The sequence below is a fragment of the Mycobacterium sp. TH-M116 genome (assembly GCF_057473685.1).
Window position 1 is genome coordinate 1 of the sequence record NZ_JBYCLC010000148.1, and the last position, 56,455, is coordinate 56,455.

Below are 56,455 nucleotides of genomic sequence, written 5' to 3' on the forward strand. Positions count from 1 at the left end.
GTCGGGGTGGCGGGATTCGAACCCACGACCTCTTCGTCCCGAACGAAGCACGCTACCAAGCTGCGCCACACCCCGTGTGAAGCCACGACAGCCTATCGCACCGGCGGGCAGTCAGCGCATCGAGGCCGCGGGCAGGGAGCGCCCGCGGTCGCTCGTCACGTCGCGGCCTCCCATCGGGGCGGCGATGAGTGTCAGCAGCGTGGCCTCAGGCCTGCAGCAGAAGCGCACGGGCGCGAACGGGGAGGTCCCGATCCCCGCCGAGACGTGCAACTGCATCGTGGCGCCCCACCGCGACGGTCCCTTCGCGCGCGAGCGGTCCAGGCCGCAGTTGGTCACCAGGGCGCCGTAGAACGGCAGGCACAGCTGCCCGCCGTGGGTGTGGCCCGCCATCACCAACTGGTAGCCGTCGGCGGCGAAGCGGTCCAGCACCCGCGGCTCGGGGGAGTGCGTCAGACCGAGCCGCAGATTGGCGGCGGGGCTGGCCGGGCCCGCGATCGTGTCGTAGCGGTCCCGGTCGATGTGCGGGTCGTCGACGCCGGCGGCGGCGATGTGCAGTCCGGCCACCTCGAACTCGCGCCGGGCGTGGGTGAGGTCGAGCCAGCCGCGCTCGGTGAACGCCGCCCGCAGGTCCTGCCAGGGCAGCGGCTTTCCGCGAATCCGCTGCGACGGATTGGTCAGGTAGTTGAGCGGGTTCTTCAGGCGCGGCCCGAAGTAGTCGTTGCTGCCGAAGACGAACACGCCCGGTCGCGACAACAGGTCCCCCAGTGCCTGGACGACCGCGGGCACCGCCTTGGGGTGTGCCAGGTTGTCGCCGGTGTTGACCACCAGGTCTGGCTCCCAGCCGGACAGCTCGCGCAGCCAGGCTTGTTTGCGGCGCTGGCCGGGCACCATGTGGAGGTCGCTGATGTGCAGCACTCGCAGCGGCGTGGAGCCCGGGCTCAACACGGGCATGGTGATCTCACGCAGGACAAAGGCGTTGCGTTCGACCGCCGCGGCGTAGCCGATACCGGCCACCGCCGAGCCGACCGCCGCGGCGCCGGTGCGCATCAGGGCGGGCAAAACGTCAGGCATGAAGGCAGCTTACTGCGGCACACGAATTGGCAGCGCCACCTGTACACCTTCGGCAGTCGGCATCACGGCCGGCCGGCGCCGGCGACCGTCGCTGTGCTCATGCCAGCGCGCCGTGGTCCCGGCCGGGCCGCACCCAGGTGATCTGGGTGGGAATCGGCCCGTTCGGCAACCACGGTTGCGTGCTCACCGCGTCGGCAACTTTCCACGTGCCCCGCTCGATGACTCCGAGTGCGGCGTCGATGAGCTTGTAGTGCTGCACGCCGCTGCCGAATGCTTCGGACTCGACCCAAACGACAATGCACTCGCCGGGGAGGAACTGGGCCTCATCTTGTACGGCCTGGATCATGTCCTCATTGTGAAAGTGGCCCTCGCCGAAGTTGAATCCGATGATCGAGTTGCAGAGGAACTCCGCTTCGCGCACGGTGCGGCTGTCGATGTCGGGTAGTTCGCGCAGCAACACCGAGAACAGACCGCGGCCTTGACTGTGCAGGCTGCGCCACGCGATCGTCTTTTGCAACACGATCTCGTTCCAGGGCGCGTCGTAGCCTGCGCCTTCGAACTGGTCGATCTGGTTGTTCGCCGAGCGGGTGACCTTGTTGAGTTTGTCTTCGGCACCGGGTGCGAAAGCCCACAGAGCCGAAGCCCAGTTTCCCGCATACTGCCGCATTGAGGGCAAGAACGAGACCTTGTCGGGCCGCAGGTTTCCGAGAACCGGAAAGAAAAGCAGCCCGGCGAGGATGATGACGGCCAGCCAAGGCGGCGACATGTTCCACGGGGCGTAGCCCTGCCACGCCGGGAAGCCGAGGAAGAGAAACACCGTCGCGTACGCGAACAGGACGTTCCACTCCAGCGGGACGGCCAGAGGGAAAGTGGACACGATGAAGAGGTGGAAGCACACCATGAGGATGACCGCGGCCACCGTCAACCATTTGTTGGTGGACAGCAGCAGGACCAGAGGCGCGGTGATCTCGACGAAGGTCCCATTCATGTGGGCTATGAAGCGCGCGAACGCGGATGGCTTCATGTCTCGCGGGAAATCGCGGTAGTGAAGACGCCTGATCCACGAGAACGGCACCGCGGGACTGTTGCTGATCATCGGTGGGATCACGCTGGAAAAATGCTTACCGAGTTTGGAGAACCCGGCGCCGAACCACACCACCACGATCAGCATTTTCAACGCGATGATCATGTTGCAGAACGGCAGCATGGCGAAGAAAATCAGGGCGGGAAGATACTGTTCGCCTCGTGCGCCGAGAAAGATGACCTTGTCGCGCAATCCAGTGAGGATCAACAACACGATAGGCGCTGCCAGTAGCACGGGGTCGACCAGTCCGCTCGTGTTGCCCGGCAGCACTGCTGACAGTGAATCACTGTGCACGCCAGGCAAAGCCAAAGTGAGGACGATGCTCGTCAGGAGCGACAGGTACAACACGACATCCGCCGGGGTGCGGCGGCTACCCGAGGTCAACGGGACCCAAGTCCAGGGCCGCAGCCGAATTGTCCCCGTCCGGGCCCAGAACAGGATGCCGCCGGTCATCGGTTTCACCTTGCCTGCCAACGGCCCCCATGACCCGCCGATGCCGATGGCCTCGACCAGGGTGGTCCAGAGGATCGCCTTCTGGTAGACGATCGGTTGGTTCCACCATTGCGACACGTGCCAGAACGCCGGCAGGCCCGAAGTGAGGGTGGCGATGGTGATACCACCGATCGCGTAGAACACGAACACCTTGAGCAAATAGATGCAGTGCACCATTGTCGGTGAGCCGAAACCATTTTCGGCCCAGTCGGCACCGAGGATGCGTACCCGTTCCATGAGCGGCTTCTGCAGAAATGTCTCCGGGTCGACGTCGGGGAGGTCGGGTTTGGTGAAACCCATGCTGGGTGTCCTTTTGTTGCTGGTTGACAAATGACCGGGTCTGCAGCGGACGCCCCTCGGGGCGAGGAGGTGGGCCTACAGTAGGGCGAGTGACCTGTGGCACACAGTGTCGGAGCGACGAATCTGTCGCGTTGATTTGTCGATGGGTCACAAGGACCCCGGCCGTCGATCAGTGCGGGTGAAGGACTGCCGGTCCGTACCATCGGCAGACGAGCAGCGCGACCTCGACGTCGAGCCGGTCGTCCTGAATGGGTTTGCCGCGGCGTTCGATAGCCCGATCCATGCGATATTTCACGGAATTGAAATGCATGCTGAGTTCCTCGGCGGCCAGCTTGTAGCTGCCGGCCCGCAGAATCACCCGCAGCGTCTCACGCAGCCGGGCGTCATTCTCGGTGTCGGCTGCCAACGGGCCGAGCACTCCGGCGACCCAGTCTCGCAACAGGGGCACGTTGGCCGCGAGCAGCGCGGCAACGGCGACGCCGGGATCATCGACCGCCAGGGTGATCGGTGTCCTCGAGGCCTGGGCAGTGCCCAATCCCCAAGCCAGCCTTGCGCGTCTGTGCGAGCGGCGGAACCCGTCGATGCCGTGATCGACGGACCCGATGGCGATGTTGGGAGGATCGTCGCATCGGGGGATCGCCGTGCGGATGCGATCTACCAAGTTGGCAGGACACGAGCGGTACGGGAGCCATACCCACGAAGTGGCTCGATCGACCGGAGCGAACAGGGGAGTGCCGTCCACCTCGATCCTGGCGCCGAGATCGTGAATGAACCGGTGCAGGCGCGAGAGGTCGTCGTGGTGGTCATCGGCGTCGGGGTACCAGACGATCAGGGCCAGGTGGTGCCACCGCAACGGATAACGGATGTCGACGGACGCCACGTCGAGATCGACGGACGTATCTGCGGCCAAGAGTTCGCGGACCTTGAGCGTGCGCACGCTGTGCTGGTTTTCCACCCATCGCTCACGTTCGTCTTCGTACACGGCGACGACTTGTTGAGACACCGAGTCGATGTAGTCAAACGTCACGCGGGTGATCGTCTCGATGGTTGCCACGCGTGCCAAAGGATCGATGTTGAGCGCTTCGAGTTCGGCGAAGATGAGTTCAGTCAGCCGACGCTGGCCCAGCCGGTAGCCGCGAACAAGCGCATTGACCGGGACACCGTGCTGGGCCAGTCTGCGTGCGTATTCGACGGCGGCTGCGGGCGCGGTGATGCGATCGACGGCGATCGCGTGATGCAGGGCGTGCAGGATTGTGTCGATGTTGCCCTCGACGCTGGCGCTGAGCAGTTCGACAGTGGCGGCGTCGCCGCGCAGTTCGGGTACCTTGGCGGCAATTTCGTCACGGACTTGACCCGTGACCGTCGCTCGGCGCTCATTGAGCCGAGCGGCGATCGATGCGACGTGACGCTCGACCTCAGCCACATCGCTGGAGTCCGTCGCTGCCACCAGTCGACCATAGGTTTTTCCGGTCACATCCGCCTCGATTTTGCTCTGGATTCAGCTCGTCGGGTGTCGTTACCAGTGTTGGGCGCCCCAGATGCCGGTGTAGGCGGCGTTGACCGCGAACACGCCGATCTGTGCGTGATGGGCCATGCTGGCCGGCCGTGTGCGAAACCGTCCAGTAGGGATCCCGGAGACGGTGCGGCGAAACTGTTTGCCCCGTGTTCGCCCGCGCGCAGTGTCGGCGAAGTGTTCCCATGGTTTGGGCAAGCTCGAGAACGACGTGCGCATGGGTCTACTGGCGTAGGCGTGTTCGTCTCGGGCGCGCTGCTCTGACTTTTCGATCAGGGGTCGGGACCGTGGTCTTCGTCGCGGCGCCTACGGGGGCGGGGCGCCCGGCGGCGGCGGCGGGGCCAGCAGCGGAATCGTGATCGGCGGCAGGCCAGGGATCTCCACGACCTGCGAACCGATCGGCACGGGCGCGCCCTCCGGCGGCGGAGGCGGCGCCGGAGGAACGCCGTTGCTGATCTGGATCGTGATGATCGAACCCGGGATGGTCTGGCCGTTGGGCGTCGTCCCGACGACCTCCCCGTACTCGGCCGAGCTGTTGACCGAGGCGGTCTGGTCGGCCACCCGGAAACCCGCGTCGGTGAGGCGCTGGCGGGCCGCGTCCACCTTCAGCCCCGCCACGGCGGGCACCCGCGACGCAGGGGAGCCGTCGACGTAGCGGGGATCGGTCGGCGGCAGATGCACGTCGCCGAACATGGTGGCGATCGGTTTCATCGCCGTGAACCAGGTGCGCGCGGGTTCGTTACCGCCGTACAGGTTGCCTTCGCTGCAGTGGCGCAGCGGCGACGAGCACAGGTCTGTCGGGTTGGTCGAGTCGTCGTAGATGTAGTTCGCCGCCGCGTAGTGGTTGGTGAAGCCCACGAAGCTCGACGAGCGGTGCGCCTCGGTGGTGCCGGTCTTGCCCGAAACGGGCAGGTTCCAGCCCGCCGCGCCAGCCGAACCGGAAGCCGTCCCGCCGCCCAGCGCGTCCTTGCTCATCGCGTTGGCCAGTGTGTTCGCCAGCCCTTCGGGCACCACCTGGTCGCACGTCTCGGTGGTGACGGCCACCTCGGTGCCGTGGCGGTCGGTCAACTTATCGATGGGACTCGGCGGGCACCACACACCGCCGGAGGCCAGGGTGGCCGCGACGTTGGACAGCTCGAGCGCGTTCACCTCGATCGGGCCCAGCGTGAACGAACCGATGTTCTGCCGCTTGATGAAGTCGGCCAGGCTCTCGTTGCTGTCGGGGTTGTAGTCGCGTGCGGTGCCCGGGTCGGCGTAGGACCGCAGCCCGAGCTTGATGGCCATGTCGACGGTGGGCGTCACGCCGACCTGCTGGATCAGCTTGGCGAACGCCGTGTTGGGCGAGGTGGCCAGCGCGTCCGTCACGTTCATCGAGCCGCGGTAGTTGGCGGCGTTGATCACGCACCAGGTGTCCTTGGGGCACCCCTTTGCCCCACCGCTGCCCATGCCCTTGGCCTGGAACCGGCCCGGCACCTCGAGGGAGGCGTTGATGCCCATGCCCAACTCCAGCGCGGCGGCGGTGGTGAAGATCTTGAACACCGACCCGGCGCCGTCGCCGACCAGCGAGAACGGCTGCGGCCGCATGGTCTCGCCGGCGTCGATGTCCAGCCCGTACTTGCGGTTGCTCGCCATCGCCATCACCTTGTGGGTGTCCTTGCCGGGCCTGATCACGCTCATCACGCTGGAGATACCCGGCAGGGACGGGCTGGCGAACTGGTCGATGGCCGACTTGACCGGGATCTGCACGTCGGGGTCCAGCGTGGTGCGGATGGTGTAGCCGCCGCGGGCCACCTGTTCCTTGCTGAGCCCCGCGCGCGACAGGTACTCCTGGACGTAGTCGCAGAAGAATGCGCGGTCACCGGCCGCGATGCAGCCGCGCGGCAGCTCGTTGGGCTGCGGCAACACCCCCAGCGGGGTCGTCTTGGCGGCGCGCAGCGCGTCGGCCTCCTGCGGGATGTTCTCGATCATGGTGTCCAGGACCAGGTTGCGCCGGGCCAGGGCGCCCTCGGGATTGGTGTAGGGGTTGAGCGTGCTGGTGGACTGCACCATGCCCGCCAGCAGCGCCGCCTGCTGCCAGTTCAAATCGGAGGCGTTGATGCCGAAATAGGTCTGCGCGGCGTCCTGCACGCCGAACGACCCGTTGCCGAACGACACGAGGTTGAGGTACCGGGTCAGGATCTCGGGCTTGGTGAAGGTCTTGTCGAGCGTGAGCGCCATCCGGATCTCGCGCAGCTTGCGCGCCGGGGTGGTCTCGACGGCCGCGCGCTTCTCGGCGTCGGTCTGGGCCGTCACCAGCAACTGGTAGTTCTTCACGTACTGCTGCTCGATGGTCGAACCGCCGCGGGTGTCGACGTCGCCGCGCGCATACCCGGCCAGCCCGGTCAGCGTGCCCTTCCAGTCCACCCCGTTGTGCTCGGCGAAGCGCTTGTCCTCGATCGACACGATCGCGAGCTTCATCGTGTTGGCGATTTTGTCGCCGGGAACCTCGAAGCGGCGCTGCGTGTACAGCCAGGCGATGGTGTTGCCCTTCGCGTCGACCATCGTCGACACCGCCGGCACCTCACCTTCCAGGAGCTGCGCCGACCCGTTGGCCACCACTTCGGAGGCGCGGTTGGACAGTAAGCCCACACCGCCGGCCACCGGGAACATCAGGGCGGTGGCGACCACACTGGCCAGCAGGCAGAACCCGGCCAGCTTGAGAACCGTGAGGCCTGGTGAGGGGCGGTCTGGCATGCGTACCACAGTAGCGGGCCTCAGTCACGCCGATCGTCTGTCGAGACGACACAACACCGGAACGCGCCGGCGACCAGCGAGGTTGCGCCTGTTCGGTCACCCTCTTCGGGCTGAGGCATGCTACGTCAGGACTGGGGTTGCCGGCCAGGACGGCACGCGCGTCCCAAAAAAAGCGTTATCAGACTGTTGCGCAACTGCCACCGGACCACCTAACTTATACACACGGTGAGATTCGGCAAACACCGATGTGCACAGTGTGGCGTAGATCGCAGTGGGGTCTGCACCCGAGGAGGGCGGCCGCGAAGGGCGGCCGGGCAGGAAGGGAACGACTCGTGCCAGGAACACGGCCCACCGCGCGTCGAACAAACATCGCGGCTGCTCAAGGCGTACTCCGCAGCGTCGATCCCGACGAGCGGGTCGGCTGGGTTTCCAAAGCGCTGTGCCGGACCACCGATCCCGACGAACTCTTCGTCCGGGGCGCCGCCCAGCGTCAGGCCGCGGTGATCTGCCGTCACTGCCCGGTGATGCAGGAGTGCGGTGCGGACGCGCTGGACAACAAGGTCGAGTTCGGCGTGTGGGGCGGCATGACGGAACGTCAGCGCAGGGCTCTGCTCAAGGAGCACCCCGAGGTGGTGTCCTGGGCGGACTTCTTCGACAAGCGGCGCAATCGCAGCGTCGGCTGACGGGCACCTGTCGCGTCACCGCTGAGGGCGAACCTTTCTGAGGTCGAACCTGGCGTGCCGCGCGTCCCGTAGGGAGACGCTCAGCTCGTCGCGGCGGTGAGCTGGTCGGCGAGTGCTCGCAACGCCTCGAGGTCCGACACGTCGAACGGCAACGAGGGCACCCCCACCACCGGCACGTGCGGGTTGGCCCCGGTGAATCGCGACAGCAACCGCACCTCCCGTTTGGCGGTGTGCGCGCGGTCGGCGTGAATCCGCAGCACGGCCGCGGCCAGCGCCGTGGTCTGCGGGTCCTGCCCCGAACCGAGCGTCGCCTCCAACGTCTCGCTGCCGTCCGCAGCCCGCTCTGCCGGCAGCGCACACAGCGTCGGGTGGGTGCGGTTCAGGACCAGCCCCGCCAGCGGCATGCTCTCCTGTGACAGCCGGTCCACGAAGAACGACGCCTCGCGCAGCGCGTCGGGTTCGGCCGCCGAGACCACCACGAACTGCGTCCCCCGCCGTTTGAGCAGCGCGTAGGTGCGCTCGGCCTTCTCCCGGAACCCACCGAAGGTGGCGTCCAGCGACTGTACGAATGCGGCTGCGTCGCCGAGCATCTGGGAACCGAGCACGGTGGAGAGCGCCTTCATCGCCAAACCCATTGCGCCGGTGACCAATCGGCCGATGCCCCGGCCGGGCGCGAGCAGCAAACGCCACAGTCTGCTGTCCATGAAGCTGCCCAGCCGCTTCGGCGCGTCCAGGAAGTCCAGTGCGTTGCGCGACGGGGGGGTGTCGACCACGACCAGGTCCCAGCGGTCCTGTCCCAGCAGCTGCCCCAGTTTCTCCATCGCCATGTACTCTTGCGTGCCGGCCAGCGACGTGGCGACGGTCTGGTAGAACTGGTTGTTCAGGATCGACTGTGCCCGGTCGGGTCCGGAGTACTGGACCACCATCTCGTCGAACGTGCGGCGCATGTCGAGCATCATCGCGTGCAGCTCGCCGGTGACCTCGGGGGCCAGCGGCACCCGCTGCGGGACGTTGCCGAGATCGTTGACGCCCAAAGCTTGTGCGAGCCGCTTGGCCGGATCGATCGTCAAAACGCAGACGTTGCGGCCATATTCGGCCGCTCGCAATGCCAGCGCGGCGGCCGTGGTGGTCTTGCCGACGCCGCCGGCGCCGCAGCAGACCACGACACGGTTCGACATGTCGGACAGAATCGCCTTCATGTCAAGGACTGTCGGCGTGGCACTCATCGAACCCCCTGTTGGGCAAGCGATTCCGAAAGCTCGTAGAGGCTGCCGAGGTCAACGCCGTCGGAGATCGCCGGCAATTCGAGTCGGGGCACCTGTAGCGCGTCGAGCTGTTGGGCGGTCTCGGCGCGCGCGGTGATCCGGGTCGCGTGCTCGATGGTCTCGGTGAGCAGGCCGGCGAAGTCGGCGTCGCCGAGCTTGATCCCGGCCAGCTCGAGGCCGGCCCGAACCGAGTCCGCGTCGATCGCCCCCTCGGCGGCCTTGGCGAGGTCGCCCGGGTCCAGGTACGCCGGGATGTTGCGGTTCACGATCACGCTGCCGATCGGCAGCGCCATCTCCGCGAGCTCCTCGATGGCTTCCAGTGTTTCCTGCACCGGCAGTGCCTCCAGGAGTGTGACGAGGTGGATCGCGGTCTGGTCGGAGTGCAGCAGGTTCACCACGCCCTCGCTCTGCGAGTGCACCGGCCCACCCTTGGCCAGGTCGGACACGGCCTTGGTGACGTCCAGGAAGCGCGCGATGCGGCCGGTCGGCGGTGAGTCCACCACCACCGCGTCATACACCGGCAGCCGGTTGCGGTCGACGCGCACCACCGACTCCTTGATCTTTCCGGTGAGCAGCACGTCGCGCAGGCCGGGTGCGATCGTCGTCGCGAACTCGATGGCCCCGATGCGCCGCATCGCCCGGCCCGCGATGCCCAGGTTGTAGAACATGTCCAGGTATTCCAGGAACGCCGCCTCGATGTCGATCGCCAGCGCGTTCACCTGGCCGCCGCGCTCCGCCGTCGCGATCTTGAGCTCCTGGTAGGGCAGGGGGGGCACGTCGAACAACTGCGCAATCCCTTGCCGGCCCTCGACTTCGACGAGCAGCACCTTTCGACCGCCCGCGGCCAGAGTCAGCGCCAGTGCGGCCGCCACCGTCGATTTGCCGGTGCCGCCTTTGCCGGTGACGAAATGCAAGCGGGCCTTGGACAGGCGCGCCGGCCAGCCCACGGGACCACCGCCAGGATTGCCGGAATTGGTTGCCACCTTCGCATGCTAGCCCGAGCGACTCCGGCCCCCCGCAGATCGGGGTGGACCGATAGGCTCACGGGATGAGTCAACCGACCGCCTGGGAGTACGTAACGGTTCCGCTGCTGACGCACGCCACCAAACAGATCCTGGACCAATGGGGCGCCGACGGCTGGGAGCTGGTGTCGGTGCTGCACGGGCCCACCGGCGAGCAGCACGTCGCGTATCTGAAGCGCCCCAAGGGATGAGTGCTTCGGCCCGGCTCGTCCAGCTCGGCGTCACGCTTCCCGAGGTGGTGACGCCGCTGGCCGCCTACCTTCCTGCGGTGCGGACCGGAAACCTGGTCTACACGGCGGGCCAGCTGCCGATGGAGGCGGGCAAGCTGGCCGGGACCGGCAAGGTCGGCGCCGAGGTCACCCCCGAGGAGGCCAAGGCGATGGCGCGGGTCTGCGTCCTCAACGCGCTGGCTGCCGTGCATGCGCTGGTCGGCATCGACGCGGTGACCCGGGTGGTCAAGGTCGTCGGTTTCGTCGCATCGGCCGCGGGTTTTCACGGCCAGCCGAGCGTGGTCAACGGGGCCTCCGAACTGCTCGCCGAGGTCTTCGGCGACAGCGGCGCGCATGCGCGTTCGGCGGTCGGCGTCTCCGAGTTGCCACTGGACGCGCCGGTGGAGGTCGAGCTGATCGTGGAGGTGGCCTGACGGCCAAGGTCGGGGCTGACGAGCCGCTGAGCCATCCCGCATACCGGCGGTTGCGGGCGGTGACCGACACGGCCTCGGTGCTGTTGGCCGACAATCCCGGGCCGCTGACGCTGGAGGGCACCAACACATGGGTGCTGCGCGGCCCCGGCAGCGACGAGCTGGTGGTCGTCGACCCGGGCCCCGACGACGACGAGCACATCGCCCGCATCGCCGCACTGGGCCGCGTCGCGCTGGTGCTGATCAGCCACCGCCACGGCGACCACACCGACGGCATCGACAAGCTGGTCGAGCTGACCGGCGCGACGGTCCGCTCGGCCGGCAGCGGTTTTCTGCGCGGTCTGGGCGGCGAGCTCACCGACGGCGAGGTGATCGATGCGGCGGGGCTGCGGATCACGGTGCTGGCCACCCCCGGCCACACCGCCGACTCGCTGACGTTCATGCTCGACGACGCGGCGCTGACGGCCGACAGCGTGCTGGGGCGCGGCACCACCGTCCTCGACAAGGAGGACGGCAGCCTGGCCGACTACCTGGAGTCGTTGCGGCGGCTGCGCGGCCTGGGCCGGCGCACGGTGCTGCCCGGGCACGGGCCGGAGCTGGCCGACCTGGAAGCCGCGGCTTCGGGCTACCTGGTGCATCGCGCCGAACGTCTCGAGCAGGTACGCGCCGCGTTGCGCGAGCTGGGTGAGGACGCCAGCGCACGCCGGATCGTCGAGCACGTCTACGTCGACGTCGACGAGAAGCTGTGGGACGCGGCGGAATGGTCCGTCCAGGCCCAGCTGGACTATCTGCGCCGGTAGTCGCGCCGAGACTGAAGATCCGCAGGAGAAATGCGAGTAGAGGGCTGCAGAATTACAGCCTCGCGCCGCGCGCGCCTAGCGGGCGCGGCGGGCCAGCCGCTCGGAATCAGAGATGAGCACGCTCTTGCCCTCCAGGCGGATCCAGCCGCGGTGGGCGAAATCGGCCAGCGCCTTGTTCACCGTCTCTCGGGACGCGCCCACCAGCTGGGCGATCTCCTCCTGGGTCAGGTCATGGGTGACCCGCATGGCGCCGCCCTCCTGCGTGCCGAAACGCTGGGCCAGCTGCAGCAGCTGCTTGGCCACCCGTCCGGGCACGTCGGTGAAGATGAGGTCGGCCAGGTTGTTGTTGGTCCGGCGCAGACGCCGGGCCAACACGCGCAGCAGCTGCTCGGCGATCTCGGGCCGGTCGGCGATCCAGGCCCGCAGTGCTTCGCGGTCCATCGAGACCGCCCGAACCTCGGTGATCGTGGTCGCGCTCGACGTCCTCGGCCCGGGGTCGAAGATCGACAACTCGCCGAACATGTCCGACGGGCCCATGATGGTCAGCAGGTTCTCCCGGCCGTCCGGTGAGCGGCGGCCGATCTTGACCTTGCCGGAGATGATGATGTACAGCCGGTCTCCGGGTTCGCCCTCGGCGAAGACCGTGTGTCCGCGGGGGAAGTCGACGGGTTGCAGTTGCTTTGTCAACGCGTCGACCGCGCCGGGCTCGACCCCTTGGAAGATTCCTGCTCTTGCCAGGATCTCGTCCACGTTGCCCTCTTCAGCTTTCCGACGATGTGATGTAGTCAGGCTAACCTCGTGCTCGCATCTCGAGTCTAGAGGTAGGCCGCAGCGCCCAACGTGACAACGCTACACACGATTGACATCTCGTGGGGTCCCGACCCGCGGATTGCCGTGTGGTTCGGTGTGTCGCGATGTCGGGAACACGGACTCGCCCACGCCGGAGAAGTCGGTGGCCGGTGTCGGCGCGGCGTGACGCGGTCCGCCGCGCGCCCCGGCCGGCGGGGCGTGCAGTTCCCGCTGCTCCCGGCGCCTGTGCAGGTATTCCAGCGCCTCGGGCATGCCCTCGCGGGCCAGGGTGTGCATGTCGATGGCCTCGGCGGGCTCCGCGGACTGGTCGGTGGCGCCGGCCGCGGGCTGCCGGAGGGGCCGGAGGGGCCGGAGGGGTAGGTCGCGTTCAAGCCGTCCGAGGCCGAACGCCGTCAGCATCAGCAGCCCGGGAACGCAGGCCACCAGCAACCACGACACATGAAGAGTAAACATGGCCATCCATCACCACGGGATCTCGGCGAGATCACGAACTCAGTACTCTGTCGAAGGTGAGTGCGGCAGACGCGTCCCGGCGCACCCGGCCGACCGCGGCCGAGCGGCGCTGGGCGCAAGAAACCCGGACCGGTTTGGTGCGACGGGCACGCCGGATGAATCGCACGCTGGCGCAGGCCTTTCCTGATGCGCATTGCGAGCTGGACTTCGCCACGCCGCTGGAGCTGACGGTGGCGACCATCCTGTCGGCGCAGAGCACCGACAAACGGGTCAACCTGACGACGCCGGCGCTGTTCGCGCGCTACTCCTCGGCCCTGGACTATGCGCAGGCCGACCGCACCGACCTCGAGGGCCTCATCCGTGCCACCGGGTTCTTCCGTAGTAAGGCGACCTCCCTGATCGGCCTCGGGCAGGCCCTGGTCGAGCGGTTCGGCGGCGAGGTGCCGGCCACGCTGGCCGAGTTGGTGACGCTGCCCGGAGTGGGGCGCAAAACAGCCAACGTCATCCTTGGCAACGCCTTCGGTGTTCCGGGCATCACCGTCGACACCCACGTCATCCGGCTGGTGGGCAGGTGGCGCTGGACTGCCGAACGGGACCCGGTCAAGATCGAGCATGCGGTCGGCGCGCTGATCGAGCGCGCCGAGTGGACGATGTTGAGCCACCGCGTGATCTTCCACGGTCGCCGTGTCTGCCACGCCCGAAAACCGGCCTGCGGGGTCTGCGTGCTCGCCAAGGACTGCCCGTCCTTCGGGCTCGGTCCCACCGAACCGCTGCTCGCCGCGCCGCTGGTGCGGGGCCCCGAAGCCGAGCACCTGCTGGCCCTGGCCGGGCTGTAAGCACGACCTTGGCCCGCAGCACGCGCTGGACCATCGCGATCGTGGCGGTGGTGGTGGCACTGGCGGCCGCGCTGGTAGCCCAGCTGCGCGACGACACCCCGGGTCCCGCGGCGACCCGTGTCGGCGCCGAGCGCGAGCACCGCGACGCCGACACGCCGGCCGCGCTGGCGGGCCCGCGGCGGCGGGCGAATCTGCGGCCCTGCCCCGCTCCGGCCGGCGGACCCGGATCCGTGGCGCTGCACGGGGTCACGGTGGAATGCGCCGCCGACGGGGCCGTCGTCGACGTCGGCGCCGCGCTGGCCGGGCGGCGGGTGGTGCTGAACTTCTGGGCGTACTGGTGCGCCGCGTGCACAGCCGAGCTGCCCGCGATGGCCGAATACCAGCGCCGGGCCGGCCCGGCCGTGACGGTGCTGACCGTGCACCAGGACGAGAACGAGGCGGCCGCCTTGCTGCGCCTGGCCGAGCTGGGGGTTCGGCTGCCGACCCTGCAGGACGGCCGGCGCCGGGTGGCGGCGGCCCTGCGGTTGGTTAACGTGATGCCCGCGACGGTGGTGCTGCGACCGGACGGTAGCGTTGCCCAGACGCTGCCCCGCGCTTTCGCCAGCGCCGACGAGATCGCGGCTGCGGTCGGAGACCAGGCGGAATGAGGCGGCAGCTCGAGGCGGACGGGCGTCCAGGCGAGCCAGTGGAGGTGGCGGTGAGTGCACGGGGTACCGCCCGCACGCAGGGGTCGGATCCCGTGCCGTCCGAACTCTGTCCGCGCTGGTTGCGGCCCCTGCTCGACAACCGAGGCCAGATTCCCGACGCTTATCGGCGCCGGCTCCCGCCCGACGTGCTGGCGATGCTGGCCTCCGGGGCGGCCGGGGGTGGGGGGCCGGGCAGCGCGAGGCGCGACGCCGCCGTGCTGGTGCTGTTCTCGGGCCCTGAGTCCGGGCCCGCCGGCGACGGCGTTCCCGACGAGGCCGACCTGCTGGTCACCGTCCGGGCCGCGACGTTGCGCCACCACGCCGGCCAGGCGGCGTTCCCCGGCGGCGTCTGCGACCCCACCGACGACGGTCCCGTGGCCACCGCCCTACGCGAAGCGCGTGAAGAGACGGGGATCGACCTGGGCAGGCTGCATCCGCTGGCCACGCTGGAGCGGGCCTTCATCGCACCGTCGCAGTTCCACGTGGTCCCGGTGCTGGCCTATTCGCCAGATCCCGGGCCGGTGGCCGTCGTCGATCCTGCCGAGACCGCGGTCGTGGCCCGCGTTCCGGTGCGCGCGTTCATCAACCCGGCCAACCGGCTGATGGTCTACCGTGGCGACCTCGGCCGCCGTTGGGCCGGACCGGCGTTTCTGCTCAACGAGATGCTGGTCTGGGGCTTCACTGGCCAGGTGATCTCCGCGCTGCTCGACGTCGCCGGGTGGGCCCGGTCCTGGGACACCACCGACTCACGCGAGTTGGACGAGGCGATGTCGCTGGTCGGCGACCGGGGTGGGTCGCCCCGATGAACGTGAACTCGATGACACCGTCGCAGTGGCTGGACGTCGCCGTGCTGGCGGTCGCCTTCATCGCGGCGGTCTCGGGATGGCGTTCAGGCGCCCTGGGTTCTGTGCTGTCGTTCGCCGGCGTGCTGCTCGGCGCGATCGCCGGCGTGCTGCTGGCGCCCCACATCGTCAGTCACATCGCCGCCCCCCGCGCCAAGCTGTTCACGGCACTGTTCCTGATCCTGGCGCTCGTGGTCGTCGGCGAGGTGGCCGGTGTGGTGCTGGGCCGGGCGGTGCGGGGAGCCATCCACAGCCGTGTCATCCGGACCGTCGACTCCTTCATCGGGGTGGGCGTCCAGCTCGTCGTCGTGCTGACCGCGGCCTGGCTGCTGGCCACACCGCTGACCCAGTCGAAAGACCAGCCGGAGTTGGCCGCCGCGGTGCGGGGCTCGCGGGTGCTCGCGCAGGTCAACGACGTCGCCCCGCCCTGGCTGAAGACGGTGCCCAAGCGGCTGTCGGCGCTGCTGAACACCTCGGGGCTGCCGGCGGTGCTCGAGCCGTTCAGCTCCACGCCGGTCATCCCGGTCGCGTCCCCGGATCCGGCCCTGGCCACCAACCCGGCGGTGACGGCCGACGCGCCGAGCGTCGTCAAGGTGCGCAGCCTGGCGCCCAGCTGCCAAAAGGTGCTCGAGGGCAGCGGATTCGTCATAGCACCCGACCGGGTGATGACCAACGCGCACGTGGTGGCCGGGTCCAACAGCGTCCAGGTGTACGCCAGCGGCAACCCGCTGGACGCGACCGTGGTGGCCTACAACCCCGCGGTCGACATCGCCATCCTCGCCGTCCCGCACCTGCCGCCGGCGCCGCTGGCCTTCGCCCAGACCCAGGCCAAGACCGGCGCCAACGTCGTGATCCTGGGGTATCCCGGCGGCGGCAACTTCACCGCGACCCCGGCCCGGATCCGCGAGATCATCAAGCTCACCGGCCCCGACATCTACCGGGATCCCACACCGGTCACCCGTGACGTCTACACCATCAGAGCCAATGTGGAGCAGGGTAATTCGGGTGGGCCGCTGATCGACCTCGACGGCCATGTGCTCGGCGTGGTGTTCGGCGCCGCCGTCGACGACCCGGATACCGGGTTCGTGCTGACGGCCGACGAGGTGGCCGGGCAGCTGTCCCGGATCGGTGACACCCAGGCGGTGAACACCGGGGCCTGTGTCAGTTGACTCCGTGCACCTGGTCGAGGAACCGCATCAGGTGCCGGTTGATTTCCGCGGGCAACTCTTCGTGGCTGAAATGCCCCGCGTCGGCGACCGATACGTAGCGCCCGTGCGGGGCGTACCGCTGTGTCCGGTCGACCGGGTCGGCCAGAACGTAGGGGTCGGCATCGCCGCGCAGGTGTAGCAGCGGCACACCCAGCTGTTGCGACATCGAGGCCATGAATCGCCGGCCTTCGGTGCGCAGCTGGCTGCGCACCGCCCAGCGTTGGTATTCCAGGGCGCAGTGCGCGGCCGCCGGGATCTGGATCGCCGTGCGCAGGTAGCGGATGCTTTGGGAGAAGTCTTCGGAGGCAACCCATTTCGCGCTGCTGCGGCTGGTGACGAGGCGCTCGATCTCGGCCGCGTCGTCCCGGGTCAGCAGGCGCTCCGGCCAGAGCGGCAGTTGATAGCGCAGCAGCATGGGCAGCAGCGCGTAACCCTGGTCCCGCCGGTTCAGGGCGGAGCGGCGCAACGCGGCCGGATGCGGCGAGCTGATCAGCGCGACGGCGCGCACCAGGCGCGAATGCAGCAGCGCGGTGGTCCAGCACGCCAGCCCGCCGTCGGCGTGGCCGATCAGGGTCGCCGAGGAGTGCCCGAGCGCGCGAATCAGTCCCGCGGTGTCACCCGCGAGCGTCCAGCCGTCGTAGCCGCGCGGGGGCTTGTCGCTGCCCCCGTAGCCGCGCCGGTCGACCGCCACCACGCGCGCACCGGTCAGACCGCGCAGCTGGTGACGCCACGACCACCAGAACGATCCGAAACCGTGCAGCAGCATCACCAGCGGTGGTGCCGTGGCCGGGTTCCCCGGGTCCCGCCCGGCCGCCAGCGCTTCGACGACATGGAACCGAATGCCGTTGGCGTGCACGTCCAGATGCCGCCACGGCCCGTCGATGCGGGTCATCGACGGATCGGGAGCCGCCACCTACCAGCCCGAAGTGTCGGCGGGGGTGCTGCTGCCCGGCGTCTCGTGCTTGCCGCGCGGCTCGGCGCCCCCCTTGTCGTGGCCCTTGTCGTGGACCCTGGCGGGGCCCTTGTCGCGACCGGAGGTCAGGGCCGTGCGTGTCTCGCGGACCGATTCGATCGTCGTGCGCGGTCCACGAATCCGGCGCACTTTCACAAAACCCAGCAGCGCGAGCAACGCCCCGACCACCACCATGATCGCGAACACGATCAGGTACGCCACCCAGCGCCACAGCCAGGTGTCGAGCAGTTCGGCGAGGAAGAAGAAGAAGAAGAACGTGGAGTAGAACAGCACCACCAGGGCGGCGATGAAGAACACGCTGCCGGTGAGGCCCTTCTTGACGTCGCGGGTGATCTCGGCGCGGGCCAGTTCGACCTCGGCGCGCAGCAGCGTGGACACCTGGGTGGTGGCGTCTTTGATCAGGTCACCGACCGAGGGCTCGGCCGGCCGGGCGTGCGGATCGGTCAACGGAATCGCGGTCAGCGTGCTGGGCACACCGTTCTTGCGATCGGCTCTGCTCACAGACGGTCCTCTTTCCTCAATCCCCGGCAGCCTCGAGTGCCCGGCGTGCGTCGTCGCGGATTATGTTGCCATGCGGCGCGCCGCCGGACGAGGTCAGCCGAGAAGCGCGGCGCAGCCGCGACGGCTGCGGACCGAGCAGTCGATCAGAGGTGGCTCGCGGCGTAGTCGGCTCCCCTGGTGACCATGCCGTCCTCGTACGCGGACACGTTGTGCATGGCGAAGTCGAGCCCATCGGAGCACACGGGGTCGTTGTCGGCGCACAACTCGATCGTCTTGGGCTCGTACAGCGGGCCGATGGTCACCGGCGGCTCGCCCAGGAAGCTCATGGCCCTCTCGTTCGGCAACCCGAACAGGACGACCGAGGAGACGTGCTCGGCGACGTCGGGCCCAAGCGGCTTGGGTACGGTCGCGGGATCGACACCGTCGGGCACCACAGGCGAGGTCACGAAGCCCATCACCGCCGCGCCCTGCGAGTACCCGCTCAGCACCATCTTGGTCGTGGGGCAGTTCTTGGTCATCGAGACCACGTGCGCACCCGCGTCCCGGACTCCGTCGAGCCCGGTGTCCCACTGATCGGTTGCGGGGTAGTTGACCGCGTACACCCCCAGCGACTGCGCGCCCACGCGGGAACGCAGCTGGTTGACGAATGACTCGCCGACGGGGCCGATCCCGGGCGGCTCACCGGTGCCCCGGGCGAACACCACCTGCGTGGCGGGGCACGGCGCGGCGGCCACCGACGGCACGGGCGCGCCGAGCTGAACGCAGGCCGCGACGGCGGTTACGGACAGCAATTTCATGATGCGCGATGAACTCATGTCTAATAAATTCCCCCGTTCGCACCGCGCTCAATCTGAGAGAACTCTGTGGGCCTGTGCTGCAGCAACTTCTGCGCTGTCGGGTGTATCGGGTTGCCCGGCTTTCCGCCTTCGTTCATTCTCGTGCGACCGCCTACTTCGATTTCCATCTTCTTCGGATTTCGGCATTCTTCGATGAGGAAGGGTACCGCACGACGGCCTGTACAGCGACGACCCGCCGTGGGGACATCGAATTCGGTACCGAACCTCTTTGTGGAGGAACGCAATTAGGAACCTGTTCGTCGGGTATGCCGACCCCGCAGCTCCGGTGGCCCGTCCGACTAGACTGGCCGAGCGCCTCGAAATTTGGGGACCGGTCGATAGGAGTGTTGCTTTGCAGACGGTGCACCGTTGCTTCCTGGCGGCGATGGTGGCCGTGCTCGTGGTCGCCGGTTCGCCGGCCGGCCCGGCGGCCGCCGACGACAGGGTGCCGATGGGAGGCGGCGCGGGCATCGTCATCAACGGCGACGCGATGTGCACCTTGACGACGATCGGCAACGATGCCGCGGGCGAGCTGATCGGGTTCACCTCCGCGCACTGCGGCGGTCCGGGCGCCAAGGTCGCCGCCGAGGCCGCCGAAAACAGAGGCACCCTGGGCACCATGGTCGCCGGCAACGACAACCTCGACTATGCGGTGATCAAGTTCGATCCCGCCAAGGTGACACCGGTGGCCGACTTCAACGGCTTCCAGATCGACGGTATCGGCGCGGATCCGGCCTTCGGCCAGATCGCATGCAAGCAGGGCCGCACGACCGGGAATTCCTGCGGCGTCACCTGGGGCCCCGGCCAGGATCCCGGCACCATCGTCATGCAGGTCTGCGGCCGGCCCGGCGACTCCGGTGCGCCGGTGACCGTCGACAACATGCTGGTCGGGATGATCCACGGAGCCTTCACCGACATCCTGCCGACCTGCGTCATCAAGTACGTCCCGCTGCACACCCCGGCGGTGGTGCAGTCGTTCAGCGCGATCATGGCCGACATCAACGCCAAACACCGGGCCGGCGCCGGGTTCGCGCCGATTTCGCCGGCCTGAGCTACCGGTCGGTCCGGATCGCCTCCAACACGGCGGGATCCAGCAGTGTCGAGGTGTCGCCCAGTTCGCGGTTCTCGGCGACATCGCGCAGCAGTCTGCGCATGATCTTGCCGCTGCGGGTCTTGGGCAGCTCCGGCACCACATGGACCTCCCGCGGCCGGGCGATGGGGGAGATCTCCCGGGCCACCTCGATGCGCAACTCGTCGACGATCCCGTCGTGCGTCCTCACGTCGGCGCACAGGACGACGAACGCGCAGATGGCCTGCCCGGTGGTCTCGTCGGCCATCCCGACGACGGCCGCCTCCGCCACCGCGGTGTGGCCGACCAGTGCCGACTCGACCTCGGCGGTCGACAGCCGGTGCCCGGACACGTTCATCACGTCGTCGATGCGGCCCACCACCCAGATGTCGCCGTCGGCGTCGTACCAGGCGCTGTCGCCGGCGAAGTACCAACCGTGCTCGGCGAATCGGGACCAGTAGGTCTCGGCGTAGCGTTGCGGGTCCCCCCAGATACCGCGCAGCATCGACGGCCACGGCTGATCCAGGACCAGGTAGCCGGTGGCGTGCTCGCCGCGGCCGGCGCCGGGCGGCAGTTGCTCCCCGTGATCGTCGACGATCTTGGCCGAGATGCCCGGCAACGGCGTCATTGCCGAACCCGGCTTGGTCGCCGCGACCCCGGGCAGCGGCGAGATCATCACCGCACCCGTTTCGGTCTGCCACCACGTGTCCACGATCGGGAGGCTGTCCGCGCCGATCACTGTGCGGTACCAGCGCCACGCCTCGGGATTGATCGGCTCGCCGACCGACCCGAGCAGCCGCAGGCTGGACAGGTCGTGCGCGTCGGGAATTTCGCGTCCCCATTTCATGAACGTGCGGATCAGGGTGGGCGCGGTGTAATAGATTGTGACGCCGTACTTTTCGATGATCTCGAAGTGCCGGTGCTGAGTCGGCGTGTCGGGGGTTCCCTCGTAGAGCACCTCGGTGGCCCCGTTGGACAACGGGCCGTAGACCCCGTAGGTGTGCCCCGTGACCCAGCCGATGTCGGCGGTGCACCAGAACACGTCGGTCCCGGGTTTGATGTCGAAGACGTAGTGATGGGTGTACGACGCCTGCGTGAGGTAGCCGCCGGTGGTGTGCACGATCCCCTTGGGCTGACCGGTGGTGCCCGAGGTGTAGAGCAGGAACAACGGTTGCTCGGCGTCGAAGGGCTCGGGGATGTGTTCGCAGGCTGCGGAATCGACGACGTCGTGCCACCACAGATCACGGCCGTCGCGCCAGGACACGTCAATCCCGGTGCGGCGCACCACCAGAACGTGCTGCACCGGGCTGCGGCCGTCCGGGCCGTCGGCGACCGCGTCGTCGGCCGCGTCCTTCAGTGGCGCCGGTTTGCCGCGGCGGAACTGCCCGTCACTGGTGATCAGCAGCTTGGCCTGGGCGTCGACGATCCTGGCCTGCAACGCCTTTGCGGTGAACCCGGCGAAGACCACGCTGTGCATCAGACCCAGCCGGGCGCAGGCCAGCATCGCGATGACGGCTTCGGGGATCAACGGCAGATAGATCGCGACCCGGTCGCCGGCGACCAGGCCCAGGCGGGTGAGCGCGTTGGCCGCCCGGCACACCTGCGCGTACAGATCGGCATACGTCAGGCTGCGGCTGTCCCCGGGTTCGCCCTCCCAGTGGATGGCGACCCGATCGCCGTGACCTGCCTCCACGTGGCGGTCCACGCAGTTGTAGGCGACGTTGAGCTTGCCGTCGGCGAACCATCGGGCGAACGGGGCCTGCGACCAGTCCAGCACCTCGGTGAACGGCGCCGCCCAGGACAGCCGGTTGGCCTGCGCCGCCCAGAAACCCAGCCGGTCGTCCTGCGCGTCGCGGTACATCTGAGCATGCGCGTTGGCCTGCTCGGCGAACTGCGGTGGCGGCGGATACGACGCGGGGCCCTCGGTACCGGTGGCGGTCACTGGCATACTCCTAGGTCGAGGTACGGCCGTTTGCCGGGCTCGCGATTCGCCTCGGATCGGTGCATCAACCGTCTGGTGAGCCTGACCCCGCGATGATACGGCCGCGCACGCCATTGCCGGGTCCAGGGTCTGCCGCGGTGGATGGGCATCGGTGCTGCAATGTGTCGCCGCGGCCGTCGCCGGTTGCGTGGCCGGCGCCGCCGGTCTTCGCTTAAGGTCGGGTGTCATGCGTCGGATGCGGGAACGGCTGGTGCTGTTCGCCGCCGCAATGCTGGCGCTCGTGCCCTCGGCCGGGTTGCTGGCCGGATGCGGCGGCGGGATCCTGAGCCCCGACCTGGTGGTGGTCAACGGCGGGGAACCGCCGAACCCGCTCGTCCCGACCGGCACCAACGACAGCAACGGCGGCAGGATCATCGACCGGATCTTCGCCGGGCTGCTGTCCTACGACGCCCACGGGATGCCGGCCAAGGAGGTGGCCCGCTCCATCGACACCACCGACAACCTCGACTACCGGATCACCCTGAAACCGGGCTGGACGTTCACCGACGGCTCCCCGGTGACCGCCCACTCCTTCGTCGACGCGTGGAACTACGGGGCGTCGGGCGCCAACGCTCAACTGCAACAGAGCTTTTTCAGCCCGATCGAGGGGTTCGACGACGTCGCCGGCCGGGCAGCCGGCACGCCGGGGCCGACGACGATGTCCGGGCTGCACGTGGTCGACGATCTGCAGTTCACCGTGCGGTTGAAGGCGCCGACCATCGACTTCGAACTGCGGCTGGGCCACAGCTCCTTCTATCCGCTACCGGCCGCGGCATTCCGCGACATGGCCGCTTTCGGCCGCCACCCCGTCGGCGACGGGCCCTACCAACTTGCCGACGGCCCGGGCGGCCCGGCCTGGGAGCACAACGTCCGAATCGACCTGCGGCCCAACCCCGGCTACCACGGCAACCGCAAGCCCCACAACAAGGGGCTGCGGTTCGAGTTCTACTCCAACCTCGACACCGCCTATGCCGATCTGCTGTCGGGCAACCTCGACGTCCTGGACACGATGCCGCCCAGCGCGTTGCCGATCTACACACGCGACCTGGGTGACCGCGTCGCCGCCGGCCCGGCGGCGATCAACCAGACCCTCGACACACCGCTGCGGTTGCCGCATTTCGGCGGTGAGGAGGGCCGGTTGCGGCGCCTGGCGTTGTCGGCCGCCATCAACCGGCCGCAGATCTGCCGGCAGATCTTCGCCGGAACCCGCAGCCCGGCAAGTGATTTCACCGCCCGTTCGCTGCCGGGGTTCGATCCGAACCTGCCCGGCAACGACGTGCTGGACTTCAACCCCGACCGGGCGCGCACACTCTGGGCCCAGGCCGACGAGATGTCGGCGTGGAGCGGCCGCTACGAGATCGCCTACAACGCCGACGCCGGCCATCGGGAGTGGGTGGACGCCGTGGCCAACAGCATCAAGAACGTGCTGGGCATCGACTCACTCGGGGCGCCGCAGCCGACGTTCGCCGGGTTCCGCACCCAGATCACCAACCGCACCATCGGCAGCGCCTTCCGTGCCGGATGGCAGGGCGATTACCCGTCGCTGATCGAGTTCCTCGCCCCGCTGTTCGTCACCGGGGCGGGATCCAACGATGTCGGCTACTCCAGCGCCAAGTTCGACGCGGCGCTGACGGCCGCCGAAGCCGCACCCGAGCTGCGGCAGGCCGATGCGCTGGCCAACGATGCGCAGCGAATCCTGTTGCACGACATGCCCGTCGTCCCGCTGTGGGACTACATCGGCGTGGTGGGGTGGTCGTCGCAGGTGAGCGGAGTCGCGGTCACCTGGAACGGCCTGCCCGACTACGAGCGCATCGTCAAGGCGTGACGAGATGAGCTGGTACGTCGCACGCCGGATCGCCGCCATGGTGCCCGTCTTCCTCGGGGCCACGCTGCTCATCTACGGCATGGTTTTCCTGCTGCCCGGTGACCCGGTGGCCGCGATCGCCGGGGACCGCCCGCTGACACCGGAGGTGGCCGCGCAGCTGCGGGCCCGCTATCACCTCGACGACCCGTTCCTGCTGCAGTACCTGCGCTACCTGGGGGGCGTGCTGCGCGGCGACCTGGGCCGCTCCTACTCCGGACTGCCGGTGAGCGACGTTCTGGCGCATGCGTTTCCGGTCACCGTTCGGCTGGCGTTGATCGCGCTTTTCGTCGAGGCGGTACTGGGTGTGGGCCTCGGGGTGGTCGCCGGCCTGCGCCAGGGCAGCATGCTCGATGCCACGGCGCTGCTGGGTGGGCTGGTCCTGATCGCGATCCCGATCTTCGTGCTGGGGTTCCTGGCCCAGTTCGTGTTCGGCATCTGGCTGGGCATCGCACCGGTCACGGTGGGCGAACGGTCGACGTTCGCTCGCCTGCTGCTGCCCGGGATCGTCCTGGGGTCGGTGTCGTTCGCGTATGTGCTGCGGTTGACCCGTTCGGCCGTGGCGGCCAACGCCCACACCGACTACGTCCGCACCGCCACCGCCAAGGGCCTGTCCCGGCCCCGCGTCGTGACGGTGCACATCCTGCGTAACTCGCTGATCCCGGTGGTGACGTTCCTGGGCGCCGACCTGGGGGCGCTGATGGGTGGGGCGATGGTGACCGAGGGGATCTTCAACATCCACGGCGTCGGTGGCGTGCTGTATCAGGCGGTCACCCGGCAGGAGGCGCCGACGGTGGTGTCGATCGTGACGGTGCTGGTGCTGATCTACCTGGCCACCAACCTGGCCGTGGATCTGCTCTACGCCGCCCTGGACCCGCGGATCCGGTATGGGTGAGGGCGGATTCTGGCGCGCCACCTGGGGCGGGCTGCGGCGGCGTCCCACGTTCGTGCTCGCGGCCGCCCTGATCCTGGTGATTCTCGGCGTCGCCGCGTTCCCCGGTTTGTTCACCTCGGCAGACCCCGCGTATGCCGACCCCGCCCAGAGCCTGCTGCCCCCGTCGGCGGCTCACTGGTTCGGCACCGACCTGCAGGGCCACGATATCTACGCGCGCACCGTCTACGGGGCGCGGGCCTCGGTCACCGTCGGGCTCGGGGCCAGCCTGGCGGTGTTCGTCGTCGGCGGTGCACTGGGCGCGGTGGCCGGGTTCTACGGTGGCTGGGTGGACGCGGTGGTCTCACGGGTCACCGACGTGTTCTTCGGCCTGCCACTGCTGTTGGCCGCCATCGTGCTGATGGGTGTCCTGCGCCAGCGCACGGTGTGGACGGTGATCGCGATCCTGGCCCTGTTCGGCTGGCCGCAGATCGCCCGGATCGCGCGCGGCGCGGTGCTGGAGGTCCGGGCCGCCGACTATGTCCTTGCGGCCAAGGCATTGGGAATGAACAATTTTCAGATACTTCTACGACACGCCCTGCCCAATGCCCTGGGCCCGGTGGTCGCGGTGGCCACCATCGCCCTGGGCCTGTTCATCGTCACCGAGGCCACGTTGTCCTACCTCGGAGTCGGGCTTCCGGCGTCGGTGGTGTCCTGGGGCGGCGACATCAGCGTCGCGCAGACCCGCCTGCGGTCGGGCTCGCCCATCTTGTTCTATCCGGCCGGTGCGCTGGCGGTCACGGTGCTGGCCTTCATGATGATGGGCGACGCGTTGCGCGACGCGCTGGACCCGGCGTCACGGGCGCGGCAGCCGTGAGCGCCGCGTCGCCGCCGCTGCTGTCGGTAGAGGGCCTGCAGGTCAGTTTCGGTGACCGGCCGGTGGTGCGCGGGCTGGACCTGAGCGTGCTGCCCGGGCAGACCGTCGCCATCGTGGGTGAGTCGGGCTCGGGGAAGTCCACCACGGCGGCCGCCATCCTCGGGCTGCTGCCGCCCGGCGGGCGAATCACGGCCGGGCGCATCGTGTTCGGCGGGCAGGACGTCGCTTCAGCCGGTCGCGGGGCTCGCGGGGCCGGTCGCCGGCTGCTTCGGTCGATCCGGGGACGCTCGATCGGCTACGTGCCCCAGGACCCGATGACCAACCTCAACCCCGTCTGGAGCGTCGGATTCCAGATCCGGGAAGCGTTGCGGGCCAACGCCGGAAGCCGAGCGGCGCGACGGCGCACAGTGGAGTTGCTCGGCGAGGCGGGGATGCCGAACCCGGAGCAACAGGCCGGCAGTTACCCACACCAGCTCTCGGGTGGCATGTGCCAGCGGGCGCTGATCGCGATCGCGCTGGCCGGGGACCCGCGGCTGCTGATCGCCGACGAGCCGACGTCCGCGCTGGACGTCACCGTCCAGCGGCAGGTACTCGACCACCTGCAGCGTCTCACCGAGCAGCGCGGCACCGCTGTGCTGCTGATCACCCACGATTTGGCGCTGGCCGCCGAACGTGCCGAGTCGGTGGTCGTCGTGCACCGCGGCGCCGTCGTGGAATCCGGTGCCGCAGCAATGATCCTGCAAAATCCGCAGCACGAGTACACCCGGCGGCTGGTGGCCGCGGCCCCCTCGCTGACGGTCCGCAGCCCGCACCGCAGGACGGGCGTCGATGCAGGAGGCGACATCCTCGTCGTCTCCGGGCTGACGAAGGTCTACCGCGAGTCGCGGGGGGCGCCGTGGCGGCGCACCGAGTCACGGGCCGTGGACGCCGTCTCGTTCCGGTTGCGCCGGGCGGGCACCCTCGCGATCGCCGGAGAATCGGGATCCGGCAAGTCGACCCTGGCGCGCATGGTGCTCGGGCTGCTGGAACCGACCGCGGGCACGGTGGTGTTCGGCGGCACCCGGATCGACGGCACCCTGGACCGGGACGCCGAGCTCGCGTTTCGCCGACGGGTGCAGCCGGTGTTCCAAAACCCCTACAGCAGCCTGGATCCCAGGTACACGGTGTTGCGCGCCATCGAGGAACCCCTGCGGATCCACCGGATCGGCGACCGCGCCGGGCGGGTGCGGGCGGTGCGTGACCTCCTCGACCAGGTGGCGCTGCCGTCGTCGGTGCTGGGCCGGCTGCCCCGCGAGCTGTCGGGTGGTCAACGCCAGCGGGTCGCGATCGCCCGGGCCCTGGCCCTTCGGCCCGACGTGCTGGTCTGCGACGAGGCGGTCTCGGCGCTCGACGTCCTGGTGCAGGCGCAGATCCTGGACCTGCTGGCCGATCTGCAGGCCGACCTCGGGCTGGCCTACTTGTTCATCAGCCACGATCTGGCGGTGATCCGCCAGATCGCCGACGAGGTGCTGGTGATGCGGGCCGGCCGCGCGGTGGAATGCGCGCCCACCGACGAGCTGTTCGGTCGGCCCCGCCACGAATACACCCGGCAGTTGCTGGAGGCCATCCCGCGCGCCCCAGCCCCCGCAGATAGGTTGGGAACCCGTGACCGATGACCCGCTGGCCCCGCTGATGGGGCTGCCCGGTGTGGCCGAGGCCGGCGACCATGCCCGCGACGCGCTGAGCCGGGCGCACCGGCACCGGGCCAACCTGCGGGGCTGGCCGGTCACCGCCGCCGAAGCCGCGCTGCGGGCGGCGCGCGCCTCGTCGGTGCTCGACGGCGGACCCGGGCAGGTCGACGAGCCGGGCGAGATCACCCAGGTCAGCGATCCGGTGTTGGCCGGTGCGCTGCGGGTGGCGCAGGCCCTGGAGGGCGGCGAGGGGCCGGTGGTCGGGGTCTGGCGGCGGGCGCCGCTGCAGGCGCTCGCGCGCCTGCACGTGCTGGCGGCCGCCGACCAGGTGAACGAGGAGCGGCTGGGCCGCCCGCGGGCCGGCACGCAGGTCGGGCCGCGGCTCGAGCTGCTGGCGGGCCTGGTCGCCGGTGGCACCCGGGTGCCGGCACCGGTGGTCGCCGCGGTAGCGCACGGAGAATTGTTGGCGCTCAAGCCTTTCGGCAGCGCGGACGGCGTGGTGGCCCGGGCGGTGTCGCGGCTGGTGACGATCGCCGGCGGGCTGGACCCGCACGGGCTGGGGGTGCCCGAGGTCGCCTGGATGCGCCGGCCCGCCGAATACCGGGACGCGGCTGAGGGATTCGCCGAGGGCTCCTCCGAGGGGGTGCGGGCGTGGCTGCTGATGTGTTGCCGGGCACTGCAAGCCGGCGCGCAGGACGCGGTGGCGATCGCCGACGCCCTTCCGGGCCGATAGCCGGTTGGTCGCCGATTGCGGCCGGGGTGAACCGTCCCACGACGCGAAGCGGGCGGCGGTCCGACATCTGTCGTCCCGCCGCCCGCCAGCACTGAACCCGGTTACCATGCGTGCATCGGTGGGCTGCGTGGGTTGGCCTCGGCGATCTTGCGAAGCCTCAGGTTGCAGTCCCACCCAAAGGACCGTCGATCCCCTCGGGATTCGCAATTACGCAGGCCCGCAACACTTTTGCCATTATCGCGGCTGTGACTCCGCGTGGGTGCCGAGAACCGTGCTGGGTGCCCGGGTCGGGAGAACGATCCTTCTCTTCCGGACCGAACTAGGCCTTGCCGGGCTGCCGTGGTTTCCTTTGTACTACCAGACCTCCAGCGCGGCAAGGCCCGAGTCCGTAAAGATCGCGAAAACGTACCCGATGTTCGGGTTGGCCGGTGTGCGCGCCACCACTCCCGCTCAGATGCCGAAGCGGCGCAGCAGCGAGTAGGTGACCGCCCCGGCGGCCAGCGCGCTGATCCCCACCGCGACAGTGGTGGCGATCGCGGCGCCCGACGGGGCGGGGATCCGGTCGCGCAGCGACACCGGCCGGGAGAACGCCAGCACCGGCCATCCGCGATCGATGGCTTCCTTGCGCAGGCTGCGGTCGGGATTGACCACGCTGGGATGGCCGACGGCCTCCAGCATGGGCAGGTCGGTGATGGAGTCGGAGTAGGCGTAGCAGTGTTCCAGCGGGTAGCCCTCTCGGGCGGCCAACTCCTTGATCGCCTGCACCTTGCCCTGGCCGTAGCAGTAGAACGCGATCTCGCCGGTGTACTTGCCGTCCTCGACGACCATGCGCGTCGCCATCGCGTGGGTGGCGCCCAGCGCCCGGGCGATCGGTGCGACGATCTCCTCGCCGGACGCCGAAACCAGCACGACGTCGCGGCCGAACAACTTGTGCGCCGCGATCAGGTCCGCGGCTTCGGCGAAGACCAGCGGGGTCACGATGTCGTGCAGGGTCTCGTTGACGATCGCCCGGACCTGTTCCACGTCCCAGCCGGTGCACATGTTCGTCATGTGAGCGCGCATCCGGTCCATCTGGTCATGATCGGCGCCGGAGAGCAGGAAAATGAACTGGGCGTAGCTGGACTTGAGTACCGCGCGGCGGTTGAGCAGACCTTGATCGAAGAAGGGTTTGCTGAATGCCAGTGTGCTGGACTTGGCGATGATCGTCTTGTCCACGTCGAAGAAAGCGGCGGTGCGGGGCTGCGGAGAGCCACTCGCACTCGCTGTCGGTGTTGCCTGCTGCTGCGCGGCCGGATCGGAGACGGTCACCGACTCAGCATAGGTGGGGGATCGGACGGTGCCGGGGCGTTGCACCGAAAACAGCGGGCGGCAAGTCCACTCTGCGCGGGTGAGCAGTGTCTTTGCGTCCCAACATGTGATCTCGATGGAACAACCACTTGCGTTGGTCGGCACTGTCGTGTGTATAGTAAGCATCACTCGGCGTGAGCCGAGGGTGTATCAGCCCGACCCCCCGGGGCTGATACACGACGACCCTCGCCTCCTCCCCCCCTGGCGGGGGTCGTCCCTTTTCTGGGGTGGGAAATCTCCTTGCCGGCCGGCCTGGCCGATTCTTCCGCACGTTGCGGGTGAGTGCGTATTCCGCCGCGGTGTGCACGCGCCTCGGTCATGGTTGTGCACAGTGGCGTCTCTATCCACAAATGCGGCTTTGGGACTGTTGTCCCACGATCGCCGCCCTGCACGGTGGATGCGTGACCAGTACTGCACGCAGCGCCGGGGCGCCGGCCGTGTTGGCGGTGTTGACCGAGCCGTCGTTGCGCGCCGAGCTGGACCGGATGGCCGCGGCCGTCGGAGTCCGGATCGTGTACGCGGGTGGAGCACCGGCGGTGAGCCGTAAGAACTGGGCGGCCGCCGCCGCGGTGCTGCTCGACGAGGCGGCGGCGCAAGGGTGCGGGCAGGTGGGGCTGCCCCGGCGCGCCCGTGTGTTCGTGGTGACCGCCGGCGAACCCGCCACGGCGACGTGGTCGGCGGCCATCGCGGCCGGAGCCGAACGGGTGCTGCGGCTGCCCGGGCAGGATCACGAGCTGATCCGCGGACTCGCCGACGCCGTGGAAGCGGTGCGCGATGACGGCGTGCGCGGCGACGTGGTCGCCGTCGTCGGGGGGTGTGGCGGGGCGGGCGCCTCGCTGTTCGCGACCGCCCTGGCGCACGCGGCGGCCGGCGCGCTGCTGGTGGACCTCGATCCGTGGGGCGGTGGACTCGATCTGCTGGTGGGTTGTGAGGCCACACCGGGCCTGCGCTGGCCCGACCTGGCATTGCAGGGCGGCCGGCTGACCTGGCCGGCCGTGCGTGATGCCCTGCCCCGGTATCGGGGTATCAGCGTGCTGTCCGGCACCCGGCGCGCCTACGACCTCGAGCCCGGGCCGGTCGACGCCGTCATCGATGCGGGCCGGCGCGGGGCGGTCACCGTGGTGTGCGACCTGCCGCGTCGTCCCGCCGATGCGGCGCAGGCCGCACTCGATGCGGCCGATCTCGTCGTGGTGGTCAGCCCCTGCCACGTGCGCGGGTGCGCGGCCACCGCCGCGATGGCGGAGTCGTTGACGGCGCTCAACCCCAACGTCGGCCTGGTGGTGCGCGGCCCGGCGCCGGGCGGCTTGCGGGCCACCGAGGTCGCCGAGGTCACCGGCCTGCCGCTGCTCGCGGCGATGCGGGCTCAGCCGCAACTCGCCGATCAGCTCGAGCGTGGCGGCCTGCGACCCGGGCGGCGGTCGCCGCTGACGGCCGCGGCGCGCCGGGTGCTTGCCGTGTTGTCCCGGGCGGGGTCGCCCCAGATCGGCAGGGCGGCGTGAACGGCTCCCTGATCGAACGCGTACGTGAGCGGCTGGCCGCCGAGACCGCTTCGCTGTGGTCCCCGCTGCGGCCCGAGGCGGTCGCCGCCGCGATCCGCGCCGAATCCGGCGGCATGCTCGGGGACACCGAGGTGCTGGCCCATCTCCGGGTGCTCGAGACCGAACTGACCGGTGCCGGCATCCTCGAACCCCTGCTGCGCGCGGACGACACGACCGACGTCCTGGTGACCGCACCGGACGCGGTGTGGGTCGATGACGGGAACGGCCTGCGCCGCGCGGGGATCCGATTCTCCGACGAGGCCGCGGTGCGGCGGTTGGCCCAGCGCCTGGCGTTGGCCGCGGGCCGGCGTCTCGACGACGCCCAGCCGTGGGTGGACGGGCAGCTCACCGGAGTCGGTGGCGCACGGGTCGCGGTGCGTCTGCACGCGGTGCTGCCACCGGTGGCGCCCGCGGGCACCTGCCTGTCGCTGCGCGTGTTGCGGCCCGCCACCCAGGACCTGGCGGCCCTGGCCGCGGCGGGCACGATCGACCCCGAGGCCGCCGAGCTGGTGACTGCCGTCATCGCCGCCCGGTTGGCATTCCTGGTGTGCGGCGGCACCGGGGCAGGCAAGACGACGTTGCTGGCGGCGATGCTGGGTGCGGTCGCGCCCACCGAGCGGATCGTCTGCGTCGAGGACGCCGCCGAGCTGGCGCCCCGGCACCCGCACGTGGTCAAGCTGGTCGCGCGTTGCGCGAACGTCGAAGGTGTCGGCGAGGTCCCGGTGCGCCAACTCGTCCGGCAGGCGCTGCGCATGCGGCCCGACCGCATCGTCGTCGGGGAGGTGCGGGGCGCCGAGGTCGTTGATCTGCTGGCCGCGCTGAACACCGGTCATGACGGTGGGGCGGGCACCGTGCACGCCAACAACCCCTCGGAGGTTCCCGCCCGGCTGGAGGCGCTGGCGGCGCTCGGCGGTCTCGATCAGGCCGCGCTGCACAGCCAGCTGGCCGCCGCGGTGCAGGTGCTGCTGCACGTGGCCCGTGACGGGGCCGGCGCTCGCAGGCTGACCGAGATCGCCGTGCTGCGCCCCGCGGACGGCCGGGTTCGGGCGGTCGCGGCGTGGCGCGCGGGTCGGGGACACACAGAGGGTGCCGACGAGCTGCGTCGGCTGCTGCGCGACCGGATGCCGGCATGAGCGGGCCAGTTCTCGGGGCGCTGCTGCTGGCGTTGGCGCTGCTGGCGCTGCCCGGGTCGTCGCACCGCCGCCTCTCCCGGGGTGCGGTCGGCCGCCGGCGGGCCGGGCTGCCCGGACCGAGCGCGGCCGGGTGCGTCGTCGCGGGCATCGCGGTCGCGGCCGCCGTGGCGTTGCCGGTCACGACGGTCCTGGCCGGCGCGGTCCTGGGCGTCACGGCGGTCCTGCGTCACCGCCGCCGTCGCCGCATCCGGCAAGCCATGGACGAGGGCCGGATGCTGGAAACCGCCTTCGACGTCGTCGTCGGCGAACTGCGGGTGGGTTCTCATCCGGTGCGTGCGTTCGGTGTCGCCGCCGACGAGACCGCCGGCCCGGTCGCGGTGTCGCTGCGCGCGGTCGCGGCGCGGGCCCGGCTGGGCGCCGACGTCGCTGCCGGCCTGCGCGCCGCGGCGGGTTCGTCGTCGCTGCCCGCGCACTGGGATCGACTCGCGGTGTGCTGGCAGCTCGCCGGCGAGCACGGGCTGGCGATAGCCACCCTGCTGCGCGCCGCGCAGCGCGATATCGCCGAGCGGCAACGGTTCTCGACGCGAGTGGGGGCGGGTATGGCGGGCGCGCGCGCCACCGCCGCCATCCTGGCCGGGCTCCCGGTGCCGGGGGTGCTTCTCGGTGAGCTGATCGGCGCGCGTCCACTGAGTTTCCTGCTGGGCGGGCACGTGGGGGGATGGCTGTTGGTTGCCGGTTCGACGCTGGCGTGCGGGGGGCTGCTGTGGTCGGATCGCATCACCGATCGGCTGTTCGGATGAATGCCGCGGCGGTGCTGCTGGCCGTGGCGCTGTGGGTTGGCCCCGGCCCGGCGCTGGTGCGGGCGCGTGCTGGTGTGCCGGCCAGGACGCCGGGCCCGCTCCGGAGGCCGCCGCGGGCCCGGGCGCACGGTCGGACCCGCTCGCCGTCGCCTCCAGCCTCGACATCCTGTCGGTGTGCCTGGCGGCGGGCATGGCGGTGCCGGCTGCCGCGGCGGCCACCGCCGGATCCGCCCCGCCCGCGCTGTCGGCGGTGTTGCGCCGCGCCGCCGACCTGCTGGCGCTCGGCGCCGATCCCGCGGTGGCGTGGTCGGTTTCGGCGGTTTCACCGGTCGGGGCGCCCGACGCGCAGACCGATGCGCTGCTGCGACTGGCGCGGCGTTCGGCGGCCTCCGGCGCGGCGCTAGCCGGCGGAGTCGCCGAACTGGCCGACCAGTCCCGCCACGACGCCGTGCACGCGGCCGCCGCGGCCGCCGAGCGCGCCGGGGTCTTGATCGCCGGGCCGCTCGGGCTGTGTTTCCTGCCGGCGTTCTTCTGTCTGGGCGTCGTTCCGGTGGTGGCCGGGCTGGCGCACAACGTCCTGCAGTCGGGTCTGCTGTGAGAAGTGAACGAGGAAGGAAAAACATTGTTGGCCAACATGTTCCGCATATTTCTGGCTCGCATGACCGCCCTGGCGGTCGACGAGTCGGGCATGTCGACGGTCGAATATGCCATCGGCACTTTGGCTGCCGCGGCCTTCGGCGCGATCCTCTACGCGGTCGTCACCGGCGATTCGGTCGTGTCGGCGCTGACCAACATCATCGGTCGCGCGCTCAACACCAAGGTCTAGCGGGCTGTGCGGGTGCGAGCACCGTCGAGGCGGCACTGGCGATCGCTGCGCTGGTGGTGGTGTTCGTGCTGTGCCTGGGCGGTGTCACGGCGGTGTCCATGCAGGTGCGCTGCGTCGACGCCGCCCGCGAGGCCGCGCGCCTGGCCGCGCGCGGCGACCAGCGCCGGGCGCTCGACACGGCCCGCCGCATTGCACCTGCGGGGGCGCGCATCGAGGTTCATCGGGACGGCGATCTCGTGGTGGCCACGGTCGTCGCGCGCTCGCCGCTGGTGCCCGCCCTCGACATCGGCGCCACGACCTTCTCGGCGGCCGAGGTGCCGGGATGAGGGCGGGTCGGCCACCGTGGTCGCGGCCGCCATGGTGGTGGTGGTGCTGTGCGTCACGGTCGCGGGCGCCGCGCTCGGCGCGGTGGTGGTGGCCCGGCATCGGGCGCAGGCGGCGGCCGATCTGGCCGCGCTGGCCGCTGCGGCCCGGCTGCCGGCGGGGGCGGCTGCGGCCTGCGCACACGCCGCAGCGGTGGCCTACCGGATGGGGGCCGCTGCGACCGGCTGCGAGGTGGACGGGCTCGACGTGGTCGTCACCGTGGACGTGGCCGTCGGCTGGAGGGGGCCAGGCGGCACGGCCCGGGCGGCCGCCCGGGCGGGACCCGCCGGCCCCGGATAGTCACGTCGCGTCGCCTTGCACCAGTCCCGCCTCGGCGAGTTCGGCGTCGCTGGGCAGCCGCAGCGAGATCAACCCTGCGAAGGTCTGCGGTTGCAGTTCCACCCGGCTGACGGTGACGTGCACGGGTACCCAATCCGCGTCGTGTCCGGGCATCCGCAACACCCGGCCGGCCGCACCGTCGGCGCATTCCCCTGTCATCGAGGCCAGCAGGTGTTCGTCGTCGGGGTGAACGTCGGGTTTGCCCACAGTGCCGGCGCGCCGGTTGTAGAACGGGCAAGGCTCGTCGAGCCATTGCAGCAGGGTCCAGTCCGAGAGGTCGACGAGCGCGCGGTGAACCCCGGCCCGCGCGAGTCCCGCCAGAATCCGCTGCGCCAGGTCGTCGGTGGATACGACGGGCCCTTCCACTGCGGCGCGCCAGTTCATCGCCCGCGCGACGAGGTGGTCACGGCCGTCGTCGCCCGCTTCCAGCGCGGTGCGGGCGACGAAGCCGATCCGGATGGGCATGCCCTGCCAGTCGGTGAAATCCCAGGTGCTGCAGAATGTCTGGTCCGGCCCGGCTTCGACGGCCAGGGCCAGCACCTTGGCTTCGTTCGGGTTGAGCTCGCGCGACGGCAGGTCTTCGGTGAACGCCCTGCCCAGGGTGACCCCGATTTCGGGATTCTTGCCGCTGTTGGTGAGCGATTCCTGCGTATCGGTGGCCACGCCCAGTGTCAGGTCCCACTTCAGCGGGCCGGGGATCGGCCGTTCGGGCGGATCTTCGTCGGGGGGGCCGATCCACACGTGCACGCCGTGGACGCGGCCGTCGGACATCACCACCGGTTCGGTGCGAATGACACGGTCCCGCTTGGAGGTGATGCTGGTGAACGGCTGGCCGGTCTGCACCGACTCCGCGATCGCGGTCCGCACCGCGGGCAGGTAGCGGCCCCGGCGCAGGAATGCGGTGATCGGGACGAGGTTCTGCAGCTGCCGGCCCTGCGCCACGACAGCCGGGTCGCCCCCCAACGTCTCCACGAGCAACCAGTCGTGGGCCATGCGCGCAGTTTACCGGCTGCGCCGCGTCCCCGGACCCGGCGGGCGGCCCGCCCTGTCGGCGTGCCGGGGAGCACAAACGGCCGGCTACGGCGTCGCCCCGTCGATCCCGGGTGCACCCACCAGCAACCCGGGCGCGCCGCCCGCGCCGGAGGCGCCGGAGGCGCCGTCAGTGATGCCGGGTCCGCCGTTGCCGCCGTTGCCGCCGTCGCCGATCAGCACCGCGTTACCGCCGGTTCCGCCGTCCCCGCCAGTAATCTTGGAGGTTCCGCCCTCCCCGCCGGCGCCCGCGTTGCCAAACAGGCCGGCGTCGCCGCCCGTCCCGCCAGTCCCGGCGTCCCCTGAGACGGAGGCCCCGCCCCCGCCGCCGGCACCGCCGTCGCCGATCAGGATGGCGGTACCGCCGTTGCCGCCGGTTCCGCTGGCGGAGTTGATCCCCAATCCGCCGCCGCCGCCGGCACCCCCGTCGCCGATCAGGGCCGCGTTGCCGCCGTTGCCGCCGCTGCCGCCGGTGTCCTTGCCGAACCCGCCGGTTCCGCCGGCCCCGCCGGCACCCGACAGCAGTCCGCCGTTGCCGCCGTGCCCGCCGGCCCCGCCGGTGGTGGTGCCGCCGTATCCGCCGGCTCCGCCCGCGCCGCCGCTACCGGTCAGGCCGTAGCCGGCCAGAGGTCCGGCGTCGCCGCCGGCGCCGCCGTTGCCGCCCGCGTCTGCGCCGAATCCGCCGGGTCCGCCGATGCCGCCGCCTGTGCCCAGCAGCCCCCCGGTGCCGCCGGCGCCCCCGGTGCCGCCGTCGCCGCCCCCGCTCCATCCTCCGGTTCCGCCCGTGCCGCCGCCCCCGAACAGCCCGCCAGCCCCGCCGGCTCCGCCGGCCCCGCCGTCGCCGGATGTGGCGTAGCCGCCGGCCCCGCCGGCCCCGCCGGCCCCCAGCAGCCCGCCCGCGCCGCCGTCACCGCCGCCGGCGCCCACGGCACCGGCCCCGCCGGCCCCGCCGTCGCCGATCAGCCACCCGCCGGCCGCGCCGGCGGCGCCCGAGCCTGTGGCGGCGTTGGCGCCGTTGCCGATGAGCGGACGCCCGGTCAGCGTCTCGACGGGGGCGTTCACCGCGTTGAACACCGGCTGCAGCGGCGAGGCGCCGCCGTCGATGCCCGCCCCACCGATGGTGGGGCCGAACCCGCCCTCGCCGCCGTTTCCGGGGGTGCCGATCAGCGCGGCTGCACCGCCGTCACCGCCGGCGCCGCCGGTGACTTGCCCCTGGCCGCCGGCCCCGCCGGCGCCGCCGGTGCCCAGCAGCACACCGGCGTGGCCGCCGTCCCCGCCGTCACCGCCGCCGCCTTGTCCGCCCCCGTATCCGCCCGCCCCGCCTGCCCCGCCGGCTCCGAGCAGGGTGGCGTCGCCGCCGGTCCCCCCCGCCCCGCCGGTGCCCCCGTAGCCGGTGCCGCCGGCCCCGCCGACGCCGCCGGCCCCGGACAACAGTCCAGCGTTGCCGCCGTGCCCGCCGGCGCCGCCGTTGTCGTTGCCGAACCCGCCGGCCCCGCCGGCGCCGCCGTGCCCGGTCAGCGGGCCGGCGTTGCCCCCGTTGCCCCCGGTGCCGCCGTCTGCCACGGTGCCGGTCCCGCCGGTGCCGCCCGCGCCGCCGCCCCCGCCGACGAATCCGCTGAACAGCCCGCCGGCTCCGCCGGCCCCGCCGTTGCCGCCGGTGGAGTTGGTCCCGCCGGCTCCTCCCGCGCCGCCGCTGCCGAACAGCCCGCCGGCGCCGCCGGCACCGCCGTTCCCTGCGATTGAGCCGCCAGTGGATTGCCCGGTCCCGCCGGCCCCGCCGTTACCCCACAGCAGCCCGCCGTCCCCGCCGTTGCCGCCGTTCCCGCCGTTACCGAACCCGCCACTGCCGCCGGCCCCGCCGGTGCCGATCAGCCCCGCGGCCCCGCCGTTGCCGCCGGCCTCGCCCGCCGCGCCGGCCCCGCCGGCCCCGCCGTTGCCGAGCAGCCAGCCGCCCGGGGCGCCGTTGGCCCCGGTACCCGGGGCCCCGTTGGCGCCGTTGCCGATCAGCGGGCGGTCGGTGAGCGCCAGGCTGGGCGCGTTGATCGCGCCGAGCACGGCCTGCTGTATCGACTGCACCGGATTGGCCGTGAACGCCGAAACGGTGGCGGCCTCGGCGGTGGCGTAGGAGCGCGTCGCCGCGGTCAACTGCTGCACGAACTGACCGTGGAACGCCGCCGCCCGCGCGCCCAGCGACTGAAAGTCGCTACCGTGGGTGGAGAACAGCGCCGCGATGGCCGCCGAGACCTCGTCCTGGGCCGCCGGCAGCACCCCCGTGATCCGTGCGGCCGCGGCCGCGTTGGCCGTGTCGATTCTGGAGCCGAGATCGGCCAGCGCGCCCGCGGCCGTCCCCATCGCGTCCGGCACCACCACCAATGACATCGCAGCCCCCTCGGCCTGACACGAACGGTAATTTCGGGCTAAAACCTACCCGCGTGTTGACGCCGACGAGCGGTCAGTCAGCGGTTCGTCAACACCTGGCAGCCGCCCGTTAACGTGTCGGGCCTGATCCGACCTGTTCAGCGCGATTCGCCGACCAACCGCCCCAGCACCAGCCGCAGCACCGTCACCGCGCCGGCCTTGTCGAGCGGGTCGTTGCCGTTGCCGCATTTGGGTGACTGCACGCACGACGGGCAGCCCCGCGCGCATTCGCACGCCTCGACGGCCTCCGCCGCGGCGCCCAGCCAGGTGGCGGCCCGGCGGAAGCCGCGTTCGGCGAACCCCGCCCCGCCGGGGTGGCCGTCGTAGACGAACACACTCGGCAGGCCGTCGGGGCCGGTCGCGGTGGACAGCCCGCCGATGTCGCCGCGGTCGCAGCTGGCCACCAGCGGCAGCAGCCCGATCGCCGCGTGCTCGGCGGCGTGCAGCGACCCGGGGATGCGGGGTGCGTCGATACCGCCGTCCAGCAACGCCTCCGGCGTGACGGTGTACATGACCGCGACCGTCTCCAGGGTGTGTTCGGGCAGGTCGAGCTCCACGAAGTCGATGACCTCCCCGGAAAGCCGGCGGCGCAGGTAGCCGACCAGCCGGCGGGTGACCCGGACCGGCACCAAACCCACCGTGACCGAGCCGAACCCGCTCCGTTCGCCGCCACCGGTGACGACGATGTCGGTGAGCTCGCGCGCGAACGTCGTATGGCCGGGATCCTCGGCGTGCACGAACGCGATCCCGCCGTCGAAGTCCAGGGAGTCGACGACGTAGCTCTCGCCCTGGTGCAGATACACCGCCCCCGGGTGGACGCAGGCCGGGGCCTGGCTGAGGCCGACGCTGCCCAGCAGCCGCCCGGTGTCGGCCTCCACGATCACGATCTGGCCACCCGCGCCCCGGATGTCCACGGCGCCGTGGGGGTTCAGGCCCGGCGCGGGGAAATAGCGGTCGTTGCGCAGCCGCAGCAGTCCCTCGTCGACCAGGCCCGCGGCGACCTCGGTTGCGCCCAGAGCGCGCACTTCGGCCACATCGAGCGGCAGTTCGGTTGCCGCGCAGAGCAGTTGCGGGCCCAGCAGATAGGGGTTGGCCGGATCGATCACCACCCGCTCGACCGGTTTGCCCAGCAGCGCGGCGGGGTGGTGCACCAGGTAGGTGTCCAGCGGGTCGTCGCGGGCGATCAGCACGACCAGCGCCCCCTGGCCCCGCCGACCGGACCGGCCCGCCTGCTGCCAGAACGAGGCGACCGTGCCCGGGAACCCGGCCAGCACCACCGCGTCCAGCCCGGCGATGTCCACGCCCAACTCCAGCGCGTTCGTGGTGGCCAGACCGCGCAGCCGACCCTCGGCCAGGGCGCGCTCCAGCGCGGTGCGGTCCTCGGCGAGGTAACCGGCCCGATACGACGCGACCGTGCCCGACAGGTCGGGGGCGACGTCGTCCAGCCGTGCCCGCGCCCCCAGGGCGGTCAGCTCCGCGGCCCGGCGCGACCGCACGAACGTCAGGGTCTGGGCACCCTCGGCGACCAGGTCGGCCATCACCCGCGCCGCCTCGGCCCCGGCCGAACGGCGCACCGGCGCGCCGTGTTCGCCCGTCACGTCGGTGCGCAGCGCCGGCTCCCACAGGGCCACCGTGCGGGAGCCCCGGGGTGAGCCGTCGTCGGTCACCTCCTCGACGGGCTGTCCGATCAGCTCGGCGGCCGTCGCGCCCGGCGAATCCGTGGTCGCGCTGGCGAAGATCACCGTCGGGTAGGACGAGTAGCGCGCGCACACCCGCAGCAGCCGGCGCAGCACCATGGCCACGTTCGAGCCGAAAACCCCTCGGTAGTAATGACATTCGTCGACGATCAGGAACCGAAGGCCGCGCAGCAGGGCGGCCCAGCGGGCGTGGTTGCCCAACATCGACACGTGGATCATGTCCGGGTTGGAGAACAGCCATCGGGAGCGTTCGCGCGCGAAGCGGCGCACCTCGGCGGGGCTGTCGCCGTCGTAGGCGGTGGGCGCCACCCCGAGACCGGGATCGCGCAGCCGCGCGACGGCGGCGGTCAGGGTGTGCGCGGCGCGCAACTGGTCGTGGCCGAGCGCCTTGGTGGGCGACAGGTAGAGCACCCGTGCCCGCGGGTCGGTGGCCAGGGCGTGCAGGACGGGAAGCTGATAGGCCAGCGATTTGCCCGACGCGGTGCCGGTGCTGACCACCACGTGCCGCCCGGCGTGGGCCAGCTCCGCGGCCCGCGCTTGGTGTGACCACGGGCGGGTGATGCCGCGTTCGGCGAACGCCCGGACCACGTCCGGCTCGGCCCAGTCCGGCCAGTCGGCTGTCCGCCCGGGGCGCGCGGGCAGCTCGGCGACGTGGCGCAGCGGGTGCTCGTCCGCGGCGGCGCCGGCGAGCGCGACGGCAAGCAGGTCGGCGCCGAAACTGGACACCAGGCACCCTCCGATACCCCGTCGCCGGTACAAGTCTGTCGCCGACGCGACGAACGTGATTGACTGCTGGGGGTCGCAGCTTCTGTGTTCGTGTCACACTTTCGCAGGATCGACGTTGCGGCCGCGGTTCCTGCGAGGTTAATCGGTCGGGTGAAGTTCCGGCGACTCGGCGAGGTATGGCGGTCGTATCAGGCCCGGGGCACCGAAAAGCGGTGCCCCGCACCCAGAAGAAAAGGAAAGATCGAGAAATGCCACAGGGAACTGTGAAGTGGTTCAACGCGGAGAAGGGCTTCGGGTTCATCGCCCCCGAAGACGGTTCCGCGGATGTTTTTGTCCACTACACGGAGATCCAGGGTTCGGGCTTCCGCACCCTTGAGGAAAACCAGAAGGTTGAGTTCGAGATCGGCCACAGCCCGAAGGGCCCCCAGGCCACCGGCGTCCGCTCGCTGTAGAGACGAGCAGGCTCCCACGACAACCCCCGGTTGGTCCTGTCCAGCGGGCCGCCGGGGGTTGTCGTCGTGGCCCGGCCGCGCCGCAGCGACGCCGCGCCGATCACCTCGGGGCGCAGATACCCGAACTGCCCTACTGTCGGTGGCGTGAGCCAGCTGTCCTTCTTCACCGCGGAGTCGGTGCCGCCTGCGGCTACCGATCTCGCCGGGGTCCTGGCGGCTTCCGGGCAGATCGTGATGGTCGGCGCGCCCGGCGACCACGGTGCCCGGCTCTCGGTGGTGGTGGATCAGCTCTGGCGGGCGTCGGCACTCGCCGAGATGATCCGGGACGCGGGCCTGGTCCCCGAAACCGGCCGTACGGAGGAGGACACCCCGTTGGTGCGGACGGCGGTGAGCCCGGCGTTGGTGACCATCGCCGCCGAATGGACGCGCGGCGCGGTCAAGACGGTGCCCCCGCGGTGGTTGCCCGGGCCGCGCGAGCTGCGGGCCTGGACCCTGGCGGCGGGCCGCCCCGAAGGCGACCACTATCTGCTGGGTCTGGATCCGCACGCGCCCGACACCCACTCGCCGCTGGCGTCGGCCCTCATGCGGGTCGGGATTGCACCCACCCTGATCGGCACCCGCGGCGGCCGGCCGGCGCTTCGGATCAGCGGTCGCCGACGCCTGTCGCGCCTGGTGGAGAACGTGGGGGAGCCACCTGGCGACGCGGACGCGTCGGCGTCGTGGCCGCGGGTGTGACGCTGCGTCAGGGCCCGCGTTCGGCGGAGCCGGTTTGCGCAGGCGCGCCCCAGGGTGCGAAATTGTCAGGTGCCCTGAAGACGAAGGAACGCCCGCGTGCCCGAAGTTCACCGGAATTTTCGCCCTCGGCCTGTCATTCTTCCTGCAGGGCGGTCTCGCGAGGGGCCGGGACGAGAGATGGAGTGTAAGCGCAGTTGGCTGACCCGAAGCTGAACGAACCGAGAAGACCTGGCGGCGCCGTGAACGGGAGCCCCAGGCGACTGGTGATCGTCGAGTCGCCGACCAAGGCGCGAAAACTGGCCGGCTATCTGGGCTCGGCGTACATCGTCGAGTCGTCGCGTGGCCACATCCGTGACCTGCCGCGGGCGGCGGCCGACGTCCCCGCGAAGTTCAAGTCCGAGCCCTGGGCGCGGCTGGGCGTCGATGTCGACCACGACTTCGAACCGCTCTACATCATCAGTCCGGAGAAGAAGAGCACAGTCAGCGAGCTGAAGGGCCTGCTCAAAGACGTCGACGAGCTCTACCTGGCCACAGATGGCGACCGCGAGGGCGAGGCGATCGCCTGGCATCTGCTGGAAACTCTGAAGCCGCGTATCCCGGTCAAGCGGATGGTGTTCCACGAGATCACCGAGCCGGCCATCCTGGAGGCCGCGGCCAACCCGCGCGACCTGGACATCGACCTGGTCGACGCGCAGGAGACCCGTCGCATCATGGACCGGCTGTACGGCTATGAGGTCAGCCCGGTGCTGTGGAAGAAGGTCGCGCCCCGGCTTTCGGCGGGTCGGGTGCAGTCGGTGGCCACCCGGATCATCGTGCAGCGCGAGCGCGATCGGATGGCGTTCCGCAGCGCGTCGTACTGGGATGTGGTCGCCGAACTGGACGCCGGCGTGTCCGACCCGACAGCGTCCCCGCCCATCTTCAACGCCCGACTGACCAGCGTGGACGGCATGCGCGTGGCCACCGGCCGCGATTTCGACTCCCTGGGGCAGCTGCGCAACCGGGGCGATGGGGTCGCCCCGGACGTTGTGGTGCTGGACGAGGCGCGGGCGACGGCGCTGGCGGCCGGCTTGCGGGGCAGCGAGCTTTCCGTGGCGTCGGTGGAGGAGAAGCCCTACACGCGGCGCCCTTACGCGCCGTTCATGACCTCCACGCTGCAGCAGGAGGCGGGCCGCAAGCTGCGGTTCTCCGCCGAGCGCACGATGAGCATCGCCCAGCGGCTCTACGAGAACGGCTACATCACCTATATGCGTACCGACTCGACCACGCTGTCGCAGTCGGCCATCGACGCCGCGCGCACCCAGGCGCGTCAGCTCTACGGCGAGGAGTACGTCGCCGCATCCCCGCGCCAGTACACCCGCAAGGTGAAGAACGCCCAGGAGGCGCACGAGGCGATCCGCCCGGCGGGTGAGACGTTCGCCACCCCGGACGCGGTGCGCCGCGAACTCAACGGCGACGAATTCCGGCTCTACGAGCTCATCTGGCAGCGCACGGTCGCCTCGCAGATGGCCGACGCGCGCGGGACCACGCTGAGCCTGCGGATCGCGGGGCGCTCCGGGGACCAGCAGGTAATGTTCTCGGCCAGCGGCCGCACCCTGACCTTCGCGGGCTTCCTCAAGGCCTACGTGGAGACCGTCGACGAACTCGCCGGCGGCGAGGCCGACGACGCCGAGCGGCGGCTGCCGCAGCTGACCGAGGGGCAGCGGCTGGCCGCCCGCGAGCTGACCCCCGACGGGCACGCCACCAACCCGCCGGCGCGCTTCACGGAGGCCTCGCTGGTCAAGGCGCTCGAGGAGCTGGGCATCGGCCGGCCGTCGACCTACTCGTCGATCATCAAGACCATCCAGGATCGCGGCTACGTCCACAAGAAGGGCAGCGCGCTGGTGCCCTCGTGGGTGGCGTTCGCCGTCACCGGCCTGCTCGAGCAGCACTTCGGCCGGCTCGTCGACTACGACTTCACCGCCGCGATGGAAGACGAACTGGACGCGATCGCCTCGGGCCAGGAACGGCGCACCGACTGGTTGAACAACTTCTACTTCGGCGGGGACCACGGCGTGGCCGACTCGGTGGCCCGCGCCGGGGGGCTGAAGAAGCTGGTCGGGGTCAACCTCGAGGGCATCGACGCCCGCGAGGTCAACTCGATCACACTGTTCGACGACGATCAGGCCCGACCGGTCTATGTCCGGGTGGGCAAGAACGGCGCCTACCTGGAGCGCATGGTGACCGGCGAGGACGGCGAACCGAAGCCGCAGCGCGCCAACCTCAACGACTCGCTGACGCCCGACGAACTGACTCTGGACCTGGCCGAGGAACTGTTCGCCACGCCGCAGGAGGGACGCGTGCTCGGGGTGGATCCGGAGACGGGCCACGAGATCGTCGCCAAGGACGGCCGATACGGCCCGTACGTCACCGAGGTCCTGCCTCCGGCGCCCGACGAGGACGGCGGCGCCGCCGCGCCCGCGAAGAAGGGCAAGAAACCCACCGGCCCCAAGCCCCGGACCGGTTCGCTGCTGCGCAGCATGGACCTGCAGACCGTCACCCTGCAGGACGCGCTCACGCTGCTGTCGCTGCCCCGCGTGGTCGGCGTCGACCCCGACTCGGGTGAGCAGATCACCGCGCAGAACGGCCGATACGGGCCCTACCTCAAGCGCGGCACCGATTCCCGGTCACTGGCCACCGAGGAGCAGATCTTCGACATCACCCTCGAGGAAGCGCTGCGCATCTACGCCGAGCCCAAACGACGCGGCCGGCAGGCCGCTGCCGCACCGCCGCTGCGCGAGCTGGGGACCGATCCGGCGTCGGGCAAGCCGATGGTGATCAAGGACGGCCGGTTCGGCCCCTATGTCACCGACGGAGAGACCAACGCCAGCCTGCGCAAGGGCGACGAGGTGGCGTCGATCACCGACGCGCGGGCCGCCGAGCTGCTGGCCGACCGCCGGGCGCGGGGTCCGGTGAAGCGGCCCGCCAAGAAAACCGCGCCGCGCAAGGCTGCCGCCAAATCGGGGGCCAAGAAACCCGCCAAGCGCGGCTAACTCGACACCGGCTGCCGGGTGACCCCGCCGTGGGCGGCGAGCTTCACCGGCCGGGCCAGCTGGGTGGGGGCCACCCGCCCGCGCAGCTCGACCACCTCGCCGACATCCCAGCACAGGGCCTCGGCGTCCAGCGCGCCGCTGACCGCGTTCGCCGACGCGAGCACGTGACCGGTCTCCAGCTTGGCCAGCTCGGTGAGGCGCGCGGCCTCGTTGACGGGATCGCCGATCACGGTGTACTCGAAGCGGGCCTGCGCACCGATATGGCCGGCGATGGCCCGCCCGGCTGACACCCCGATCCCGAACTCGGCGGACCCGATGACCGGCAGCAGCGCATCGTGCAGCTCACGGGCGGCCGCCAGCGCCCCGCCGGAGGCGTCCGGGTGTTCGATGGGAGCGCCGAAAATGGCCAGCGCGGCGTCGCCCTGGAACTTGTTGACGAACCCGCCGTGCCGGCCGACGGTGTCGACGACCACCCGGAAGAATTCGTTGAGCAAATGCACGACCTCGGCGGGTGGGCGGGTCGCGGCCAGCTGGGTGGAACCGACCAGATCGACGAACAGCACGGCGACGTGACGTTCCTGCCCGCCCAGTTCGGTGCCCCGCTCCAGGGCCCGGCGGGCCACGTCCTCGCCGACGTAGCGGCCGAACAGGTCCCGCAGCCGCTGCCGCTCGGACAGGTCGCGGACCATGTCGTTGAACCCGGCCTGCAGCAGTCCCAGCTCGCTGGCGTCATAGATCTGCATGTGCGCGTTGTAGTTTCCGCGCTGCACCTCGCTCAGCGCCCAGCGCAGCTGGCGCAGCGGGTCGGCGATCGACATGGCCACCAGCAGCGTGCTGACGAACCCGATGCCCAGCGCCGCCAGGGCCAGCAACAGGATCGGAGTGAACAACTTCTCCGGCGTGGCGTGCAGCAACGAGGCCTTGTCGGCCACCACCGCCAGCACGATCGCCAGCACCGGCACGGCGGTGGACAGCATCCAGGACAGGATCTGCCGCAGGATGACGCCGGGCGCCTTGACGTTCTCCGGCACTCCGCTGCGCAGGGCGGCGACGGCGACCGGCCGCAGCACCCGCTCGGACTGCAGGTAGCCGATGATCGCGGTGGCGGCGGCGCCCAGGCCGATGGCGACGGCCACGACGGGCGCCACGAACCCGGCGACCGACCAGCTGGCGACGATGAACACCACGCCGCCGATGCACCAGGCCGCCATGCTGGTGAGCGTGCGGTAGAACGGCATGCGCAACGCCCGGCTGCGCGCGAGTTCGGTGGCGGCCGGGTCGGCTTCGGTGAGCAGGTTGTCGCGGCGCTGCCAGCGGAAGACGGGCATCAGCAGCTTGAGGTTCACCACCGAGACGGCGAGGAACAACACCACCAGCGAGGCCGCGAACACCGCCAGGTTACGGACCGGAAGATCCTGCAGCTGGAGGCGGTCCGTGGGCGGCAGGCCGTAGCGCAGGAAACCGAGCACGACCAGGGCGCCGACGATGTCGGCCTGCACCATGCCCAGCAGGAACAGCGGCCACGGGGTGCGCACCACCCACCGGACGAACCCATTGATCCGCCCGGGCAGTGTTGCCGCGGTTGCCATGGATCCACCGTATCGGTCCACGGCTATTTGTTGGAAAACTCTAAGGACCACGGCACGTCGGGCGGCGGGGCCCGTGTCTTGGCGAGGTCACGAAACGATCGCGAAATGGTGGCCGGCCGGTGTCCGTCGGACGGTGTCACTACTGTTGCCGGTGATGTCCGGGGTGTTTACGCGGCTGGTGGGCCAGGAGGCGGTGGAGGCCGAGCTGCTGGCCGCGGCCAGGGCCGCGCGCGGTGATTCCGCTCACAGCGACAGCATCGACGGGACTATGACACATGCCTGGCTCATCACCGGGCCGCCGGGTTCCGGGCGCTCGGTGGCGGCGCTGTGCTTTGCGGCCGCACTGCAGTGCACCGGGTCGATCGCCGACGGCGGCCCGGGTTGCGGGCGCTGCCGCGCGTGCACGACGACGATGGCCGGCACCCACGCCGACGTACGCCGGGTGATTCCCGAAGGGCTGTCCATCGGGGTCGACGAGATGCGCGCCATCGTGCAGATCGCATCGCGCCGTCCCTCGGGCGGGCACCGCCAGATCGTGGTGATCGAGGACGCCGACCGGTTGACCGAGGGCGCGGCGAACGCCCTGTTGAAAGTCGTCGAGGAACCGCCGCCGTCGACGGTGTTCCTGCTGTGCGCGCCGTCGGTGGATCCCGAGGACATCGCGGTCACGCTGCGGTCCCGGTGCCGCCACGTCGCGCTCGTGACGCCGTCGACGGCGGCGATCGCGGGTGTGCTGGTCGACACCGACGGTGTGGACGCCGGGACCGCCGGCTGGGCCGCCTCGGTCAGCGGCGGCCACGTGGGCCGCGCGCGGCGGCTGGCCACCGACCCCGAGGCCCGGCAGCGACGGGAGCGGGCGCTGGCGCTGGTGCGCGACGCCGCGATCCCGGCGCGGGCTTATGCGGCCGCCGAGGAGCTGGTGGCCGCGGCTGCGGCGGAAGCTGTGGTGTTGACCGCCGACCGCGCCGAGGCCGAGACCGAGGAGCTGCGGACCGCGCTGGGCGCCGGCGGGACCGGCAAGGGCGCCGCGGGTGCGCTGCGCGGCGCGGCGGGCGCGATCAAAGACCTGGAACGGCGGCAGAAGTCGCGTCACACCCGGGCGTCGCGGGACGCACTGGATCGTGCCCTGATCGACCTGGCGACGTATTTCCGGGACGCGCTGGTGATGTCCGCGGGTGCGTGCGAGATCCGGCCCAACCACCCGGACATGGCCGAGCGGGTGGCGGCGCTGGCCCGCCACGCCACGCCCGGGCGGCTGCTGCGCTGCATCGAGGCGGTGCTGGGATGCCGCGAGGCGCTGGCGAGAAACGTCAAACCCAAGTTCGCCGTCGACGCCATGGTCGCCACCATCGGCCAGGAACTCGGGTAATCGACGTCGCCCGGCGACGATGCTTGCCGTATGGGCGGCCCGAGGAGGAGCCGGGCAATCCTGACTTGCGTTAGACTCGTGCCGCCCCACGCGGGCGCGCCGCCTTAGCTCAGTCGGTAGAGCGATTCACTCGTAATGAATAGGTCAGGAGTTCGATTCTCCTAGGCGGCTCCGAACATGCAGTGAGGGGCGGTTCAGTTCTCCCTTACGACGCGTAAATGAGGCTCAGCTCGACGCTTATTCGCCGGAAATGTGTTGTCGCGTCGAGCGCGGCGGTGTAGTTCCCCGCCTGATAAGCGCGGTCGATGATGTAGTGCTTTCCGGTCACGTTGGGGGTCGAGTGCCCCGGAATGATGCGCGTCTCACGATGACAGCTAGTCAGGGTAGATACCGGCGAAGCGGTCGCCGACGTTCCGTAGCGCGGCGCGAAGTCAGATCGGGTCGATGTTTTGTGGAGCAACCGGCCGCTGCGATGGGTGCGCGGCGATGCTCAGACATCCGAAAATGGGACGGAAACGTCGCTGGTGCTCCGATGCCTGCAAGCAGATGGCGCGGCGGCAGGGCGGGGTGTGACGGGCCTGGGGCGTGGTCGCGGCGGCGGCGGTGCCGGGGCGAATTATCTGGAATTATCCCGATTTCTTCCTAGAGCTAAAGTCGTAAGCTTGCTAAAGTTCTTGCAGCACAAACGAATCAGTCTCACTGACGCAGATTGGAGCTGTGAAAACCTTGTCGTTTCTTGCCGTGATTCCCGAAGAGATTCTTTCCTCAGTTTCCAGCTTGACCGGCATCGGTTCGTCCCTCGACGAGAGCCTCTCGTCGAAGATACCCGCCCTCACCGACATTCCGGCCATGGCCGAAGACGAGGTGTCCGCCGCGATCAGTGCGCTGTTCAACAGCCACGCCGCGGTGTTTGAGGGGATCGCGACTCAGGCGAGGAATTTTCACGCCCGGTTCGCCAACATTCTCGGTTCGGGAGCCAGTCTGTATTCCGATGCGGAATCCTCGGTGGTGTCAACATTGTCGACACCCTCCGCGTCTTTCCTCGGTGTGCATTGGTTTTCTCCTGTTCTCGACCTGACCGGGCGGCCCTTGTTCGGTAACGGTGTCAGCGCAGCTGCGGATACAGGTAAGGCCGGTGGTGCCGGTGGATGGATTTTCGGCAACGGAGGTAACGGCGGTTCCGGAGCAGCGGGTCAAGCGGGCGGCGCGGGCGGTGCCGGAGGGTTCCTGTTCGGTGTCGGCGGGCACGGCGGCACGGGTGGTAACGGAGTCAGTACAGTCGACGGCGGAGCCGGTGGCGCGGGCGGAAACGGTGGCGCGGGCGGATTCCTGTTCGGCACCGGTGGAACCGGGGGTAACGGTGGCACCGGTTTCACCGCGACTGGGGCGGGGACGGGCGGGAACGGGGGTGCCGGCGGTGCCGGAGGCGCGGGCGGGTTCCTCTTCGGTCACGGGGGTCTCGGCGGAGACGGGGGCAACGCGGGCGACGGCGGTAGCAGCGGTACCGGCGGAATCGGAGGTAACGCCGGTACCGGGGGGCATGGCGGCTGGTTCGGCGCGTCCGGTGACGGTGGCAACGGCGGCAACGGCGGCAACGGAGAAACCGGGGGTGCAGGCGGGGCCGCAGGCCATTCCGGTGGGTGGGGCGGCGTAGCGGGGCATCCGGGCCTCGCGGGGAAGGGGTCAGGATTCTCCGTCATCGACACCATCCACGTGGACAACAATCCGTACGGGGTGGCGGTCAATTCCAGCGGCGACGTGTACGTCACCAACGATGTCAGTAGCGGCACGGTGACGGAGATCAGCCCCTCAAACAGCATCACCGGTGATCCCATCACCGTGGGCAGCAACCCGGACGCGGTAACGGTCAGCCCCGAAACCAACTACGTGTACGTGGCCAACGCAGGCAGCGACACGGTATCGGTGATCAGCTCCTCAGGCAGCGTCTCCAACACAATCACCGTGGGGGACGATCCGGTCGCGGTAGTGGCGGGCTTCCGAGGCGAAGTTGTCGCCGCCAACAACGTCAGCGGCTCGGTTTCGTCTAGCGCCCCCTTCCCCAGCTCAAGCGCAGCCGCCCCCAGCATCCCCGTGGGGACGGGACCGGACTCGCTGGCGACCAACTCCAGCAACATCGACAGCGACGTGTATGTCGCCAACGGAGGCAGCGGCACGGTATCGGAGCTCAACTCCTATGGAAGCACTGTCCTCGATACCTATACTGTGGGCGGTCATCCGGACGGGCTGGCGGTCAACGCCAGCGGCGACATCTATGTCGGCACCGCCGACGGCAACACGGTGACGGAACTCAACTCCACCGGCACCGTCATCGACACCATCACCGTCGGCACCAACCCGGACGCGCTCGCGGTCAACCCCACCACAGGCACCGTCTACGCGGCCAACGCGGGTAGCGACACGGTGTCGGAGATCAGTTCCTCGGGCACCGTCATCGGCACCGCCTCCGTGGGCGGCGTCCCGGACGGGGTGGCGTTCAACGCCGTCAACGGAGACGTGTACGTCACTGTCGGCAGCGCCGACACGGTGGACGTTCTCGGTGGGTAGGGTCAGCCGCGGTGTTGTGCCGATCAGGGGACGCCCCGGCAACACCGCGGTCGGGTAGTGGACCGCGCCAAGAACGTCGTGCTGCACCGTGCCCAGGTCGGATCGGATCGTGGTCGCGATCCCCGACGACGGGGTCCGCAGGGGTCGGCACCCGCCGCGTCGGTCGTTGCGTACGCGTGTCCTCCGGCCCCGGGCAGAGAGGCGATCCCGCGCGTCCCGGGCGGCTGCACGCTTTCAGACGCCGAGCGTCACGCCAGCGCGACGCTCCGCGTCCGTTGTCACGCCAGCGTGACGCTCGGCGCCGCTCAGGCCGGCGCCAGGAAACCCACGGGCCCCGACGCGAGGCACAACGACAGCGCGGCGGTGTCGGCGCGCACCGTGATCGCATCCCCGGCACCCGGCAGGCGCACGAAAACCCGGTTGAGTCCCGGATGCACCGCAACCCGGACGTCGGGTCCCTGGTTCAGCGACAACGTCATCGACCCGTCGCTGTTGGCCAGGTAGTTCAGTTCGACGGTCCAGTCGGCGGGCAGCAGGGGCCCGTCGAGCACCAGCCGCGCCGGTTTGTCCGGCTGCGCGAAGTATCCGCACCGCGGCAGCGGTCCCGGCACGATGGTGCGTACCCACGTCACGTGCGCGTCGACCAGCCGGCCCGAGCTGTCCAGCATGCGCAATTGTGTTGTCGCCGAGGAGAATTCCGGTCGGTCCCGGACCAGGGCGAACAAGTGGCTGGCCAGGTTCTCTGGTCCGACGATCCGCTGTAGCACCAGCGGGTCGACCTCCTGGTCGAGCAGCGGCGCCTTCGAGGCCGCGTGCGCGCTCGCCAGGCCGGCCAGGGTGTTGCGCAGGTAGGGCTGCGCGGGGTTGTCGCGCCAACTCGCCAGAAACGTCGCCGTCGAGTACAGGCTGCTGGCCACGAACGCCGCCGCCAGCACACCCACCGCCACGGCGCGCCCGGGAGAGGCGTCCAGCCGGCGCGCCGGACCCGGCCGGTTGGGGGCGCACAGCGCGACGGCGGCCAGCAGCGTCAGCACCACGACGAGATCGGGCAGATACCGCAGCGTCTGGGCGAGCTCGAGTGCGGTCAGCTTCGACGAGCGCATCAGGTAGATCGGCACCTGGCAGGCGACGGCGTAGCCGGCCGCGGTGAGCCAGACCGGTCCGATGCGCTGCTTGCGGACCAGGGACAGCGCCAGCAGCCCGGCCAGCAGCAGCCAGCCGAGCGCCATCACCGCCGGGCCGGGCGCGGCCCACGGGGAGGCCGGGGCCCACCGGTCCCAGCGCCACGGCCCGCCGGCCAGCCCGGGCACGATGCCGTGGGTGACCGATCGCCACAGCAGCGCCCCGGTCATCGACGGGTCGAAACTCCACCGCCGCTGGTTGACGACAGCCAGATAGACCGCCACCCAGGCGAGGGTCAGCGCCAGGCAGGCCACCCACAACCGCACACCGGCCCGCCACACCGTCCGCAGAGCCAACCGGTCGCCCCCCACGTGAGCCAGCAATGCGGCCACGGCAAAGGCGACGAACGGGATCACCGCGGCCTTCTCGAAGAACACCAGGCCCGCGAGGTAGGCCAGCACACCGGTCACCGCGTAACGCCGGTTGCCGGTGCGCACCAGCAGGATCGCGTCGGCGCACACCCAGGACAGCGCGGCCAGCATCGGCAGCGAGTTCAGCGCCGCCGCCCACCAGGCGAACCCGGGCACCGCCAGCGGGGTGAACAGCGCGAACGTCAACGGGATCAGCAGCACCGGGCGCCAGCCCAGGATGACGTACAGGGCGCGCAGCAGGGCCAGCGAGACCAGCAGCGCCAGCAGCACGAGGCTGATCGCCGGGCCCGTCCAGTCCAGGGGTGCGGCCCGGATGATGGCGCCGGCGAGCAGGAACGCGGCCGGCATCAGGTGACCGTCGTGGTCGTCGAACAGGTACGACGGCGACCACAGCCCCTCGGTGCCGGCCTTGCCGACGAGAATCAGGTCGTCCCAGTAAAAGTAGCCGCCGAACGCCAGCACGGCGCGGATGCCCAGCTGCACCGCGATCAGCGCGGCGGCGGCCACGGCGACCCACGGGATGCGGGTCTTGGGCAAGGCCCGCCGGTATGGTGGGCCGGTGCGCGCACTGGTCACCGGGGCAGCCGGTTTCATCGGGTCGACGCTAGTCGACCGTCTGCTGGCCGACGGTCACACGGTGGTGGGGCTGGACAACTTCGCCAGCGGCAAAGCGGCCAACCTCGAACACCTGGCCGGCAACCCGGCCTATGACTTCGTCGAGGCCGACATCGTGACCGCGGAGCTGGACGACGTCCTGGACCGGCACCGCCCCGAGGTGGTGTTCCACCTGGCGGCGCAGATCGACGTGCGGCGCTCGGTCGCCGACCCGCAGTTCGACGCGTCGGTCAACGTGCTCGGCACGGTCCGCCTGGCCGAGGCGGCGCGGCGCGCCGGTGTCCGCAAGATCGTGCACACCTCCTCGGGCGGGTCCATCTACGGCGTCCCGGCGCGCTACCCGACCCCCGAGACGGTCCCCACCGACCCGGTGTCGCCGTACGCCGCGGGCAAGGTGGCGGGGGAGATCTACCTGAACACCTTCCGCCACCTGTACGGCCTGGACTGCTCGCACATCGCCCCGGCGAACGTCTACGGCCCCCGCCAGGACCCGCACGGCGAGGCCGGCGTGGTGGCGATCTTCGCCCGGGCGCTGTTGGCGGGCAAGCCCACCAAGGTGTTCGGCGACGGCGGCAACACCCGCGACTACGTGTTCGTCGACGACGTGGTCGAGGCGTTCGTCAAGGCTTCCGGCGAGGCGGGCGGCGGGCAGCGTTTCAACATCGGCACGGGCACCGAAACCTCGGACCGGCAACTGCATTCGGCGGTGGCGGCGGCCGCCGGCGCGCCTGATGACCCGCAGTTCCACCCGCCGCGCCTGGGCGACCTGAAACGGTCCTGCCTGGACATCGGCCTGGCCGACAGCGTGCTGGGCTGGCGCCCGCAGGTGGACCTGGACGAGGGAGTGCGCCGCACCGTCGACTACTTCCGCCGGGTGCGCACGGGCTAGCGTTGCCCGGGTGCCTGCGCACCCTCGAGCGCGACCGCCCGGGCCAGCCGCGCGTAGCGCAACTCGAGGTCCTTGAACCGTAGGTAGGTGCTCAGCGTGGTGAAACTGAACGCCATGATCAGCGCGTAGAGCATCAGGTCGGTGCCGCGGCGCACCCCGAACCAGTGCGCGATCACGGTGGTGTCGTCGGGCCGCAGCACGGCATAGACGCCGGCCAGCACGAAGGCCACATATCCGACCTTGACCCAGGCCCGCGACCGCGCGCTCCTTCGCGACCGCAGCAGGTAGACGAGCAGTGCGACGATCGACCCGATCAGCAGCACCTGGATCCAGTTCATTCGTTAAGTCCTTTTCATCTCGGATGCCTGCCGCGCAGGAACCCGTCGAAGATGATGTTGACGCCGTTGAGCAGCGGCTGCCCTTTGGACTTCGAGTACTCGGTGTAGAGCACTTCGACCGGTTGTTCGGCTACCCGCCAATGGTTTTCGTCGATCAGCATGACGAACTCGTTGGCGTGGCTCATGCCGCTCATCGTGATGTCGAGCCCGTCGGCGACCTTCTTGTTGAACACCCGCAGCCCGTTGTTGGTGTCGGTCAGGCCGAGGCGGCGGCCACGCCGGCTCAGCCGCGCGGCGGTCTGCAGCACAACGCGTTTCACCAACGGCGGCCGGCCGCTCTCTCCGCCGCCGAATCGGGTTCCGATCACGACGTCGACGTCCCCCGCGCCGAGCCGGTCCACCATTGCGGCCAGGTCTTTGACACGGTGCTGGCCGTCCGCGTCGAACGTCGCGAAAAGCCGCGCCCCGGGCTGCTTTCGGGCGTACTCGACACCGGTCTGGATCGCGGCGCCCTGACCCAGGTTGACCGGATGGCGCACGAGGTGGGCCCCGGCCCGCAGCGCGATGTCGCCGGTCCCGTCGGTGCTGCCGTCGTCGACGCAGACGACGTGGTCGAATACCGCACGGACGTCGGCGATCACCTCGCCGATGACGGCGGCCTCGTTGAAGGCGGGGATGACGATCCAGGCGTCGGGATAGTGCTTTTCGATCCCCATAACCTACACCCAGGACACCGTTCAGCCGGGGAAGCGCCCCGCACGCGAGAGTGCCACGACATGCACAGCGATCCCTACCAGCGGACCGCACAGCAGGCCGATCACGGTACGGGCCGGCAGCGGCAGCGGCACCATCAGCAGCAGTCCCGACGCCGCCGTCGCGACGACCCAGCCGAGCGAATATGCCTGGTGCAGCGCGGCCGCGACCGCGGCGGCACCCGTCAGCGTCAGCATCGCGATGGCCACCGCGGCGGCGGTCAGCCAGGCCAGCAGCGCGCCGCTCGCCTGGTACTGCGCCCCGAACCCGACGCGCAGCAACCACGGCCCCACCACGCCCGCCGCCAGAACTCCGAGGACCCCGATGCCGCCGATCGCCCCCGCCGGTGCGAGCAGTGCCCGCAGTCGGTCGTTGCGCTCGTCGACGAAATGCGCGATCAGGTTGCCCTGCATCGCGGTCAGCGGCACCAGCAGCGGCGCGCGGGTCAACGTCACCGCCAGGATGATCACGCCGCCCTGTGCCCCCAGCTCGGCGCTGGTCAGCTTCAGCAGCACAGGGAACCCCATCACCAGGATCGCGCTCGCCCCGGCCGCGGTGATCGAATGGGTGGCGCCCCGCAGGAAGGTCGCCGCGCCGCCGGGTGTCCGCGCGCGGGCCGCGAGCCGAGCCGCCGGCGAGGCCACCAGCATGATCAGCCACGCCACCGCGCCGGCCACGGTCGCCCACAGGAACCCGGCGAGTCCCCAGCCGAGCGTGAACGTGGCGGCGGCGACCGACACCCGGATCACCGCATCGGTGACCATCAGCGCCCCGTACTGCGTCCATTGGTCGGTGCCGGCCAGCATGCCCAGCAGCGTGGCGTGCAGGCAGAACCCGGCCAGCCCGACGCCGAGCAGCGCGACCGACAACCAGCGCTCGGCCACGAACACCCGCCCGCTCCACAACGGTGAGCTCCCGGCGATGACGATCCCCGCGGCCACCCCGACCAGCGCGGCAATCCGCAAGGGATGGGTGCGGGTCCCGTTCGGGCCGGGCGGGGTGTCGGAGCCGGCGAAGGGGCGGTTCGCGCGGACCTCCCGCGTGGTCTCCTGCAACAGCCCGTTGGTCGCGCCGGTGACCAGTCCGAACGCGCCCCAGAACACCCCGAACACCGAGAACCCGCCGGGGGCCAGGTCACGGGCGGCCAGATAGATGATCGCGTAGCCACACAGGGCGGTCAGCGCAGTCGCAGCGCCGACGCGGGCCATGCTGCCGCGAGCGACCGGGCCGCTGGTGGCTCCGACTTCGGTCACCGGGACGACACCCCTGGCCGGCCGACCCGATGCAACGACACAGCCTGAAGATAGTGTGTCGCCGTCGGCGCGCGGCGACGGCGATCGGTTTCGCTAGTGTTGGCGGCTGTCGGGAAGGATTCATGGCCTCGTTCCGCACCTTCGGGGTCTCGCTGTTGCTCACCGCGGTCGCCCTTGCACTCGGATACGCCCACGGCGGCACCAAGGACCTGTTGTTGCTGCTGGCGTTGGCGGTGCTCGAGGTTTCGCTGTCCTTCGACAACGCGATCATCAACGCCGCGGTTCTGAAGCGGATGAGCCCGCTGTGGCAGCGGATGTTCCTGACGGTCGGGATCCTGGTCGCGGTGTTCGGGATGCGGCTGCTGTTCCCGCTGGTCATCGTCTGGGCTACCGCGGGTCTGCACCCGGTTCGCGCGATGGAGCTGGCGCTGCATCCGCCGGCGAACGGCGCCCTGGTGTTCCCGGACGGCTCCCCGAGCTACGAGAAGCTGATCATCGCCGCGCACCCCCAGATCTCCGCGTTCGGTGGGATCTTCCTGTTGATGCTGTTTTTGGACTTCGTCTTCCACGACCGAGAAATCAAGTGGCTCAAATGGATTGAGGTCCCCTTCGCCCGTGTGGGGCGGCTCGGCCAGGTTTCGGTGATCGTCACCGGGACCGCACTGATCCTGGCCGGCACCCGGTTGACGCACTCCAGCGATGAACGTGCGACGGTGCTGACCGCCGGAGTGCTGGGCCTGGTCACGTACCTGGTCGTCAACGGGCTCAGCCGTGCGTTCCGGCCGTCCGACGCGGAGACGGCGCCGACCCTCAGCGCGGCGGTCGGCAGGGCCGGTTTGATGCTGTTCCTCTACCTCGAGGTTCTCGACGCCGCCTTCTCGTTCGACGGGGTCACCGGCGCCTTCGCGATCACCTCGGATCCGATCGTCATCGTCCTGGGTCTGGGAGTGGTGGGCTCGATGTTCGTGCGCTCCATCACCATCTACCTGGTCCACCAGGAAGCGCTGGAACGCTACGTCTATCTCGAACACGGCGCGCACTGGGCGATCGGCGTGCTGGCCGTGATCATGCTGGTCTCGATCGAACCCCGCTATCAGCTACCAGAAATATTCACCGCGTCGGTCGGTGTGCTCGTCGTGGGGGCGGCGTGGACCTGGAGCGTGCTGCGCAACCGCCGCGACTCCAGGTCCGCCGCCTGACTTCCTCCCGCGGTGTCAGTGCCCCTGGGCCTTGAACCGCTCGATCGAGCGCTGGATCTCGGCCTCCGCGTCGGCGCGGCCGACGAAGTC

Annotated in this window: 48 protein-coding genes, 2 tRNA genes and 2 pseudogenes; 29 read left to right on the forward strand and 23 right to left on the reverse strand. The window is 70.3% G+C overall.

The window, feature by feature from the left end; genetic code table 11:
• Window position 1 precedes the first annotated feature (1 nt).
• The 5 genes from AC2VOK_RS07095 to ponA2 all read right to left on the reverse strand — a co-directional run bounded on the left by AC2VOK_RS07095 (window position 2) and on the right by ponA2 (window position 7,193).
• Window positions 2-75 (reverse strand) — tRNA-Pro (locus AC2VOK_RS07095).
• A gap of 36 nt (window positions 76-111) precedes the next feature.
• Window positions 112-1,071, reverse strand: a complete 960-nt coding sequence (locus tag AC2VOK_RS07100) for a metallophosphoesterase (RefSeq protein WP_343709557.1) — start codon at window positions 1,069-1,071, stop codon at window positions 112-114.
• A gap of 97 nt (window positions 1,072-1,168) precedes the next feature.
• Window positions 1,169-2,947 (reverse strand): DUF3556 domain-containing protein, encoded by a 1,779-nt coding sequence (locus tag AC2VOK_RS07105; RefSeq protein ID WP_343709556.1) that lies wholly within the window; start codon window positions 2,945-2,947, stop codon window positions 1,169-1,171.
• Window positions 2,948-3,116: 169 nt separating this feature from the next.
• A complete protein-coding gene (locus tag AC2VOK_RS07110) occupies window positions 3,117-4,394 on the reverse strand; it encodes a PucR family transcriptional regulator (protein WP_428899835.1) in 1,278 nt (425 codons plus the stop codon).
• Window positions 4,395-4,766: 372 nt separating this feature from the next.
• The gene (gene ponA2 / locus AC2VOK_RS07115; RefSeq protein WP_428899836.1) at window positions 4,767-7,193 is read right to left on the reverse strand and encodes a transglycosylase/D,D-transpeptidase PonA2; all 2,427 of its coding nucleotides are present in this window, start codon (window positions 7,191-7,193) and stop codon (window positions 4,767-4,769) included.
• 332 nt (window positions 7,194-7,525) lie between these two features.
• On the opposite strand from ponA2, the gene AC2VOK_RS07120 reads away from it, so the two are divergent.
• Complete coding sequence (locus AC2VOK_RS07120) at window positions 7,526-7,876, forward strand: WhiB family transcriptional regulator (protein ID WP_428899837.1); 351 nt, start codon at window positions 7,526-7,528, stop codon at window positions 7,874-7,876.
• Between the two features lie 80 nt (window positions 7,877-7,956).
• Here AC2VOK_RS07120 and bagB read toward each other — a convergent pair whose 3' ends face one another.
• Both bagB and bagA read right to left on the reverse strand, forming a co-directional pair.
• Window positions 7,957-9,102: an ATPase BagB gene (bagB, locus tag AC2VOK_RS07125; protein WP_428899838.1), complete on the reverse strand. Its 1,146-nt coding sequence runs from the start codon at window positions 9,100-9,102 to the stop codon at window positions 7,957-7,959.
• Window positions 9,099-10,124 carry an ATPase BagA gene (bagA, locus tag AC2VOK_RS07130; RefSeq protein ID WP_428899839.1) on the reverse strand — a complete coding sequence of 342 codons (1,026 nt, stop codon included), beginning with the start codon at window positions 10,122-10,124 and terminating at the stop codon, window positions 9,099-9,101. The genes bagB and bagA overlap by 4 nt, the downstream gene beginning before the upstream one ends.
• 65 nt (window positions 10,125-10,189) lie before the next feature.
• On the opposite strand from bagA, the gene sp36 reads away from it, so the two are divergent.
• Genes sp36 through AC2VOK_RS07145 form a run of 3 tightly spaced genes read left to right on the forward strand, consistent with a single transcriptional unit; the run spans window position 10,190 to window position 11,603 of the window.
• The gene (sp36, locus tag AC2VOK_RS07135) at window positions 10,190-10,354 is read left to right on the forward strand and encodes a Sp36 family protein (RefSeq protein WP_421531355.1); all 165 of its coding nucleotides are present in this window, start codon (window positions 10,190-10,192) and stop codon (window positions 10,352-10,354) included.
• A complete protein-coding gene (locus AC2VOK_RS07140) occupies window positions 10,351-10,806 on the forward strand; it encodes a RidA family protein (protein ID WP_428899840.1) in 456 nt (151 codons plus the stop codon). Before sp36 ends, AC2VOK_RS07140 begins: the two co-directional genes overlap by 4 nt.
• Window positions 10,803-11,603: an MBL fold metallo-hydrolase gene (locus AC2VOK_RS07145; protein ID WP_428899869.1), complete on the forward strand. Its 801-nt coding sequence runs from the start codon at window positions 10,803-10,805 to the stop codon at window positions 11,601-11,603. The genes AC2VOK_RS07140 and AC2VOK_RS07145 overlap by 4 nt, the downstream gene beginning before the upstream one ends.
• A gap of 75 nt (window positions 11,604-11,678) precedes the next feature.
• On the opposite strand, the gene crp is transcribed toward AC2VOK_RS07145, so the two are convergent.
• Together crp and AC2VOK_RS07155 are read right to left on the reverse strand one after the other, a co-directional pair.
• Entirely contained in the window at window positions 11,679-12,353 is a 675-nt protein-coding gene (crp, locus tag AC2VOK_RS07150) for a cAMP-activated global transcriptional regulator CRP (RefSeq protein WP_428899841.1), read from the reverse strand.
• A gap of 99 nt (window positions 12,354-12,452) precedes the next feature.
• Window positions 12,453-12,866 carry a hypothetical protein gene (locus tag AC2VOK_RS07155; protein WP_428899842.1) on the reverse strand — a complete coding sequence of 138 codons (414 nt, stop codon included), beginning with the start codon at window positions 12,864-12,866 and terminating at the stop codon, window positions 12,453-12,455.
• Window positions 12,867-13,021: 155 nt separating this feature from the next.
• On the opposite strand from AC2VOK_RS07155, the gene nth reads away from it, so the two are divergent.
• From nth to marP, 4 genes are read left to right on the forward strand one after another with little or no spacing between them, the layout of a single operon-like run.
• Window positions 13,022-13,702, forward strand: coding sequence for an endonuclease III (gene nth / locus AC2VOK_RS07160; protein ID WP_428899870.1), 681 nt, complete (start codon window positions 13,022-13,024; stop codon window positions 13,700-13,702).
• Between the two features lie 8 nt (window positions 13,703-13,710).
• Entirely contained in the window at window positions 13,711-14,349 is a 639-nt protein-coding gene (locus AC2VOK_RS07165) for a TlpA family protein disulfide reductase (protein ID WP_428899843.1), read from the forward strand.
• A 50-nt stretch (window positions 14,350-14,399) separates the two neighbouring features.
• Complete coding sequence (locus AC2VOK_RS07170) at window positions 14,400-15,194, forward strand: NUDIX hydrolase (RefSeq protein WP_428899844.1); 795 nt, start codon at window positions 14,400-14,402, stop codon at window positions 15,192-15,194.
• 11 nt (window positions 15,195-15,205) lie between these two features.
• A complete protein-coding gene (gene marP / locus AC2VOK_RS07175) occupies window positions 15,206-16,399 on the forward strand; it encodes an acid resistance serine protease MarP (RefSeq protein ID WP_428899845.1) in 1,194 nt (397 codons plus the stop codon).
• Here the strand turns inward: marP and AC2VOK_RS07180 are convergent.
• The 3 genes from AC2VOK_RS07180 to AC2VOK_RS07190 form a co-directional block, all read right to left on the reverse strand.
• Complete coding sequence (locus tag AC2VOK_RS07180) at window positions 16,392-17,351, reverse strand: alpha/beta fold hydrolase (protein WP_428899846.1); 960 nt, start codon at window positions 17,349-17,351, stop codon at window positions 16,392-16,394. The two genes, marP and AC2VOK_RS07180, sit on opposite strands and share 8 nt — an antisense overlap.
• Entirely contained in the window at window positions 17,352-17,912 is a 561-nt protein-coding gene (locus AC2VOK_RS07185; protein ID WP_428899847.1) for a phage holin family protein, read from the reverse strand. It lies immediately after the preceding gene.
• Window positions 17,913-18,055: 143 nt separating this feature from the next.
• Window positions 18,056-18,709: a cutinase family protein gene (locus AC2VOK_RS07190; protein ID WP_428899871.1), complete on the reverse strand. Its 654-nt coding sequence runs from the start codon at window positions 18,707-18,709 to the stop codon at window positions 18,056-18,058.
• Window positions 18,710-19,100: 391 nt separating this feature from the next.
• Here AC2VOK_RS07190 and AC2VOK_RS07195 point away from each other — a divergent pair, with 391 nt between their 5' ends.
• Complete coding sequence (locus AC2VOK_RS07195; protein ID WP_428899848.1) at window positions 19,101-19,799, forward strand: S1 family peptidase; 699 nt, start codon at window positions 19,101-19,103, stop codon at window positions 19,797-19,799.
• A 1-nt stretch (window position 19,800) separates the two neighbouring features.
• Here the strand turns inward: AC2VOK_RS07195 and acs are convergent, their stop codons facing one another.
• Window positions 19,801-21,765: an acetate--CoA ligase gene (gene acs, locus AC2VOK_RS07200; protein WP_428899849.1), complete on the reverse strand. Its 1,965-nt coding sequence runs from the start codon at window positions 21,763-21,765 to the stop codon at window positions 19,801-19,803.
• A 220-nt stretch (window positions 21,766-21,985) separates the two neighbouring features.
• On the opposite strand from acs, the gene AC2VOK_RS07205 reads away from it, so the two are divergent.
• From AC2VOK_RS07205 to AC2VOK_RS07225, 5 genes are read left to right on the forward strand one after another with little or no spacing between them, the layout of a single operon-like run.
• Window positions 21,986-23,623: a peptide ABC transporter substrate-binding protein gene (locus AC2VOK_RS07205; RefSeq protein WP_428899850.1), complete on the forward strand. Its 1,638-nt coding sequence runs from the start codon at window positions 21,986-21,988 to the stop codon at window positions 23,621-23,623.
• Between the two features lie 4 nt (window positions 23,624-23,627).
• Window positions 23,628-24,554 carry an ABC transporter permease gene (locus AC2VOK_RS07210; protein ID WP_428899851.1) on the forward strand — a complete coding sequence of 309 codons (927 nt, stop codon included), beginning with the start codon at window positions 23,628-23,630 and terminating at the stop codon, window positions 24,552-24,554.
• Window positions 24,547-25,407 carry an ABC transporter permease gene (locus tag AC2VOK_RS07215; RefSeq protein ID WP_428899852.1) on the forward strand — a complete coding sequence of 287 codons (861 nt, stop codon included), beginning with the start codon at window positions 24,547-24,549 and terminating at the stop codon, window positions 25,405-25,407. Before AC2VOK_RS07210 ends, AC2VOK_RS07215 begins: the two co-directional genes overlap by 8 nt.
• The gene (locus AC2VOK_RS07220; RefSeq protein ID WP_428899853.1) at window positions 25,404-27,062 is read left to right on the forward strand and encodes a dipeptide ABC transporter ATP-binding protein; all 1,659 of its coding nucleotides are present in this window, start codon (window positions 25,404-25,406) and stop codon (window positions 27,060-27,062) included. Before AC2VOK_RS07215 ends, AC2VOK_RS07220 begins: the two co-directional genes overlap by 4 nt.
• Window positions 27,052-27,810 carry an oxidoreductase gene (locus AC2VOK_RS07225; RefSeq protein ID WP_428899854.1) on the forward strand — a complete coding sequence of 253 codons (759 nt, stop codon included), beginning with the start codon at window positions 27,052-27,054 and terminating at the stop codon, window positions 27,808-27,810. The genes AC2VOK_RS07220 and AC2VOK_RS07225 overlap by 11 nt, the downstream gene beginning before the upstream one ends.
• A 450-nt stretch (window positions 27,811-28,260) precedes the next feature.
• Here the strand turns inward: AC2VOK_RS07225 and AC2VOK_RS07230 are convergent, their stop codons facing one another.
• Window positions 28,261-29,118: an HAD-IB family hydrolase gene (locus tag AC2VOK_RS07230; protein WP_428899855.1), complete on the reverse strand. Its 858-nt coding sequence runs from the start codon at window positions 29,116-29,118 to the stop codon at window positions 28,261-28,263.
• Between the two features lie 485 nt (window positions 29,119-29,603).
• Between AC2VOK_RS07230 and ssd the strand changes: the two genes are divergently transcribed.
• The 7 genes and pseudogenes from ssd to AC2VOK_RS07265 all read left to right on the forward strand — a co-directional run bounded on the left by ssd (window position 29,604) and on the right by AC2VOK_RS07265 (window position 34,117).
• The gene (gene ssd / locus AC2VOK_RS07235; RefSeq protein WP_428899872.1) at window positions 29,604-30,656 is read left to right on the forward strand and encodes a septum site-determining protein Ssd; all 1,053 of its coding nucleotides are present in this window, start codon (window positions 29,604-29,606) and stop codon (window positions 30,654-30,656) included.
• Window positions 30,653-31,828: a TadA family conjugal transfer-associated ATPase gene (locus tag AC2VOK_RS07240; RefSeq protein ID WP_428899856.1), complete on the forward strand. Its 1,176-nt coding sequence runs from the start codon at window positions 30,653-30,655 to the stop codon at window positions 31,826-31,828. Before ssd ends, AC2VOK_RS07240 begins: the two co-directional genes overlap by 4 nt.
• Window positions 31,825-32,628, forward strand: a complete 804-nt coding sequence (locus AC2VOK_RS07245) for a type II secretion system F family protein (protein WP_428899857.1) — start codon at window positions 31,825-31,827, stop codon at window positions 32,626-32,628. Before AC2VOK_RS07240 ends, AC2VOK_RS07245 begins: the two co-directional genes overlap by 4 nt.
• A pseudogene (locus AC2VOK_RS07250) lies at window positions 32,625-33,226 on the forward strand (type II secretion system F family protein). Before AC2VOK_RS07245 ends, AC2VOK_RS07250 begins: the two are co-directional and overlap by 4 nt.
• 36 nt (window positions 33,227-33,262) lie before the next feature.
• Window positions 33,263-33,454: a DUF4244 domain-containing protein gene (locus AC2VOK_RS07255; protein ID WP_428899873.1), complete on the forward strand. Its 192-nt coding sequence runs from the start codon at window positions 33,263-33,265 to the stop codon at window positions 33,452-33,454.
• Between the two features lie 35 nt (window positions 33,455-33,489).
• Entirely contained in the window at window positions 33,490-33,780 is a 291-nt protein-coding gene (locus tag AC2VOK_RS07260) for a TadE family type IV pilus minor pilin (RefSeq protein WP_428899874.1), read from the forward strand.
• 16 nt (window positions 33,781-33,796) lie between these two features.
• Window positions 33,797-34,117 (forward strand): Rv3654c family TadE-like protein, encoded by a 321-nt coding sequence (locus AC2VOK_RS07265; protein WP_428899858.1) that lies wholly within the window; start codon window positions 33,797-33,799, stop codon window positions 34,115-34,117.
• Here the strand turns inward: AC2VOK_RS07265 and AC2VOK_RS07270 are convergent, their stop codons facing one another.
• From AC2VOK_RS07270 to AC2VOK_RS07280, 3 genes are all read right to left on the reverse strand, one after another.
• A complete protein-coding gene (locus AC2VOK_RS07270) occupies window positions 34,118-35,149 on the reverse strand; it encodes a PAS domain-containing protein (protein WP_428899859.1) in 1,032 nt (343 codons plus the stop codon).
• An 84-nt stretch (window positions 35,150-35,233) separates the two neighbouring features.
• Entirely contained in the window at window positions 35,234-37,564 is a 2,331-nt protein-coding gene (locus AC2VOK_RS07275; RefSeq protein ID WP_428899860.1) for a PE family protein, read from the reverse strand.
• A 137-nt stretch (window positions 37,565-37,701) separates the two neighbouring features.
• On the reverse strand, window positions 37,702-40,026 hold the full coding sequence (locus AC2VOK_RS07280) for a DEAD/DEAH box helicase (protein WP_428899861.1): 2,325 nt from the start codon (window positions 40,024-40,026) through the stop codon (window positions 37,702-37,704).
• A 248-nt stretch (window positions 40,027-40,274) separates the two neighbouring features.
• On the opposite strand from AC2VOK_RS07280, the gene cspA reads away from it, so the two are divergent.
• The 3 genes from cspA to topA all read left to right on the forward strand — a co-directional run bounded on the left by cspA (window position 40,275) and on the right by topA (window position 44,242).
• Entirely contained in the window at window positions 40,275-40,478 is a 204-nt protein-coding gene (gene cspA, locus AC2VOK_RS07285; RefSeq protein ID WP_007772268.1) for a cold shock protein CspA, read from the forward strand.
• Between the two features lie 144 nt (window positions 40,479-40,622).
• Window positions 40,623-41,213: a hypothetical protein gene (locus AC2VOK_RS07290; RefSeq protein ID WP_428899862.1), complete on the forward strand. Its 591-nt coding sequence runs from the start codon at window positions 40,623-40,625 to the stop codon at window positions 41,211-41,213.
• A gap of 194 nt (window positions 41,214-41,407) precedes the next feature.
• On the forward strand, window positions 41,408-44,242 hold the full coding sequence (topA, locus tag AC2VOK_RS07295) for a type I DNA topoisomerase (protein WP_428899863.1): 2,835 nt from the start codon (window positions 41,408-41,410) through the stop codon (window positions 44,240-44,242).
• On the opposite strand, the gene AC2VOK_RS07300 is transcribed toward topA, so the two are convergent.
• A complete protein-coding gene (locus tag AC2VOK_RS07300) occupies window positions 44,239-45,831 on the reverse strand; it encodes an adenylate/guanylate cyclase domain-containing protein (RefSeq protein WP_421531331.1) in 1,593 nt (530 codons plus the stop codon). The genes topA and AC2VOK_RS07300 overlap by 4 nt on opposite strands.
• A 154-nt stretch (window positions 45,832-45,985) precedes the next feature.
• Between AC2VOK_RS07300 and AC2VOK_RS07305 the strand changes: the two genes are divergently transcribed.
• The 3 genes from AC2VOK_RS07305 to AC2VOK_RS07315 all read left to right on the forward strand — a co-directional run bounded on the left by AC2VOK_RS07305 (window position 45,986) and on the right by AC2VOK_RS07315 (window position 49,765).
• Window positions 45,986-47,200 (forward strand): DNA polymerase III subunit delta', encoded by a 1,215-nt coding sequence (locus AC2VOK_RS07305; RefSeq protein ID WP_428899864.1) that lies wholly within the window; start codon window positions 45,986-45,988, stop codon window positions 47,198-47,200.
• Between the two features lie 98 nt (window positions 47,201-47,298).
• A tRNA-Thr gene (locus AC2VOK_RS07310) sits at window positions 47,299-47,371 on the forward strand.
• 546 nt (window positions 47,372-47,917) lie between these two features.
• On the forward strand, window positions 47,918-49,765 hold the full coding sequence (locus AC2VOK_RS07315) for a PE-PGRS family protein (protein WP_428899865.1): 1,848 nt from the start codon (window positions 47,918-47,920) through the stop codon (window positions 49,763-49,765).
• A gap of 305 nt (window positions 49,766-50,070) precedes the next feature.
• On the opposite strand, the gene AC2VOK_RS07320 is transcribed toward AC2VOK_RS07315, so the two are convergent.
• Complete coding sequence (locus AC2VOK_RS07320; protein ID WP_428899875.1) at window positions 50,071-51,855, reverse strand: hypothetical protein; 1,785 nt, start codon at window positions 51,853-51,855, stop codon at window positions 50,071-50,073.
• A gap of 22 nt (window positions 51,856-51,877) precedes the next feature.
• Here AC2VOK_RS07320 and AC2VOK_RS07325 point away from each other — a divergent pair, with 22 nt between their 5' ends.
• A complete protein-coding gene (locus tag AC2VOK_RS07325; protein WP_428899866.1) occupies window positions 51,878-52,822 on the forward strand; it encodes an NAD-dependent epimerase/dehydratase family protein in 945 nt (314 codons plus the stop codon).
• On the opposite strand, the gene AC2VOK_RS07330 is transcribed toward AC2VOK_RS07325, so the two are convergent.
• Genes AC2VOK_RS07330 through AC2VOK_RS07340 form a run of 3 tightly spaced genes read right to left on the reverse strand, consistent with a single transcriptional unit; the run spans window position 52,819 to window position 55,121 of the window.
• Complete coding sequence (locus tag AC2VOK_RS07330) at window positions 52,819-53,160, reverse strand: DUF2304 domain-containing protein (RefSeq protein WP_421530959.1); 342 nt, start codon at window positions 53,158-53,160, stop codon at window positions 52,819-52,821. The genes AC2VOK_RS07325 and AC2VOK_RS07330 overlap by 4 nt on opposite strands.
• A 14-nt stretch (window positions 53,161-53,174) precedes the next feature.
• Window positions 53,175-53,876 carry a glycosyltransferase family 2 protein gene (locus tag AC2VOK_RS07335; RefSeq protein ID WP_428899867.1) on the reverse strand — a complete coding sequence of 234 codons (702 nt, stop codon included), beginning with the start codon at window positions 53,874-53,876 and terminating at the stop codon, window positions 53,175-53,177.
• 21 nt (window positions 53,877-53,897) lie between these two features.
• Window positions 53,898-55,121: a hypothetical protein gene (locus tag AC2VOK_RS07340; RefSeq protein ID WP_428899876.1), complete on the reverse strand. Its 1,224-nt coding sequence runs from the start codon at window positions 55,119-55,121 to the stop codon at window positions 53,898-53,900.
• 167 nt (window positions 55,122-55,288) lie between these two features.
• Between AC2VOK_RS07340 and AC2VOK_RS07345 the strand changes: the two genes are divergently transcribed.
• A complete protein-coding gene (locus tag AC2VOK_RS07345) occupies window positions 55,289-56,365 on the forward strand; it encodes a DUF475 domain-containing protein (protein ID WP_428899868.1) in 1,077 nt (358 codons plus the stop codon).
• Window positions 56,366-56,380: 15 nt separating this feature from the next.
• Here AC2VOK_RS07345 and AC2VOK_RS07350 read toward each other — a convergent pair.
• Window positions 56,381-56,455: pseudogene (locus AC2VOK_RS07350) on the reverse strand (inorganic diphosphatase); the annotation flags it as partial.

Bases quoted from the DNA above. Each gene is read 5' to 3' on its own strand.
- AC2VOK_RS07100 (WP_343709557.1), bottom strand. From the start codon at position 1,071: ATGCCTGACGTTTTGCCCGCCCTGATGCGCACCGGCGCCGCGGCGGTC.
- AC2VOK_RS07105 (WP_343709556.1), bottom strand. From the start codon at position 2,947: ATGGGTTTCACCAAACCCGACCTCCCCGACGTCGACCCGGAGACATTT.
- ponA2 (WP_428899836.1), bottom strand. From the start codon at position 7,193: ATGCCAGACCGCCCCTCACCAGGCCTCACGGTTCTCAAGCTGGCCGGG.
- bagB (WP_428899838.1), bottom strand. From the start codon at position 9,102: ATGAGTGCCACGCCGACAGTCCTTGACATGAAGGCGATTCTGTCCGAC.
- sp36 (WP_421531355.1), top strand. From the start codon at position 10,190: ATGAGTCAACCGACCGCCTGGGAGTACGTAACGGTTCCGCTGCTGACG.
- AC2VOK_RS07140 (WP_428899840.1), top strand. From the start codon at position 10,351: ATGAGTGCTTCGGCCCGGCTCGTCCAGCTCGGCGTCACGCTTCCCGAG.
- AC2VOK_RS07155 (WP_428899842.1), bottom strand. From the start codon at position 12,866: ATGTTTACTCTTCATGTGTCGTGGTTGCTGGTGGCCTGCGTTCCCGGG.
- nth (WP_428899870.1), top strand. From the start codon at position 13,022: ATGAATCGCACGCTGGCGCAGGCCTTTCCTGATGCGCATTGCGAGCTG.
- marP (WP_428899845.1), top strand. From the start codon at position 15,206: ATGACACCGTCGCAGTGGCTGGACGTCGCCGTGCTGGCGGTCGCCTTC.
- AC2VOK_RS07190 (WP_428899871.1), bottom strand. From the start codon at position 18,709: ATGAAATTGCTGTCCGTAACCGCCGTCGCGGCCTGCGTTCAGCTCGGC.
- acs (WP_428899849.1), bottom strand. From the start codon at position 21,765: ATGCCAGTGACCGCCACCGGTACCGAGGGCCCCGCGTCGTATCCGCCG.
- AC2VOK_RS07205 (WP_428899850.1), top strand. From the start codon at position 21,986: ATGCGTCGGATGCGGGAACGGCTGGTGCTGTTCGCCGCCGCAATGCTG.
- AC2VOK_RS07210 (WP_428899851.1), top strand. From the start codon at position 23,628: ATGAGCTGGTACGTCGCACGCCGGATCGCCGCCATGGTGCCCGTCTTC.
- AC2VOK_RS07215 (WP_428899852.1), top strand. From the start codon at position 24,547: ATGGGTGAGGGCGGATTCTGGCGCGCCACCTGGGGCGGGCTGCGGCGG.
- AC2VOK_RS07245 (WP_428899857.1), top strand. From the start codon at position 31,825: ATGAGCGGGCCAGTTCTCGGGGCGCTGCTGCTGGCGTTGGCGCTGCTG.
- AC2VOK_RS07255 (WP_428899873.1), top strand. From the start codon at position 33,263: ATGTTCCGCATATTTCTGGCTCGCATGACCGCCCTGGCGGTCGACGAG.
- AC2VOK_RS07270 (WP_428899859.1), bottom strand. From the start codon at position 35,149: ATGGCCCACGACTGGTTGCTCGTGGAGACGTTGGGGGGCGACCCGGCT.
- AC2VOK_RS07275 (WP_428899860.1), bottom strand. From the start codon at position 37,564: ATGTCATTGGTGGTGGTGCCGGACGCGATGGGGACGGCCGCGGGCGCG.
- cspA (WP_007772268.1), top strand. From the start codon at position 40,275: ATGCCACAGGGAACTGTGAAGTGGTTCAACGCGGAGAAGGGCTTCGGG.
- AC2VOK_RS07300 (WP_421531331.1), bottom strand. From the start codon at position 45,831: ATGGCAACCGCGGCAACACTGCCCGGGCGGATCAATGGGTTCGTCCGG.
- AC2VOK_RS07305 (WP_428899864.1), top strand. From the start codon at position 45,986: ATGTCCGGGGTGTTTACGCGGCTGGTGGGCCAGGAGGCGGTGGAGGCC.
- AC2VOK_RS07330 (WP_421530959.1), bottom strand. From the start codon at position 53,160: ATGAACTGGATCCAGGTGCTGCTGATCGGGTCGATCGTCGCACTGCTC.
- AC2VOK_RS07335 (WP_428899867.1), bottom strand. From the start codon at position 53,876: ATGGGGATCGAAAAGCACTATCCCGACGCCTGGATCGTCATCCCCGCC.
- AC2VOK_RS07340 (WP_428899876.1), bottom strand. From the start codon at position 55,121: ATGGCCCGCGTCGGCGCTGCGACTGCGCTGACCGCCCTGTGTGGCTAC.
- AC2VOK_RS07345 (WP_428899868.1), top strand. From the start codon at position 55,289: ATGGCCTCGTTCCGCACCTTCGGGGTCTCGCTGTTGCTCACCGCGGTC.